This window comes from Siphonobacter sp. SORGH_AS_0500, assembly GCF_031453245.1.
GTDB lineage: Bacteria > Bacteroidota > Bacteroidia > Cytophagales > Spirosomataceae > Siphonobacter.
Genome location: NZ_JAVIYT010000001.1, coordinates 2,800,390 through 2,858,060, shown reverse-complemented (window position 1 = coordinate 2,858,060; position 57,671 = coordinate 2,800,390). Strand labels below are relative to the sequence as shown.

The 57,671-nt window shown below is 44.1% G+C and carries 52 protein-coding genes and 3 tRNA genes (2 of these 55 only partly in view); 28 read left to right on the top strand and 27 right to left on the bottom strand.

Going from position 1 to position 57,671, the window contains the following annotated elements:
* Positions 1-746 carry the 5' portion of an SDR family oxidoreductase gene (locus QE357_RS12130; protein WP_106638268.1) on the bottom strand. 172 nt of this gene lie to the left of the window's left edge, so 746 of the gene's 918 nt are visible here — the first part of the coding sequence; the start codon lies at positions 744-746; its stop codon lies beyond the left edge, outside the window.
* A gap of 260 nt (positions 747-1,006) precedes the next feature.
* Between QE357_RS12130 and QE357_RS12125 the strand changes: the two genes are divergently transcribed.
* Positions 1,007-1,543 carry a DUF4136 domain-containing protein gene (locus tag QE357_RS12125; protein ID WP_309707716.1) on the top strand — a complete coding sequence of 179 codons (537 nt, stop codon included), beginning with the start codon at positions 1,007-1,009 and terminating at the stop codon, positions 1,541-1,543.
* 49 nt (positions 1,544-1,592) lie between these two features.
* Here the strand turns inward: QE357_RS12125 and QE357_RS12120 are convergent, their stop codons facing one another.
* Positions 1,593-2,705 (bottom strand): glycoside hydrolase family 88 protein, encoded by a 1,113-nt coding sequence (locus QE357_RS12120; RefSeq protein WP_309707714.1) that lies wholly within the window; start codon positions 2,703-2,705, stop codon positions 1,593-1,595.
* A gap of 91 nt (positions 2,706-2,796) precedes the next feature.
* Here QE357_RS12120 and QE357_RS12115 point away from each other — a divergent pair, with 91 nt between their 5' ends.
* Positions 2,797-3,366 (top strand): AAA family ATPase, encoded by a 570-nt coding sequence (locus QE357_RS12115; RefSeq protein WP_309707713.1) that lies wholly within the window; start codon positions 2,797-2,799, stop codon positions 3,364-3,366.
* On the opposite strand, the gene QE357_RS12110 is transcribed toward QE357_RS12115, so the two are convergent.
* The gene (locus QE357_RS12110) at positions 3,367-4,248 is read right to left on the bottom strand and encodes a tyrosine-type recombinase/integrase (RefSeq protein WP_307143245.1); all 882 of its coding nucleotides are present in this window, start codon (positions 4,246-4,248) and stop codon (positions 3,367-3,369) included.
* A 734-nt stretch (positions 4,249-4,982) separates the two neighbouring features.
* On the opposite strand from QE357_RS12110, the gene QE357_RS12105 reads away from it, so the two are divergent.
* Positions 4,983-7,325 carry a response regulator gene (locus QE357_RS12105; RefSeq protein WP_309707710.1) on the top strand — a complete coding sequence of 781 codons (2,343 nt, stop codon included), beginning with the start codon at positions 4,983-4,985 and terminating at the stop codon, positions 7,323-7,325.
* Positions 7,322-8,023 (top strand): LytTR family DNA-binding domain-containing protein, encoded by a 702-nt coding sequence (locus QE357_RS12100; RefSeq protein WP_309707708.1) that lies wholly within the window; start codon positions 7,322-7,324, stop codon positions 8,021-8,023. Before QE357_RS12105 ends, QE357_RS12100 begins: the two co-directional genes overlap by 4 nt.
* Before the next feature lie 54 nt (positions 8,024-8,077).
* On the opposite strand, the gene QE357_RS12095 is transcribed toward QE357_RS12100, so the two are convergent.
* Entirely contained in the window at positions 8,078-8,539 is a 462-nt protein-coding gene (locus QE357_RS12095) for an Lrp/AsnC family transcriptional regulator (protein WP_106638304.1), read from the bottom strand.
* A gap of 228 nt (positions 8,540-8,767) precedes the next feature.
* Between QE357_RS12095 and QE357_RS12090 the strand changes: the two genes are divergently transcribed.
* Positions 8,768-9,724 carry an NAD-dependent epimerase/dehydratase family protein gene (locus QE357_RS12090; protein WP_307143242.1) on the top strand — a complete coding sequence of 319 codons (957 nt, stop codon included), beginning with the start codon at positions 8,768-8,770 and terminating at the stop codon, positions 9,722-9,724.
* 12 nt (positions 9,725-9,736) lie between these two features.
* Positions 9,737-10,927, top strand: coding sequence for a glycine C-acetyltransferase (gene kbl, locus QE357_RS12085; RefSeq protein WP_106638274.1), 1,191 nt, complete (start codon positions 9,737-9,739; stop codon positions 10,925-10,927).
* Between the two features lie 169 nt (positions 10,928-11,096).
* Here the strand turns inward: kbl and QE357_RS12080 are convergent, their stop codons facing one another.
* Complete coding sequence (locus QE357_RS12080; protein ID WP_309707705.1) at positions 11,097-11,672, bottom strand: hypothetical protein; 576 nt, start codon at positions 11,670-11,672, stop codon at positions 11,097-11,099.
* A 62-nt stretch (positions 11,673-11,734) separates the two neighbouring features.
* The gene (locus QE357_RS12075; RefSeq protein WP_106638276.1) at positions 11,735-12,376 is read right to left on the bottom strand and encodes an NUDIX hydrolase; all 642 of its coding nucleotides are present in this window, start codon (positions 12,374-12,376) and stop codon (positions 11,735-11,737) included.
* A 105-nt stretch (positions 12,377-12,481) separates the two neighbouring features.
* On the opposite strand from QE357_RS12075, the gene QE357_RS12070 reads away from it, so the two are divergent.
* On the top strand, positions 12,482-13,183 hold the full coding sequence (locus tag QE357_RS12070) for a head GIN domain-containing protein (RefSeq protein ID WP_157830461.1): 702 nt from the start codon (positions 12,482-12,484) through the stop codon (positions 13,181-13,183).
* Between the two features lie 140 nt (positions 13,184-13,323).
* Here the strand turns inward: QE357_RS12070 and QE357_RS12065 are convergent, their stop codons facing one another.
* Together QE357_RS12065 and pth are read right to left on the bottom strand one after the other, a co-directional pair.
* Positions 13,324-14,679, bottom strand: coding sequence for a M28 family metallopeptidase (locus tag QE357_RS12065; protein WP_309707701.1), 1,356 nt, complete (start codon positions 14,677-14,679; stop codon positions 13,324-13,326).
* 711 nt (positions 14,680-15,390) lie between these two features.
* Complete coding sequence (gene pth, locus QE357_RS12060) at positions 15,391-15,951, bottom strand: aminoacyl-tRNA hydrolase (protein ID WP_106638279.1); 561 nt, start codon at positions 15,949-15,951, stop codon at positions 15,391-15,393.
* Positions 15,952-16,093: 142 nt separating this feature from the next.
* Between pth and pyrR the strand changes: the two genes are divergently transcribed.
* Positions 16,094-16,630, top strand: a complete 537-nt coding sequence (gene pyrR / locus QE357_RS12055) for a bifunctional pyr operon transcriptional regulator/uracil phosphoribosyltransferase PyrR (protein WP_106638280.1) — start codon at positions 16,094-16,096, stop codon at positions 16,628-16,630.
* Positions 16,631-16,726: 96 nt separating this feature from the next.
* Complete coding sequence (locus QE357_RS12050) at positions 16,727-17,647, top strand: aspartate carbamoyltransferase catalytic subunit (protein WP_106638305.1); 921 nt, start codon at positions 16,727-16,729, stop codon at positions 17,645-17,647.
* A gap of 192 nt (positions 17,648-17,839) precedes the next feature.
* Here the strand turns inward: QE357_RS12050 and QE357_RS12045 are convergent, their stop codons facing one another.
* Together QE357_RS12045 and QE357_RS12040 are read right to left on the bottom strand one after the other, a co-directional pair.
* Entirely contained in the window at positions 17,840-18,805 is a 966-nt protein-coding gene (locus QE357_RS12045; RefSeq protein ID WP_106638281.1) for a sulfite exporter TauE/SafE family protein, read from the bottom strand.
* Between the two features lie 205 nt (positions 18,806-19,010).
* Positions 19,011-19,814 (bottom strand): mechanosensitive ion channel family protein, encoded by an 804-nt coding sequence (locus tag QE357_RS12040; RefSeq protein WP_106638282.1) that lies wholly within the window; start codon positions 19,812-19,814, stop codon positions 19,011-19,013.
* A 285-nt stretch (positions 19,815-20,099) separates the two neighbouring features.
* Here QE357_RS12040 and QE357_RS12035 point away from each other — a divergent pair, with 285 nt between their 5' ends.
* The 4 genes from QE357_RS12035 to QE357_RS12020 all read left to right on the top strand — a co-directional run bounded on the left by QE357_RS12035 (position 20,100) and on the right by QE357_RS12020 (position 23,187).
* The gene (locus tag QE357_RS12035; protein ID WP_309707697.1) at positions 20,100-20,339 is read left to right on the top strand and encodes a hypothetical protein; all 240 of its coding nucleotides are present in this window, start codon (positions 20,100-20,102) and stop codon (positions 20,337-20,339) included.
* A 37-nt stretch (positions 20,340-20,376) separates the two neighbouring features.
* Positions 20,377-21,591: a sterol desaturase family protein gene (locus tag QE357_RS12030; RefSeq protein ID WP_309707696.1), complete on the top strand. Its 1,215-nt coding sequence runs from the start codon at positions 20,377-20,379 to the stop codon at positions 21,589-21,591.
* 92 nt (positions 21,592-21,683) lie between these two features.
* Positions 21,684-22,001: a phosphoribosylpyrophosphate synthetase gene (locus QE357_RS12025; RefSeq protein WP_106638284.1), complete on the top strand. Its 318-nt coding sequence runs from the start codon at positions 21,684-21,686 to the stop codon at positions 21,999-22,001.
* Positions 22,002-22,044: 43 nt separating this feature from the next.
* Positions 22,045-23,187 carry a methionine aminotransferase gene (locus QE357_RS12020; protein WP_309707694.1) on the top strand — a complete coding sequence of 381 codons (1,143 nt, stop codon included), beginning with the start codon at positions 22,045-22,047 and terminating at the stop codon, positions 23,185-23,187.
* A gap of 150 nt (positions 23,188-23,337) precedes the next feature.
* Here the strand turns inward: QE357_RS12020 and QE357_RS12015 are convergent, their stop codons facing one another.
* Both QE357_RS12015 and QE357_RS12010 read right to left on the bottom strand, forming a co-directional pair.
* Complete coding sequence (locus tag QE357_RS12015; protein ID WP_106638286.1) at positions 23,338-23,952, bottom strand: redoxin domain-containing protein; 615 nt, start codon at positions 23,950-23,952, stop codon at positions 23,338-23,340.
* A gap of 38 nt (positions 23,953-23,990) precedes the next feature.
* A tRNA-Cys gene (locus tag QE357_RS12010) sits at positions 23,991-24,064 on the bottom strand.
* 250 nt (positions 24,065-24,314) lie between these two features.
* Between QE357_RS12010 and QE357_RS12005 the strand changes: the two genes are divergently transcribed.
* Positions 24,315-25,076 (top strand): YwqG family protein, encoded by a 762-nt coding sequence (locus QE357_RS12005; RefSeq protein ID WP_106638287.1) that lies wholly within the window; start codon positions 24,315-24,317, stop codon positions 25,074-25,076.
* A gap of 257 nt (positions 25,077-25,333) precedes the next feature.
* Here the strand turns inward: QE357_RS12005 and QE357_RS12000 are convergent, their stop codons facing one another.
* Positions 25,334-26,203 (bottom strand): nucleoside phosphorylase, encoded by an 870-nt coding sequence (locus QE357_RS12000; RefSeq protein ID WP_106638288.1) that lies wholly within the window; start codon positions 26,201-26,203, stop codon positions 25,334-25,336.
* 137 nt (positions 26,204-26,340) lie between these two features.
* On the opposite strand from QE357_RS12000, the gene QE357_RS11995 reads away from it, so the two are divergent.
* On the top strand, positions 26,341-27,807 hold the full coding sequence (locus tag QE357_RS11995) for a gluconokinase (protein ID WP_309707688.1): 1,467 nt from the start codon (positions 26,341-26,343) through the stop codon (positions 27,805-27,807).
* On the opposite strand, the gene QE357_RS11990 is transcribed toward QE357_RS11995, so the two are convergent.
* The 6 genes from QE357_RS11990 to QE357_RS11965 all read right to left on the bottom strand — a co-directional run bounded on the left by QE357_RS11990 (position 27,802) and on the right by QE357_RS11965 (position 33,472).
* A complete protein-coding gene (locus QE357_RS11990; RefSeq protein ID WP_309707686.1) occupies positions 27,802-28,275 on the bottom strand; it encodes a GNAT family N-acetyltransferase in 474 nt (157 codons plus the stop codon). The two genes, QE357_RS11995 and QE357_RS11990, sit on opposite strands and share 6 nt — an antisense overlap.
* A 125-nt stretch (positions 28,276-28,400) precedes the next feature.
* Complete coding sequence (locus QE357_RS11985; protein ID WP_106638291.1) at positions 28,401-30,653, bottom strand: xanthine dehydrogenase family protein molybdopterin-binding subunit; 2,253 nt, start codon at positions 30,651-30,653, stop codon at positions 28,401-28,403.
* On the bottom strand, positions 30,650-31,639 hold the full coding sequence (locus QE357_RS11980) for a xanthine dehydrogenase family protein subunit M (protein ID WP_106638292.1): 990 nt from the start codon (positions 31,637-31,639) through the stop codon (positions 30,650-30,652). The genes QE357_RS11985 and QE357_RS11980 overlap by 4 nt, the downstream gene beginning before the upstream one ends.
* A complete protein-coding gene (locus QE357_RS11975) occupies positions 31,639-32,157 on the bottom strand; it encodes a (2Fe-2S)-binding protein (RefSeq protein ID WP_106638293.1) in 519 nt (172 codons plus the stop codon). The genes QE357_RS11980 and QE357_RS11975 overlap by 1 nt, the downstream gene beginning before the upstream one ends.
* Positions 32,158-32,546: 389 nt before the next feature.
* Positions 32,547-32,957: a response regulator gene (locus QE357_RS11970; protein WP_106638294.1), complete on the bottom strand. Its 411-nt coding sequence runs from the start codon at positions 32,955-32,957 to the stop codon at positions 32,547-32,549.
* 77 nt (positions 32,958-33,034) lie between these two features.
* Positions 33,035-33,472: a response regulator gene (locus tag QE357_RS11965; RefSeq protein WP_157830462.1), complete on the bottom strand. Its 438-nt coding sequence runs from the start codon at positions 33,470-33,472 to the stop codon at positions 33,035-33,037.
* A 477-nt stretch (positions 33,473-33,949) separates the two neighbouring features.
* Here QE357_RS11965 and QE357_RS11960 point away from each other — a divergent pair, with 477 nt between their 5' ends.
* Together QE357_RS11960 and QE357_RS11955 are read left to right on the top strand one after the other, a co-directional pair.
* Positions 33,950-35,257: an MFS transporter gene (locus QE357_RS11960; RefSeq protein ID WP_309707680.1), complete on the top strand. Its 1,308-nt coding sequence runs from the start codon at positions 33,950-33,952 to the stop codon at positions 35,255-35,257.
* Positions 35,258-35,287: 30 nt separating this feature from the next.
* Positions 35,288-35,362 (top strand) — tRNA-Val (locus QE357_RS11955).
* A 96-nt stretch (positions 35,363-35,458) separates the two neighbouring features.
* Here the strand turns inward: QE357_RS11955 and QE357_RS11950 are convergent.
* A complete protein-coding gene (locus QE357_RS11950; RefSeq protein ID WP_106638296.1) occupies positions 35,459-35,884 on the bottom strand; it encodes a response regulator in 426 nt (141 codons plus the stop codon).
* A 495-nt stretch (positions 35,885-36,379) separates the two neighbouring features.
* On the opposite strand from QE357_RS11950, the gene QE357_RS11945 reads away from it, so the two are divergent.
* From QE357_RS11945 to QE357_RS11935, 3 genes are all read left to right on the top strand, one after another.
* The gene (locus QE357_RS11945) at positions 36,380-37,984 is read left to right on the top strand and encodes a PAS domain S-box protein (protein WP_309707678.1); all 1,605 of its coding nucleotides are present in this window, start codon (positions 36,380-36,382) and stop codon (positions 37,982-37,984) included.
* 15 nt (positions 37,985-37,999) lie between these two features.
* The gene (locus QE357_RS11940) at positions 38,000-39,874 is read left to right on the top strand and encodes an ATP-binding protein (RefSeq protein WP_309711372.1); all 1,875 of its coding nucleotides are present in this window, start codon (positions 38,000-38,002) and stop codon (positions 39,872-39,874) included.
* Positions 39,875-39,955: 81 nt separating this feature from the next.
* Positions 39,956-40,198 carry a hypothetical protein gene (locus tag QE357_RS11935; RefSeq protein WP_106638298.1) on the top strand — a complete coding sequence of 81 codons (243 nt, stop codon included), beginning with the start codon at positions 39,956-39,958 and terminating at the stop codon, positions 40,196-40,198.
* Between the two features lie 42 nt (positions 40,199-40,240).
* Here the strand turns inward: QE357_RS11935 and QE357_RS11930 are convergent, their stop codons facing one another.
* Complete coding sequence (locus QE357_RS11930) at positions 40,241-41,176, bottom strand: LysR substrate-binding domain-containing protein (RefSeq protein WP_309707675.1); 936 nt, start codon at positions 41,174-41,176, stop codon at positions 40,241-40,243.
* A 213-nt stretch (positions 41,177-41,389) separates the two neighbouring features.
* Between QE357_RS11930 and QE357_RS11925 the strand changes: the two genes are divergently transcribed.
* Positions 41,390-41,932: a peroxiredoxin gene (locus QE357_RS11925; RefSeq protein WP_409050266.1), complete on the top strand. Its 543-nt coding sequence runs from the start codon at positions 41,390-41,392 to the stop codon at positions 41,930-41,932.
* 135 nt (positions 41,933-42,067) lie between these two features.
* A complete protein-coding gene (locus tag QE357_RS11920) occupies positions 42,068-42,655 on the top strand; it encodes a carboxymuconolactone decarboxylase family protein (RefSeq protein ID WP_309707673.1) in 588 nt (195 codons plus the stop codon).
* A gap of 993 nt (positions 42,656-43,648) precedes the next feature.
* On the opposite strand, the gene QE357_RS11915 is transcribed toward QE357_RS11920, so the two are convergent.
* The 4 genes from QE357_RS11915 to QE357_RS11900 form a co-directional block, all read right to left on the bottom strand.
* Complete coding sequence (locus tag QE357_RS11915) at positions 43,649-44,479, bottom strand: hypothetical protein (RefSeq protein ID WP_309707672.1); 831 nt, start codon at positions 44,477-44,479, stop codon at positions 43,649-43,651.
* A gap of 70 nt (positions 44,480-44,549) precedes the next feature.
* Positions 44,550-46,196 (bottom strand): glucose-6-phosphate isomerase, encoded by a 1,647-nt coding sequence (gene pgi, locus QE357_RS11910; protein WP_309707670.1) that lies wholly within the window; start codon positions 46,194-46,196, stop codon positions 44,550-44,552.
* Between the two features lie 534 nt (positions 46,197-46,730).
* Positions 46,731-47,519 carry a glycoside hydrolase family 25 protein gene (locus QE357_RS11905; protein WP_307143222.1) on the bottom strand — a complete coding sequence of 263 codons (789 nt, stop codon included), beginning with the start codon at positions 47,517-47,519 and terminating at the stop codon, positions 46,731-46,733.
* A 117-nt stretch (positions 47,520-47,636) separates the two neighbouring features.
* The gene (locus tag QE357_RS11900; protein ID WP_307143221.1) at positions 47,637-48,272 is read right to left on the bottom strand and encodes a peroxiredoxin; all 636 of its coding nucleotides are present in this window, start codon (positions 48,270-48,272) and stop codon (positions 47,637-47,639) included.
* A gap of 257 nt (positions 48,273-48,529) precedes the next feature.
* Here QE357_RS11900 and QE357_RS11895 point away from each other — a divergent pair.
* The 3 genes from QE357_RS11895 to QE357_RS11885 all read left to right on the top strand — a co-directional run bounded on the left by QE357_RS11895 (position 48,530) and on the right by QE357_RS11885 (position 50,734).
* Positions 48,530-48,603: transfer RNA gene (locus QE357_RS11895), tRNA-Ala, on the top strand.
* A gap of 473 nt (positions 48,604-49,076) precedes the next feature.
* Entirely contained in the window at positions 49,077-49,574 is a 498-nt protein-coding gene (locus QE357_RS11890) for a transposase (RefSeq protein ID WP_309707668.1), read from the top strand.
* Between the two features lie 71 nt (positions 49,575-49,645).
* The gene (locus QE357_RS11885; RefSeq protein WP_309707666.1) at positions 49,646-50,734 is read left to right on the top strand and encodes a glycosyltransferase family 1 protein; all 1,089 of its coding nucleotides are present in this window, start codon (positions 49,646-49,648) and stop codon (positions 50,732-50,734) included.
* Positions 50,735-50,771: 37 nt separating this feature from the next.
* Here the strand turns inward: QE357_RS11885 and QE357_RS11880 are convergent, their stop codons facing one another.
* Complete coding sequence (locus QE357_RS11880) at positions 50,772-51,731, bottom strand: bestrophin family ion channel (RefSeq protein WP_309707664.1); 960 nt, start codon at positions 51,729-51,731, stop codon at positions 50,772-50,774.
* A gap of 186 nt (positions 51,732-51,917) precedes the next feature.
* Positions 51,918-54,041 carry a prolyl oligopeptidase family serine peptidase gene (locus QE357_RS11875; protein WP_309707662.1) on the bottom strand — a complete coding sequence of 708 codons (2,124 nt, stop codon included), beginning with the start codon at positions 54,039-54,041 and terminating at the stop codon, positions 51,918-51,920.
* Positions 54,042-54,162: 121 nt separating this feature from the next.
* On the opposite strand from QE357_RS11875, the gene QE357_RS11870 reads away from it, so the two are divergent.
* The 3 genes from QE357_RS11870 to QE357_RS11860 form a co-directional block, all read left to right on the top strand.
* Positions 54,163-56,361 (top strand): radical SAM protein, encoded by a 2,199-nt coding sequence (locus QE357_RS11870; protein WP_309707661.1) that lies wholly within the window; start codon positions 54,163-54,165, stop codon positions 56,359-56,361.
* A 93-nt stretch (positions 56,362-56,454) separates the two neighbouring features.
* Positions 56,455-56,658, top strand: a complete 204-nt coding sequence (locus QE357_RS11865; RefSeq protein ID WP_307143214.1) for a VF530 family protein — start codon at positions 56,455-56,457, stop codon at positions 56,656-56,658.
* A gap of 381 nt (positions 56,659-57,039) precedes the next feature.
* Positions 57,040-57,671, top strand: the 5' portion of a protein-coding gene (locus QE357_RS11860) for a DEAD/DEAH box helicase (protein WP_307143213.1). The gene runs 616 nt beyond the window's last position; only the first 632 of its 1,248 coding nucleotides appear in the window; the start codon lies at positions 57,040-57,042; the stop codon falls past the right edge of the window.

The window sequence follows — 57,671 nt, the reverse complement described above, 5'->3', positions numbered from 1 at the left end:
GGTAATAAATTTGAGGCAGCGGCCTGCGATTTATTCATCAGCCCGGACACTACTTTGTCTTTTCCGGCCATCAAGGCGTCAAAACCATCCTGAGCCACTTTCGCGGGATCTGCCGACTGAGCCTGTTTATGAGCACGGGTACCTTCAGCCCCCGCCTTATGGAAAAAGTCTGTATTCGTTGCACCAGGCAGAAGGGCGGTAACGGTTATATTGGTTTCCTTGCATTCGTTCCGTAGAGCTTCAGTGAAGGAAAGGACAAAGGCTTTTGTAGCTCCGTATACGGCCATAAAAGGATTGGGAATGACAGAAACGATGGAAGCCAGGTTCAGAATTTTTCCTTCATTGGCCTGTACCATATCATTCAGGAACAATTTCGTCAGATGTACGAGCGATACCACGTTGAGTTGGATAATGGAAAGCTCCCGATCCAGATCGGTTTCTGTCGCAAAGGCTCCGTATTCACCCATACCAGCGTTATTCACCAGTACATTGACATCAATACCGAATCCCTGTACCTCACTGTATACTTCCTGCGGGGCATTGGGCTGGGATAAATCCTTGCCAATAACCACTACGTTTTCCACGCTGAACTGAGATCGGAGATCGCTGGCAATCTCGTTAAGTCGATCTGTATTTCTGGCCACCAGCACCAGATTATAGCCATTTTTCGCGAACACTTTCGCGAGCTCGTAGCCAATACCACTGGAAGCTCCGGTGATGAGAGCAGTTTGTTGCGTTGTTTTCATATCCGTTGGTTTATCAGAATGTTAGGAAGGGAAAGAAACCATTCCAGAGGGAAGTATTCTTGGCAAAGTGCTGATTATCTGTGGTGAGGGGTCGATATTTTGGGTAAAAACAGCCTCGGTGGCTCCATTTAGCAAGTGTGGAGTATACCAGAAGGGAATGAGTGGATACTGTAATTCTGGCTAGTTAGATGGGCTACCTAGTCTGGTCTTAGATTTTTATGTTCTTTGGTGACCTTCTCAGATATGATCAACAGATAGCTATGAAACAAATCATTTTTTTGCTAGCAGCCTCCGTGTGGATGGGAGCTTGCTCTTCGTATAATAATGTCAAGACCAAAAGGGACGAAGACGCTGATTTTCAATCTTATAAAACCTACAATTTTATGGATGTCGAGCTGGAAGGAGCCCCGGCAGATTCGTCCAATTCAACGGCCCTGACCGAAATTAAAAGAGCAGTGGCTCAGGAAATGAATAATAGGGGATATAAGCTCTACGGCAATCCTGACCTGAAGATTAATATCGGATTAGTGGTGCAGGAGAAGTCCCAGACTCGCCAGACGGATATTCGTGAAGCTCCGCGTTATATTGGTCAGCGTCGGTATTCCTGGAAAAGTGAAACGGTAGAAGTCGGGCGTTATAAAGAAGGAACCCTAACGGTGGACGTGGTAGAGGCAAAAGGGAATAAACTCATCTGGCAGGCCACCGGATCGACGGTGTTGAATAAGCAAAGTCGCCAGCCTGAGAACATTGACCGGGCCGTTGCCAAGTTATTTGAAAAATTTCCTCAAACGAAGTAACCGAACACTACAAGCAAAACCCCAGCCGAGCGGCTGGGGTTTTTTATGCTTACCATTTCATTTTAATTACTTCTGAGCCTGCTAACAGATACGCCCCGGCTCCGTAAACTTCCCAGCTTTCGGCGTTAAAATTCCGACGCGGATCGGCTCCGATCGGCTGGACCCAGCCTACTTTCCCAGCGGGTGTAAGTAGGCTATTCAAGCCCGTCCAGGCTTTCTGGACGACGGGTTTAAATTTAGCTTTATCCAAAATTCCCTGATTAATACCCCAGGCCATTGCGTAGCAATTAAAGCCGGAACCGCTGCCTTCACCACCGGGAAAGGATTCAGGGTCGAGCAAACTCGAACGCCATAACCCGTCGGCCTGCTGCAAGGCCGCCAGTCGGTTACTCATCTCTTTAAACTGCGTCAGATAAAAATCCCGTTGCGGATGGTTTTTAGGTAACTCCTGCAACACACGCACCAGACCACCCATTACCCAGCCATTTCCTCGTGACCAGAAAATCTTTTTGCCATTCGCTTCCTTTTTTCCCTCGCCACTGGCATTAACCAGATACGAAGCATCACGAGCGTATAAATCTTCTTCGGTGTTATAAAGCAGATCGTAGGTCTGCTTGAAAAGCGTGTCGTTTTGAGTTAAGTAAGAAGGATCATTCAGGGTTTTGCTCAGTTTTGCTAACACTGGCGGAGCCATGAACAAGGCATCACACCACCACCAGGTAATGCCATGGCGTTTCACTTCAACGCCGGGTACCTTACGTATCTTCTGCACCGTGTCGATGGTTGCCTGAATCATACGGCGATCTTTTTTGATCCGGTACAAATCAATATACGTTTGGCAGATTGCAATATCATCAGCGTGATCATACCGATTACCGGGTAACCAATTATTACGTTCACCCATCAGCATCAGTGAATCCAGAATTCGCGACGATTTAGTAGTTTCGTAGGCGGCCATCACGCCCGCATAAAACGCCCCGTTGGTCCAGTCCGTAGCCTTATGTTTGGGATTGCTTAATTGCCAATCTGTAACTTTGAGCATGGTCTCTTTGATGTAGTTTTTGGAAAACACATCATCTTTCGGAGGTTTCTGTTCGGCGAAACTGGGGCTTGAAAGCAGAAAGCTTGCCAGTAATCCCGCGGTGAAGGATAAAAATTTCATAGATTTAGTAGTAAAGAATATCAAATAATAGGACGTTACTTCGCCTACTAAACCCTATGGCAAGGTTGCTTACTACATTCAATCCATTCGTATGCGAATTCATATTTTAGGAGCCTCGGGCTCGGGAACCACTACGCTGGGCCAGCATTTATATCAGAGAACAGGTATTCCACATTTCGATTCTGATTATTATTTTTGGCTACCCACAACGCCCCCTTTTCTGGAAAAAAGAAATCCTGATGAACGAATGGCCATGCTGAATGGAGATTTGGCTGGCTTAAAGAGCTATATCCTGACGGGTTCGGTAGTGAGTTGGGGGGAATCTATGAAATCAAAATTTGACTTGATTATTTTCTTAACCATTCCTCCTGCCATTCGATTGGAGCGATTAAGAAGAAGGGAACTGGAGCGGTATGGCGAAATCATATACACCAATCCCGAAAGAAATAAACAGCACCTGGATTTTATGGAATGGGCGGCTGGCTATGATCAGGAAAATTTCAGTGGGAGAAGTAAAATAGGGCAGGAACGTTGGCTGGCAGAGGTAACGTGTCCGGTATTACGAATTGAAGGGGACACCACGATTGAAGAACGCATGACCCAAAGTCTGGCGAAAATTGAGGAGTTATCCCGGAATGGATCGCATTCCGGGATGAGTTAATCAAGCCTTAGGATGAGCCTGGGCGTAGGCTTCTTTAAGTTTTTCGATGGAGTTATGCGTATAAACCTGCGTAGCAGCCAGTGAACTGTGGCCTAGTAGATCTTTAATGGCGTTCAGGTCGGCTCCACGGTTGAGTAAATGAGTGGCAAAACTGTGCCTTAGTACGTGAGGACTCCGTTTTTCCAGCGAAGAAACCATGGAGAGGTAACGTTTCACAATTCGCTGAATCATTACCGAATAGGCTTTATTACCGGTGTCTGACACGATAAGAACATCTTCGCAGGCCCCCTGAAAGGTGTCCGTTTTAAATTGCTGATATTGGCGAATTAATTTATATAAAGATGCAGACAGCGGAATGATGCGATGTTTATTACGTTTACCCAGAACAGTTAGCGTACGTTCGTAGGCATCAAGATCGGCATCTTTCAATCCAACCAGTTCAGATAAACGCATACCTGTACCGTACAGTAATTCCATGACCAGTTTGTCACGAACACCGCCAAAATCGTCCGGGAAGGTAATGTCATCGAGCAAAGTCGTCATCTCCTGTTCGCGAACAAAAGTGGGTAAAGTACGATCCGTTTTAAGGGCTTTAATTGATAAAGTAGGGTCGTTTAAAATAACCCGCTTCCGTAACAGAAAGCCATATAAAGCACGTAGCGTAGCAATTTTACGATTGATGGAGCGGTTGTCCAGTTTTTTCTCAGCCAGGCTGGCTATCCAGGAGCGAATCATCTGGAAATCAGCTTTTTCGGGAGCATCCAGTTCATAGCTCTCCAGTAGATAAGAAGAGAACTGTTCTAGATCTGAGCGATAGGCCGTAAGCGTGTGTTCACTCAGACGCTTTTCATATTTGATGTGCTGAAGAAAATAAGTAATCATGGCGTGCAGTTTGACAAGCACCGCAATATAGGGAAAGAAATGAGGGGATAACAAAAAAGCAACCAGAAGGCTGCCTTTTAGGGTAAGTAATGGAATGCCGAATCAAGAGTTATCTCTCAAACGTATAATCACTTACGTATCTGGGGGAAATAATATGATTAGAATTTTAGGTATGGGTTAATTCTAATCCTCTTTTTTAATAGATCTGCTTTGGGGTAATATCTGATACAAAAATGAATCGTTAAAGAATGGAATGTTAAACTGTTTCGATAAAATGCAGAATTTACCAGTTAAAAGGTTTGTAATTGATTTTTTCTGGGAAACGAAAAGCGTTTTAACTTATGCTTATTTGATAAGTAAAAGTTAAGTATTAATTTTATTTTAAAAAAAATTAATTATGTGACTTCAATTGTTTGTAAAAGGTTAATAATGTACGATAATAGGATGTTTATTGTGAATTTTTAACCAATAACCTATGTATATTTTTGCGTATTAATACTTATAAAAATAAAACTAAATATGAATAAAAATATTGTTAGTGCGAACAAGTGGAAATATAAACGAATTGTTCAATATTTGTCGTTAATAGTACTATTTGCCGCCTTGTAATCAGACGCTTTTTTTACTAATTCCACCACAGAGAAAATGAATAGATTGAAAAGACGCATGAAAGCGAAAGTGAGCACACAGAAACCTCTAATAATCAGTCATGTATCCGCCAGATGACACCAAATATGAAAAGGATTACGAACGCATTAGCATCGATTGAAGATACTATACTATCTCCGCAGCTATGGAAAATGGTAGAGCAATGGTCAATGGCTTTGCTGATTGAGAATGAAGAAAGGATTATTACTTATGTTAATGAGAGCTATTGCAACTTACTTAATATAAGTAAAAAGCCGGAAGAATTAATTGGGCAATCTTCCTTAGTACTGGTGGAGGAATTACGATATAATTACACCTATAGTGAAGAGGAACGAAAGGTTTTTCTTTCTATAGTTGAAGACAAAAAAATAGTTGAAAATTTTATCTATCCGGTGCAGGAAGATTTAATATTAGTGATTGACTTTATCCCATTATTAAACGAAGATAAGAAAGGTTGGTACATTTGGAAATTTCAAAAAAAAAGTAATAGTAGCCTTTTACACCGAGCAATTGAAGAGGAAAATAATAACTATTGGGCAATCATAGATAAGATGGATTTAGGGGTTTTGGAAGTAGATAATAATGACGTAATCGTTAGAGCTTATCCACGATTTTGCGAGATGGTAGGTTATACACAGGATGAATTATTAGGAAAAATTGCATCTAAAATTTTGATTCCAGAGGATTTACATGAGTTTATTACTGGACAAAATAGGGATCGAATTGAAGGGAGAACGGGTAACTATGAATTGCCTTTACTAAAAAAGAATGGCCAGTTGGTTTGGGCGATTGTCAATGGAGCTCCTTTATATAATTCAGAAGGTAAAGTATCAGGATCGATCGGGATTCATTACGACAATACGGAACGAAAAATTCTCATGGAGGATTTAGCGAAAGCTAAAAAATCTGCCGAGGACGCTCAGTATGCAGAGAAGCAATTTCTGGCTAATATGAGTCATGAAATAAGAACTCCGCTGAATGCAATTGTTGGGATGACTCATCTTCTGTATGATACGACTATTACAGAGGAGCAAAAAGAATACATTGATATTTTAAAATCTTCATCTACTGTTTTACAAAATATATTAACGGATATTTTAGATATTTCTGCCATTGAAAATAGAACACTAGAATTTCCAATAACCAATTTTGATTTACATCGATTAGTTTATTCATTATTTAAAATATTTGAAATTAGAAATACAAAAAAAGAATTAACTATTACCTTAAACTACGATCACACGATCGATTCAATGGTAGAAGGTAATGAAAGGGCTGTGTATCAAATATTGGCTAAAATAATTAATAATGCCTATAAGTTTACTGAAAAAGGATCTATTGAAATTATAGTAAAAAAATGGAAACAGGAAGGCGATATAGAAGTAATTCAGTTTGAAATTAAGGATACTGGTTTTGGTATTGAGGAAGATAAACTGGAGCTGATTTTTGATAAATTCAAGCAATTGCCTGACGATACAGGTTACAAATTTCAAGGGGTAGGACTAGGCCTGGCTCTGGTAAAGCAACTGGTAGATATGGCTGGTGGAACGATTTCTGTATCAACGGCCAAAGGAACAGGAACGCATTTTGTGTTACAGATACCCTTTAGAAAAGGCCAGCCTACGGGCCCTGAAGTGAGTCTGGGAACCAGCCCTTCAGAGCGTAAGATTTTGGTTGTTGATGACAACCTCATGAACCGCAAATACGTTTGTGGCCTGCTGGATAAGCAGGGCTATACCTACGAAATTGCTATTGATGGCCAGATGGCGGTACAAATGTTGTATCAACAAAAGTATGATCTGGTTTTGATGGACATACAGATGCCATTTCTGGACGGCTATGAAGCTACGATCATCATTAGGTCGACAGACAACGTCAATAAAGATGTCCCGATCATTGCCCTGACAGCGTCGGCCATGAAAGAACAAACCGATCATTCGCTCGAAGTCGGGATGAATGATTTCTTAACTAAACCCTTTACTCCAAAACAATTCATGGAGAAAATAGCCTACTATGTTTCTTCAGATTCTATTAGCCAGATGTCAGAAAGTCAATGGAATTACCATTCAGAATTAAACCAAAATTACCTGCACGAGTTGTACGGAGAAGAATGGTCTTATGCGTATGAAATGTTTCAGACATTCATGCAGGATGTATTACCCGAGTATAGTAAACTTCGCCCCTTGCTTGAACAGGAAGACTGGAAAGGTTTAGCCAGAGAAGCTCATAAATTGAACCCTCCACTGGCCATGGTAGGATTAACAGATTTACAGAAATACCTCAAAAACATTGAGATTCAACTTACTCAGGACGGTAAGGTAGATGATATTTGGGAAAAAATATCCTATTTCGAGAAAGAACTAACCCGCATGACTGTTATCTTAGCCCAAGAAGTTGACAGACTTGCCCATAAAACTGCTGCTCCATGAAATTAAAATGCGTTATTGTAGATGACGAATTGATGGCTCGGCTCTCCCTTGAACGCTTATGTGAAAAGCGAGAAGAGTTAGAAATCTTAGGAATATTTGATCAGCCTACGGAGTGCCTGAGTTTTTTAAGACAACAAGTCATTGATTTGCTTTTTTTAGATGTTGAAATGCCGGGTTTGAATGGATTAGAATTGCTGGACCAGCTTTCGTATATGCCATCAGTTATTCTGACTACTTCTAAAACAGAGTATGCGTTCGATGCTTTTCAATACCAGGTAACGGATTATCTTAAAAAACCTATTTCACTGCCTCGCTTTATGCAGGCTGTCGATAAAGCTATTGAGAAAAAAGTTTCTGTTAAAGTTGCTGCTGTAAAAGAAACGGATGTCAATGAAATTTATGTCAAAACAGAAGGACGATACATACGGATTGTTTATGACAATATTTTATATATCGAAAATGTAGGGGATTATGTAAAGATTCGGACCATTAATGGCTCGCATATTGTGTATGCCACGATGAAAAACCTGGAAGAAAAATTGAATCCTAAATACTTTTTCCGGGTGCACCGAAGCTTTATTATTAACCTTTCTAAAATTGTAGATATTGAAGAAAGTAATCTGGTTATTGCCGACAAAGTTATTCCTATTAGTCGAGCGAATAAGCCAGAGTTATTAGAGAAATTAAATATTCTTTAATAGAAGAATATGGAGCAGTAAAAAGGGTTGGCTATCGAAGCCAACCCTTTTGTGTTAGATGCTATAGCCAATAGTGTGTTTAATTTCCTTGAGGACGAAGGTGCTGTTTAGCGTTCCGATATTTTCCAGTTTGGACAACTTGTACTTCACGAAATCGTGGTAATCGTTCAGAGAACGGAGATTGATTTTTAATAAGAAATCAACCTGACCGGCCATGTGGTAACATTCCTGCACCTCTTCAAGCTCCTGAATGTTCTGTTCAAATTTTTCGATGAACGCTTCATTGTGATAACGCATAGAAACCTGGCAGAAGATCGTAATGGGCTGCCCTAGCATGGTTTTATCCAGAACTGCAACGTACTGTTTAATGTAGCCCAGCGTCTCCAGCCGTTTGATGCGTTCATACACCGGAGAGATCGTAAGGTTTAGCTCGGCTGCGAGTTCCTTGGTAGTCATTTTTGCGTCCTGCTGAAGCAGTCGGAGCAGGGTTCGGTCGAGATCGTCCAGGTTTTCCATAAGCGGATAAAAAGCTGCCAAAAATTTTTCTACAATGGGTTATTATAGAAATAGTGTTTCAGTGAATTTAATGGCAAATGTAGCTTGATGCGAGAATATTTTCTTATTTATTACATATGATTCCATAAATATTACTTTAAATATAGTTTTGCATCGGAAGAAGTTCTGTTGTGAATCAGAATGGAAGCCGTTTAAATGGTCGGTTCACACTTAATCCTTTTCTGACCTATGGATACTATTTTAGTTATTGGAGCCGGGGGGCAAATTGGTACTGTGCTAGTGCAGGCTCTCCAACAGAAGTTCGGCCTGAACCGGGTAGTCGCTTCTGATCTTAAAACACCCCAGGTGTTCTCTGGAATTTTTGAAACACTCGACGCCACGAAGGCTGAGGCTATCACAGCTTTGGTACGTCGCTATGAGGTAACTCAGATTTATCACCTGGCGGCTATCTTATCTGCGAGTGGGGAGGCAAATCCTATTCGTACCTGGGAACTGAATATGCAAACGGTACTGAACGTACTGGAAGTAGCTCGCGTAGAAAAAGTCAGTAAGGTCTTTATTCCCAGCTCTATTGCCGTATTTGGGCCATCGGCCAATCCGGTTAATACTCCTCAGCAGTCCTTTCTGGATCCTACGACTGTGTACGGAATCAGTAAGGTTGCCGCGGAAAACTGGATGCAGTATTACCATACGAAGTATAACCTGGATGTTCGATCCATTCGTTATCCGGGCGTGATTAGCTACCAGTCTATGCCCGGTGGGGGAACGACGGATTATGCCGTAGATATCTATCATAAAGCCGTTCAGGGTCAGGATTATGAGTGCTTCCTGTCGGAAGACACCCGTCTGCCCATGATTTATATGGACGATGCCATTCGGGCAACGCTGGAGTTGATGGAGGCAGATGCTGACCAGATCACCGTGCGTAATTCTTACAATTTAGCGGGGTTGAGTTTTACACCGGTGGAGGTTACGGCAGCCATTCAGCACTTTTTTCCAACGTTTCAGACGACTTACAAGCCGGATTTTCGTCAACAGATTGCAAATTCGTGGCCTCAAAGCATTGATGATTCCGCGGCTCGTCGGGACTGGGGTTGGAAACCAGCCTATGATTTGACACGAATGACCGAAGACATGATTCATCATCTGGATCATCAATACCATGCCGATTTAACTCAGGTCTAAATTTAGTAATGTATGTACGGATCTATTAAGGAAGAACTTCAACAGGAGCTGGCCGCCATTGAAGCCGCTGGTTTATATAAGAAAGAACGAATCATTGTGACGCCTCAGTCGGCAGTGATCGGAATTGTAAACGGAACGGAAGTACTGAACTTCTGTGCCAATAATTACCTGGGTTTGTCGTCACACCCGGACGTCATTCAGGCCGCTCACGAAACCATTGATTCTCATGGTTTTGGCATGTCTTCGGTTCGTTTTATTTGCGGTACACAAGACATCCATAAAGAACTGGAAAAGGCCACGGCTGAGTTTGTTGGAGCCGAAGACTGTATTCTCTATGCTGCTGCTTTTGATGCCAATGGAGGCGTTTTTGAGCCTTTACTCAATGAGCAGGATGCCATTATTTCGGATGAACTGAATCATGCTTCCATCATTGATGGGATTCGTTTATGCAAGGCCAAACGTTTCCGTTACAAAAATAACGACATGGCCGATCTGGAAGCCCAATTGAAGGCTGCTGCTGGATCGCGTCGTATCCTGATTGTCACGGATGGCGTGTTTTCCATGGATGGCACCATTGCCCAGTTGGATAAAATCTGCGATCTGGCCGATCAGTATAACGCAATGGTCATGGTAGACGAATGCCACGCCAGCGGTTTTATTGGTAAAACAGGCCGCGGAACGCCAGAATATAAAAATGTCTTTGGTCGCATTGACATTATTACCGGAACGTACGGAAAAGCCTTAGGCGGTGCTTCGGGTGGATTTACGGCGGCTCGAAAAGAGATTGTTGATCTGCTGCGTCAGCGTTCGCGTCCGTATTTGTTTTCCAATACGCTGGCTCCGGCCATTGTAGGAGCTTCGCTGAAGGTGCTGGATTTATTAAAGTCTTCTACGGCTTTACGCGATAAACTCGAAGAGAATGCCCGTTACTTCCGGCAGGAAATGACCGCCGCTGGTTTCGATTTATTGCCCGGAGAGCACCCCATCATTCCCGTAATGCTATACGACGCTCCCTTAGCTCAGGAATTTGCTGCGAAGTTACTGGAAGAAGGCATTTACGTCATTGGTTTCTTCTATCCAGTAGTACCTCAGGGAAAAGCCCGGATTCGGGTGCAAATCTCCGCAGGTCATGAACGTGAACACCTGGAAAAAGCAGTGGCTGCGTTTACGAAAGTGGGTAAGGAACTCGGCGTTATTAAATAAGTATTGATTATTAGTTGATGGGTACTTCCCATCAGCTAACAGATTTTTTGGTTTTCATAGTTACACTTCAACGAAAATTTAAAAGCCATGACTGATTCAGCCATGGCTTTTTCGTTTTAGGCCTGTTCAGTATAGATATATTCTTTCTGAATCATTTCTCAATAAGGCTTTATAAGCCTGGCTTGTAATGCAAGCCAAACGAGATACTCATTAAATCAGGATAACCTGGAACAAAAGAGAGTGCAAAGTCGCATTTCCTGGTTAGCGTATACTTGTACTCGAACTCACCGCCATACCAAAGGAAAAGGTGTTGCCAGGGGTCATCAATGTCTCCCCGAAATCGATTCAAGTTCTTGTAACCCTTGAGCCGAAGCCAGTTTTTACGAAAAACTAAAGTTGGACCAATCCCACCGTATAGGCTATGTTTTTCTGTTTTAAAAATTTTAGCTCTTATACCCACGTGTTCAAATCCACCTAGCTGAGCGGCACAATCAGCGTACAAAGCACTCGCTATTTTTACGGAAAGAATATCCTTCACGATGAATTTCTCGTAAGATAAAACACCTCCAATGTTTAGGACCAGATAACCCTTGCTATCGAATCGGCGGGGCATTAAAAATGCATTTTCTCTTTCTCCTTTGGGGTGAATAGACAAACCGAAAAACTTTAATCCGAAATTATCCTGAGCCTTGGAAGAAACACTAATTAACCCCAACCACAGGGCTATGAATAGGGCCAGTTTCATTTTAGCATTCTAAGACGTAGATGTAATGTAAATGTCTGATTAGTAGCTGGCAAAAGTAAGAATTAAACTTTCGCTGCTAGATATAAATGAATATTCAGTAAAGCACAGGCGTTACGCATCAGGCCCATAGCTTCTTTCAGGGGGACAACTTTCGTAAGAATGAATTCGTCGTGATCGGCTCCGGTGGTTTGGGCGTCATAACTGAAAATTTCCTCGCGGCTTAGCTCCAGTTCGACGTAGAAAAAGTACATGGCTTCGTCGCTCGTGCCGCTGCTGGGAAACAAGGGTTTTTCATTCAGTTGATGAACCTGATCAGCAGTAACAATTAACCCGGTTTCTTCCTGAATTTCCCGCACGGCCACATCAAGCGGTAAGTCCGAACCATCCACCATGCCGGCGGGGTGTTCGTACATGTAACTCCCGTCGCAAATGCGGCGTTGTTGCACCAGCAGCAGGTATTTTTCTTTTGTTTCTTTATCAATCAAACAGGTAAGGATCGAAATAACTTCCCCCTTGATAAAGCAGAGCGGAAGAATTTTATGGCCTTCAGGAACCGTCGCATCCAGATTGAATAACCCGAAAAGCAAGTCACCATCGGAACGATATTTTGTGAATAACTCTTCCGTGCCGTGAATAATAACGCCGTTGCGTTGGAGGTTCTTTAACCAGAGTTTAAACTTGGTGGATTGTGCGTAGTCGCCCATCTTGTTTTTATTAATCTTATAAGAATGGCTCAAATTACTCGTTTTCCCTGCAACGGACGATAAAACAACTGCATCTTTGTTATGAAAAATATGATCATGAATCTTATGAAATCTTATCAATTAGTGGCCTTCGGGCTTTTAGCCTCCCTGTCTGGTTACGCTCAGCAAACCAAAACGATTGATATTAAGTCCTTTAATAAAGTCAGAATTCTGGGATGCGTAACAGCCGAGTTATTAAAGAATGACAGTCCATCACTGGTAATCACCACCCCAAAATCGCTGGACGATTCTAAAGTAACCGTTGAAACGAAGAACGATGAGTTAATCATCCGTCAGAATTGGGAAAAGGAAGTTGTTAAGAAAGGGGATTGCCGGACCAGTGACATTCACGTAAGTCTGGCTTACACTAATCTTGAATCACTGTATACGGGTGTGGGTGCCGATGTGAAAGTATTGCAGGTGGTGCAAACCCGCGATCTGGATCTTCAGGCGGCTACCGGAAGCCAGATTACCCTCGAAGCCGACGTTCGCAATCTGAAGGCGAAAGCTGCTCAGGGGGCTGTTCTGGAATTGTCGGGCAAGGCTTCTGAACAACAAACCAGTGTAAATACCGGTGGAGAAATTCACGCTTATAACTTAACAAGTGAGGACGCTTTCGTAAAAGCCAACACGGGCGGAGTGGCGTGGATTACCGTTACGCAACGGCTGGATGCCTCGGCTAATACCGGCGGAGCCGTTCGTTACAAAGGAAAGCCTTCCCGGAAGAACGTCAGTTCTAATTTGGGCGGCGAGGTGAAAGCCGAGTAGTTCATAGTTTTTAGCGACCGCGGTTGTTAGTTATTAGATTGATATTCTTGGCTTTATGGTTAAGTCATAGATTATTCAATAACGATAAAAACTTACTAGCAAGAACATCCCGAAAGTTTTAAACTTTCGGGATGTTCTTGCTAGTAACGCCCAGTGGGCAGAGGAATCACGGGTAAGCTTTCATTTCCGCCTTCCGTGATGGATTGAACGGCGAAGAAATAAGAGTCACGCGAGTAGGGGAGCGTAATCGACGTATCCGTCACGAAAAACTTCTTTTGCCAGAAAGGCTGATAGGTTTCCCGCATTAACACATAATAGCCCTTCACTTTTCCGCTTTTCGGAGCTTTCCAATTCAGTTTAGCATAATTGGCCGATCCTTTTACTTCAATCTTGACCTCCTGAGGCATTTGTGGAGCTTTGGCTAAGTTTGCCAGGGTGGCCAGGTTAACTCCGGCATTTTTACGGAGGTATTCAAAATCCATGAACTTGATCAAATCGCCGTATTCTTTACCTTTTTCGGTATGAATATCCTGGTGTTGGTGATCAAAGTTTTCATTCATTTCAGTAATACGAACCGCCGCAAATCCACGATTGACAAAAGGCGTATGATCACCCCCGCGTTGAAAACGGTCGTTTCGGTAAATCAAAACCACTTCCAGATTTTCAACGTAACGTTCGCCCACCTCTTTCATGTAACGAGCTAACTGACGAGTTTTTCCGTCGTTTTCCGCCCCAATGGACCGAATTGTAGCGGCCTGCTCGGCAGTCTGGTAGGCGGGTAAGCCTTCACTGAAAACCCGAAGTCTCGTGTTATCAATAACACTCGTTTCACTTCCAGCTGAGGAACCCATGGTATCGTTATTGAGAATGGCTTCCAGATTCCATTTTTTATCAACGGCCTGTTGAGCATAATAATCCGCTCCGTATAAACCCTGTTCTTCTCCGCTCACAATCAAAAAGACAAGGGTAGCCGGAAATTTGGCCTGAGCCATAACCCGAGCCAGCTCCAAAGCCGTGGCTACTCCAGACGCATCGTCATTGGCACCGGGCGAATCAATATCCCGGTTCATAATGTCGAAAGCACGGGAATCGATGTGGGCAGAAATAACAAAAACGCGATCATCCGCAGGATCGGTGCCTTTTAAGGTAGCGACGACATTGGCAATTTCGTGTTCCTTATCAATCCGGCGACCGTCGGGTTTTAAGGTCCAGCTTTGTAGTTCTGCGGTTAAACGGCCACCGGAGTTTTTAGCGTAAGATTGAAATTTGGAAAGCGTCCATCGACGAGCCGCTCCAATTCCTTTTGTGGCATCCGTGACTGAACTCATGGTGTGACGAGAGCCAAAGGAAACCAGTTTTTCTACACTGGCTTTCATGGAATCTGCCGAAATAGCTTTGACATAACGCTCAATTTCCGGGTCGCGATTCACTATTTCCTGAGCATGACTAACAAGTGGGAGGAAGAAAGCTCCGAGGAGCAGGTAACGTTTGAACATACGATCTCAAAAGTATTGGTCAGTGATGAAGCAAAGTAATACTTCTGAGCTCATTCCGATGGGAGAATAGATGGGCTGGGGAATTTAGGATGGAAAACCCTGAAGAAAGGCTACGAATGTCAGTATAGCTATAAAACAAAATAAGGCCGAGCGAAACGCTCAACCTTATCCCACTTAACCTCTAAACCTATTTTACTATGAAAAAACGCTAACCTCTTGTGAATAATACGACACGGCCTCTTTCACTTATCTTTCCTTCGTGTCTGGTTTTGGAACTCTTCACTAGTAAACATAGTTCCAAAAAATGCATTCCAAAGAGAACAAATCCTGCGAAATGAAATTTCTGCAATTTCGCTAAAGCTTTCGAAAAGAAACTATTTTTTGAAAACTTAATTTTACTGCAAAATCAAATCTTCAACTTCTTTTCTGGTAACTACCACAAAGTTACAAATCATTTCTGATACTTCCTGGTATTTTACAATTTACTTGTCCTCGTTTGACATTACAAATGTAGATACACTAATTTAAAAGTCCAAACTTGGAAAATTACAATTTCAAAATATTATTCGGAATAATATCCTATTTTAAAAGCACTATTACGAAAAATTTGATACAAAAAGACCGCTAGGTAAAATATTATATGGATAAATATGGAATAAAGTTCCTGAAAATATTACTTTCCAAAAATTGAAAATTCTTTAATAAGTACAATCATTCGTTAAAATTATTCATCGTCTTGTCAATTCCTAAAGTGCAAAAAGACAAAAGAATGTCAATGCATTTATCCAGACGCTCGGGAATTAACTCTAATTCAGCTTTCGGAAATTCACCCAAAACGTAATCCGCCTGTCGTCCTTTCGGGAAATCGCCTCCGACACCAAACCGTAAACGAGCGTATTGATCCGTACCAAAAATTTCCTGAATATTTCGTAACCCGTTGTGCCCGCCGTGCGATCCTTTGGAACGAACGCGAAGTTTTCCGAAGGGAAGGGCAATGTCATCCGTAATAGTTAACGTATTTTCAATGGGAATTTTTAATTCCTTCATCCAGTAGTTAATCGCCTTCCCGCTCAGGTTCATGTACGTAGTAGGCTTGATCAGGTATATCGTACGACCTTTATACTTGAGTTCCGCTCCGTAAGCCAGTCGGCCTATGTCAAATTTTAATCCTTCCTGAGCCGCCAGCCGATCCAGAACCATAAACCCGATGTTATGACGGGTCAGGGCATATTCCGGGCCAATGTTTCCCAGACCCGCGATGAGATACTTCATGTATTTTTAGATTAAACGGATAAATTTCTTTGGCACATTGTACAGAAGATCAACGCATCCGCAATTATTTCGCAATTGAAAAGCGAATTTCGCCCCTTAGGATTCCTAAATCCTAATTTCGTTTGCCTAATTTTGCCATCCTATGCAGCGACGATTGCTTCTTGCCAGTCCCTTGTTGGAAATCACAATTAGTCGATTGTGCCAACAACTTATTGAGAATCACCAATTATTTGCAGATACCGTTATTCTGGGTCTGCAACCCCGGGGTATTCATCTGGCCCAACGAATTCATCAGGAACTACAACAGACCACCGGAACGACTATCCCTTTCGGTTGGCTCGACGCTACTTTTCACCGGGACGACTTCCGCCGCCGGGAGTCAATCGTTCGTCCGAACCAGACTAAAATTCCTTTTACCATTGAAGGGAAAAAGGTAATTCTGGTGGACGACGTGATTGCGACAGGTCGGATGGTACGGGCCGCTCTGGATGCCATGACCTTCTTTGGTCGCCCGGAACGCATTGAACTGGCGGTATTGATTGACCGTCGATACAATCGTGATATTCCTCTCGCTCCAGATTACGTAGGTATGAAAGTCAACACGCTCGATACGCAGCGGGTAATCGTGGAATGGAAAGAACAAGGCCACGAGAAAGACGGCATTTGGCTCAGTGATTAATGGAATAGATGTTTCCCCCTCCGATCTTTTTGAGGGGGCTTTTTTTGAATACACCATTTGTTTTCGCTCATCAACGGAAACTTAATTTATACGAACGTGCTAAGTACAAGACATTTACTAGGCATTAAAGACCTCACTGAAGAGGATATTCAGCTCATCTTCCAAACCGCTGACGAGTTTAAGGAAGTGCTCAATCGCCCCATTAAGAAGGTTCCTTCCCTGCGTGACCTTACCATTGCAAACGTCTTTTTTGAAAACTCTACGCGTACCCGTCTGTCGTTTGAGCTGGCCGAAAAACGTCTTTCTGCTGACGTAATTAATTTTTCATCTTCAGGAAGTTCGGTAAAAAAAGGGGAGACCCTGCTGGATACGGTGAATAACATCCTGTCTATGAAAGTAGATCTGATCGTGATGCGTCACAGTTCACCCGGAGCACCGCATTACCTGTCTACACGCATTCCTGCTAATGTGGTAAATGCGGGCGACGGTACGCACGAACACCCCACGCAGGCCTTGCTGGATGCATTTTCCATTCGTGAAAAACTGGGTGATGTGGCGGGTAAGAAAGTGGCGATCATTGGCGATATTTTGCACTCTCGCGTAGCACTTTCGAATATTTTCTGTCTGAAAAAACTGGGTGCCGAAGTAATGGTTTGCGGTCCGAGCACGTTGATCCCTCGGTACATTCGTGATCTGGGCGTCATCGTTTCGCATGACGTTCGCGAAGCCTTACGCTGGTGCGACGTAGCGAACGTACTACGGATTCAACTGGAACGTTTGCAGGTGAAATACTTTCCAAGTCTGCGGGAATATTCGTTGTATTATGGCATAACCAAAGCCATGCTGGATGAACTGGATAAACCCATTGTATTAATGCACCCCGGCCCCATTAACCGTGGGGTGGAGTTAAGCTCCGATGCCGCTGATTCTCCTGAGCATTCCATTATTTTGAATCAGGTAGAAAATGGCGTAGCTACGCGGATGGCAGTGTTATATCTATTGGCTGCTCAGCGTTAATAGATTCATCGCGTTCGTTAATCGAATGCGTAGGGAAGGGGTAGTGATACCTGTAATAATAGGTTGACTAATAATTAATTTTGTGCGGATTAGACGCGATCAATCGCGTCTCTACAGTAAAAAAGGGATCGAATTTCGATCCCTTTTCTTTTTTATCTACATATAACTCAAAACAAATAAACTCCAAACGCTCTACCCAATCAGTCGTTTTAAGCTAGCTAGGATCACTACAATACCTACCATAATCATCATGGCCTTGAGGGGTAACTTACTGGCCAGACGAGCCGCGATGGGAGCCGCAATCACTCCTCCGAGAATTAAGCCCAGGATTACCTGCCACTGCGAAAGTCCGATGACTAAAAAGAAAGTCAAGGAAGAAGAGAAGGAGATAAAAAATTCAGCCAGATTGACCGAGCCAATCGTATACCGGGGATGCCGACCCGATGCAATCAGAGTAGATGAAACGATAGGTCCCCAGCCGCCACCGCCAATGGAGTCCATAAATCCACCAAACCAGGCCAGGGGGCCAATCATTTTGATCGGGTTCTTTTTCTGACGCTTGATGAGGGCTTTGCGGATAATGACGATCCCCAGGATGAGGGTATAAACGGAGACGGCGGGTTTTACGTAGTCCATGTATTCTTCCAGCACCGAAGAAAGCAAATAAGCCCCTAATACCGCTCCAATGACGCCGGGAATCAGAATAACTTTAAATAGCTTGGCATTCACGTTGCCGTATTTCAGGTGCATATAACCCGAAACGCCGCTGGTAAATATTTCGGAAGTATGGACACTCATGGAAATCACGGAAGGGGAAACGCCTACGCCAGCCAGAAAAGTAGCGGCTGAAACGCCATACGCCATGCCCAGAGCTCCATCCACCATCTGAGCCAGAAAGCCACCGAGAACATACCAGAGAATATCAACGGTAATAGAATTGAAAGCGGTAATGATGTTCTCTACTGTCAGAAATTTGAAGATCAAATGACCGACAATCATTAATGCCAGGGCATTAACTATATGAATAAAAACCTCCGCAGGTTTACGTTCTCTTTTCCAGAGCGTAATGATGGCTTCTTCAAACGGGTTTTTTCGACGCACTTTAGCTTTCGAAGGTCTAGGTTGGGTCGATTGAATGAGGTCTGGCGTGGATTCCATGCAGTATTGTTTACCTACAAAAATAGTAGAGTATTTACTACTCCACCAAATTAGTAGAATAATATATTCACGATTTAACAAATCCTTAAGCTTGCAGACGATGCTGGTAGATGTGTAATGGTCTGTATTTTAGATGGTTATAGTAATTTTCATAAAAAAGGGAGCTTCCTGAAAGCTCCCTTTTTTATGAAAATTAAAATGATCGCTACTGTTTGATGTAAATCACTTTTTGTGCGGCCTGAATGCCATCCTGATCAAATTGCCGTTTGATTTGTTCCTGCATAAAGTAATAAGTATCCCAGTAATGAGCAGGAGTGGTCCAGACACGAACATCATACGTAGCCGAATCGGGCTGAAGTTTGGTTAGTAACACATCATGTGGTCGGTCTTTCAGAGCATGAGGGCAAGCGTCTACTGCTTTCTGAATGGCCGATTTGGTGGCTTCCAAGGTATTCTGACTTCCCACCCCAAAGACCATATCCACCCGGATTATACCTTTGCCGGAAATATTCGTTAAAGGGCTGGTCGATAGGGGCCCGTTGGGGATAATGATGGTTTTATTATCGGGAGTAACTAAAATGGTGTTAAAAATCTGAATGGCTTCCACGACCCCTGTAAATCCCTGTGCTTCTATCAAGTCACCCACCCGAAAAGGTTTAAAAATCAGAATCAACACGCCTCCTGCAAAGTTCGCCAGACTTCCCTGCAAGGCCAGCCCTACGGCTAAACTCGCCGCACCCAGAATGGCTACAAAAGAGGTCGTTTCAATCCCCAGAATGCCCGCACAGCTCAGCAGAAGCATGACATTCAGTAGGACATTAATCATGGAAGAAAGAAAAGGTTGTACGTCCCGATCGATCTTACTTTGATTCATGCGACTGGACAAAAACCGGATCAATTTTCCGATGATAAAACGACCGATCAGAAATGTAGCTAAGGCAAGTAATACTTTCCCGCCGTATTGGGATATAGCCAGAAGGGCAACGTTTTTAGCGTTTTCTAAATCCATTTTGGATTACTATTAAGGGTAAAGGCTGCTTTTAAATCGGGGTAATATTAAATCTTATTGTCTAATATAATAACTAATATCAATATTTATTAGTAAACGGTACGTTTGGCTCTGATACAGAATTGGTAAAAAGAGGGGAGATTTTTGAACTAAAAAAGCTAAAGCTGCTTTTAAAAAGTAAAACTCTGATTGTCAAATATTTAAAATATTTAACATATAAAAGTATATTAATCTACTTATTTTATAGGATAAATAGTTTTAATTTGCTGTATCAACCGAAAAGCCATGAACAATCCTATTATTGACTTAAAAATTCAGGGTAATTCCAGCCGCCTGCTGGTATATGAAGTACTGAATGCCGTTAGCCGCCGAAAAGGGAATCGCGTTCGCCAGGTCGATTTCGATTATCAGGAGCATACCCAACGCGGCATCATCAAAGTGGAGCTACATGAACCTGAACAAGTATTAATTCGAAGAATACTGGCCGTTTCCGGCGTTTCTAAAGTGTTCCCGATTACCGCATAAGATTACCCAATTTTTTGCGTACATAACCATAAATTCTATGAAAGGTCTGGACTTCAACATTCTCGCCTTTGCCATCCCACTATTCGTTTTTTTCATTGGCTTAGAGTATTATCTATCCTTACGTCAACAAAAAAAAGTCCATCACTTTGCCGATTCCGCTACCAACGTTGGGGTAGGCATAGCCGAACGGCTTAGCGACTTGTACGTTAGCAGTCTTTTCTATTACGTCTTCGACTTTATTCATCAGCATTTTGCCCTTTTTGACATTAAGGAGAACGCCTGGACGTTCATTCTGCTTTTTCTGGCGACAGATCTGGTCTGGTACTGGTACCATCGCTTTGCCCACGAGATTAACCTTTTCTGGGGTGTTCACGTGGTGCATCATCAAAGCGAGGAATTCAATTATACCGTTGCCGCACGGATCACGGTTTTCCAGGCCATCGTCCGGGGAGCTTTCTGGTGCGTCTTACCGCTAATTGGATTTTCTGCGGAGATGATTACGGTGTTATTACTCATTCACGGAGCCTATCCCTTCTTTACGCATACCCAATTGGTAGGAAAATTGGGCTGGCTGGAATACATTTTCGTTACTCCTTCGCACCACCGCGTTCATCACGCCAGTAATGAAATATATCTTGATAAAAACTACGGCGATGTGCTGATTATCTGGGATAAGATTTTTGGTACGTTCGTCGAAGAAACCGAAACGCCAGTCTATGGCTTAACGAAGCCTTTAAAGAGTTATAGTTTTCTCTGGCAGCATTTCCATTTTTTAATGGAGATTGCACTTTCAGTGAAAAAGACGCCCGGTTTTCTGAATAAACTCGGTGTCGTTTTTGGAAAGCCAGCTAACTTCGATCCTAATGTCAGGGGAGAACTGGAGGAAATATTTCTGTCTCAACAACCGGAAGTGGTGGTCAGTCGCCACATGCGAATTTACGTTATTGCTCAACTGGTGACCGTCTCCGTACTGCTCTTTTTCCTGATTTTACTGGATCATTACTGGCCCTCAAGTATTCGTATCGGCGGCGGCGTTTTTATTCTGCTAACGCTGATTAACATCGGTGCGATTTTAGAAAAAAAAACCTGGGTTTTGTATCTGGAGTACGCTCGCATTTGTGGCCTGATTCTGATGTTCTATGCTTTTACCGAAAATGCCTGGCTATTGGTGGGACTAAACGTGATTAGCGTAGTACTAGTCTTTACTTCGGGTTTTCTGCGTCGTCAATACGTGCATTGGGTGTACGAATAAATCAATGATGAAATCATCAGTTAGCAGTGAAGAACTACGAGCAAAACCAGTACCTTGCCCGTAGTTCTTCACTTTTTAACCTATAGGCAACGATGGCACAACCAACAGAAGAAACCCTGATCCAGGTGCTGGAACGATTGAAGAAAGAAGGATTTACGCTGGATTTTAATCTCGAACCAGATTCCATTCATTGTTCGCAGGAAAACCTGCGACTGAAACCTGAAGCGTTTGAAATAGTAGAAACGGTGCGACTGGAAGGTATGTCCGATCCTGATGATAATGTAATCGTGTACGCAATTGAATCTCGCGACGGCGAGAGAGGAGTGTTGATCTCAGCTTATGGGGTCTATGCGGAAGAAAGCACGAGTGCCGAACTGGCGGCTAAGCTGGCCGTGAATCGCGAGTCCTGATTCACCGTTTAATGGATATTCACATTTATTAGTTTTTCTCCCTTTGAAAACGAAATTACCGAACGTCGGTACGACTATCTTCACGACGATGTCGCAACTGGCCCAGCAACACGGGGCTTTAAATTTATCACAGGGTTTTCCGAGTTTTGATGCCGCCCCGGAGTTAATCAATCGGGTCGAGGCTTACCTTCGAAAGGCAGTTAATCAGTATGCTCCAATGACGGGTGTGGCTCCGTTGCGTGAAATGCTGGCTCAGAAAACCGAACAGATTTCGGGGCTGATTTACCATCCTGAACGAGAAATTACGGTTACTTCTGGAGCAACCGAAGCTCTTTTTGCTGCTATTTCAGCGGTGGTTAGTCCGGGCGATGAGGTTATTATCTTTGAGCCAGCGTATGATAGCTACGTTCCGGCGATTGAACTGAACGGCGGTGTTCCGGTTTTTATCAGTTTGCAAGCCCCTGATTTTAAAGTTAGTTGGTCGGAAGTGTCCGAAAAAATAACGGATCGAACCCGGCTGATGATCATTAATACGCCGCATAACCCGACGGGTCAGGTTTGGCATAAGGACGATCTGAATCAATTAGCAAGCTTGATTAAAGAGCGGGAAATTTACCTTGTAGCCGATGAGGTCTATGAACACATTACCTTCGATGGAATCCCTCATGTTTCAGTAGCCCAACATCCCGACTTATTTGAGCGAACGTTCGTCTGTAGCTCCTTTGGCAAGACGTTTCACATCACGGGCTGGAAAGTGGGTTACTGTCTTGCTCCGGCAGAATTGAGCACTGAATTTCGAAAAATTCATCAATACCTGACCTTCAGTACCGTTACTCCCATTCAGTTCGCTTTAGCGGACTACTTGCAGGAACCGGAGCATTACCTTTCCGTTGCAGAATTTTATCAGCAAAAACGGGATTTTTTTCTTAAGAATCTCGAAGGTTCGGCCTTTAGCTGGAAGCCTTCGCAGGGTACGTTTTTCCAGAGCCTTTCGTATCAGGGGTTAAGTGAAGAAGGGGATGCCGAATTAGCCATTCGATTAACCAGAGAATACGGCATCGCTTCCATTCCGACCTCCGTTTTTTATCAGCAAAAAAACGATCAAAAACTGTTGCGATTCTGCTTCGCAAAGGATAACAACATGCTTCAACAAGCGGCAGAACGACTATTAAAAATTCAGTGGTAATGCCTTCAGTATCATAAACCAACTAAAAATGCCGCCGGAAGATCCAGTGGCATTTTTTTCCTTGATTGCATACACACTTACTTAATAATAGTCAAATTCTGAAAAACAGAACATGGTTTTGGTTAAGTAAAACCTTATCTCTCGTACTAACTAACGATTAACGTATAGGGCAGTTAGTAAGGCCCGGGCATTGGGAGCTAGTTCGAGGTTTTCGTCAACAAAGTCATAGACGATTTTTCGCTGACGGTTAATGACGTAAACGGCGGGAATATAGGCGTCGTCGGAAATACCGGAGACCCGTTCCCAAAGGGGGTGAAAATCAGAGTAAACCCCGAAACTGCGGGCAATCTGATTGTGGCGATCATAAGCCAGATTAAAATCCAGGTCTTCGTAATCAGCCAATTGTTGCAGCATAGGAGCAGGCTCGTTGGAAAGTACCAGTAACTCGCCACCTAATCCCTTGATGCTTTGGTTGAGCGTTTGCAGCACCCGTAAATGCTTGGGAGCATAGGCGTTCCAGCAGGGGCAATAGAAACTCAATACCAACGGTTTTTTCTGAACCAGTTCTGCCAGACTTAGCTCATGCCGACTTTGAAACTGATCTGCCAACGAGGCATTCCAGACCCCAGAGCTCGCTTTTAGCGAAAAGGAGGGAACCGTCTGACCTTCCTTGAAAGGGCTTACGCGTTCGGGTCGTTTATTAATCAGAGGCTTAATTTTTACTGTATTAATTTGCCCCGCTTCATCTTCAATTTCGTATAACATGGCAATAAGCGTTTATAGTCTGTCAGGAGGATGCGATCTGGTGGCTGTGGCGGGACTCGAACCCGCGTCGGAAGCTTTGCAGGCTTCTGCCTCACCACTCGACCACACAGCCCGTGTTGTGGTTGGATGATGCAAATATATATGAAAATATATTATCTATAGAACTAGTAGAGTAATAATTTTTTAGAAATTTATAAAGTCACTTATGAGAGTAAGATAGGTATTTAGTAATCAAATAGTTAGAGTATAAGTCTTAAAAAAAGAATACGTACGGAGAATGCAGTCATTCATTACCCTGTAACTTCAGCAAAGAAAAATAGCCTACAGATCATAAGTTTTACGATCCTACTCACCTATAAGTCATGATGAACTTTCCCGAATTTCTTAGTCCCTATCAGGCAGACCTGGAGAAATATAAGATGGAGACGGTACTGATCAATGCTACTCCAATTGCCAATGGCGAGTCCTTAAGTATTACGCAAAGCAAATTTTTAGGCCTGCCTTTTCTTCCGGTCGGTGTGGATTATCCCGAAGACAGTAAGGGAACCCCCATGATTCTACTGGCTCAGATTAATTTTTCGGAACTCCCTTCTTTACCTGAGTACCCTTCCGAGGGTATTCTGCAATTATTCGTATCACCCGACGATTGGTATGACATGGAGGAATACGCCGTTTTATACCATGAAGATTTGACGCAGGAACATCAGAAAGACTTTTCTTTTCTAACGGATGATTTTTACCTGGACAGTCCCATTTTAAGCGAGCACGCCTTGCAGTTTGAAAAAAGCGTAGAATATGGTGGTGTAGCAGACGAGCGGTTTGATTATATGTTTGGTGAACAGGACTATTGGGATTTTGAAGAATCATTAGCTGAAGAAGATGCAAAACAACTGGGCACCTTTTTTACATCGGGGGGCAGTAAAGTAGGAGGGTATGCCTATTTCACACAGCAGGATGTTAGATCTTACAGCCCGTCTAAGAAAAATGATTTGCTGTTATTACAAATTGATAGCGATGAAAAGATCATGTTTGGCGATTCAGGCGTAGCTAACGTGTTTATTAATCCAGATGATCTAAAGAAGAAGGACTTTTCAAAGGCCTACTTCTATTGGGATTGCTACTAATGATTGATACACTAAAAGGAACAGAATCAGATGGTTTTGTTCCTTTTTTTGAATGAGGTAAATGTTGCCTTCTACCGCTGCCAGCCAAACACGTCCAGCTTACTGAAGAAGTAGTTCGATCATGCCACTGCCAGCGAAAAAGCTGGCAGTGGCATGATCGGGCTATTTTTTGAGAAATAAATTTATTTGATAAACAACTAACAACTAACAACTAACAACTAACAACCGCAGCGGCGGCCGCTAACAACTAACAACCGCTAAATCAACCAGTCCAGAGTATCGCGGATTAGTTTTTGAACGACTTGCTCCGGGGCAGGAGCAAACTCGTTACTGACCCGATTCGCTACAATAGCACTCAGTGAAAGCATTTCGTGTCCGAGCATTTTTCCAAATAAATAATAAGCTGCTGTTTCCATTTCGAAGTTGGTGATTCGATTCCCATTCCAGTTGAACTGATTCAGCGTGTCGATGCTATTAAGAATTTTCGGGGCCAATCGAAGGCTGCGTCCCTGCGGGGCGTAAAAGCCGGGGCAAGTTAACGTGATCCCGGCAAAAACGTTGGGAATGAGTCGGGTAGTGAACCCATCGAGTAAAGTTTGAGAGCCATCAACGGCGTAAGGCTGTAACCTTAATTGCAGGGAATCTTTTAATTCCTGACAAAATTCGGGATACCAGCGTGATTCGTCGGTATCATAAAAATCAAGTAAGCCGTCCAGACCCACGCCTGAGCTGGATGCCACTACCGATCCCACCGGAATATCGTATTGCAAACTTCCTGAAGTACCAATGCGGATGATTTTCAGAGGATTAAGAGAAGGCAGCGGTTCGCGACGTTTAAGATCAATGTTCCGAACGGCATCTAGTTCCGTCATGACGATCTCTACATTATCCGAACCAATGCCTGAAGAAACCACGGTTAACCGCTTTTTGCCAATAGAACCAGTGTGCGTTACAAACTCGCGGTGCTGTTTTTTTATTTCAATCCGATCAAAAAATTGGGAAATCATTCCGACCCGGTCGGGGTCTCCAACGACGATTACGGTATCTGCTACATCTTCTGGCAAGAGTTTTAAGTGATAAATACTACCGTCGGGATTAAGAATTAATTCAGAAGCAGGATAGGGCATGGCTTTTACAAATCAATGAAAGTACTAAGTTTGAGAAACGATTAGGGAGGCCGCGATGGGTTCCTCCGCCTAAACTTAACAGAATTATACCAAAACCAGTGAATAGGTTCATGGGTATATCATAATCAGAAAAAACGTTGGAATACTGGATTGGAATAGATATCGGAACCACGAACACCAAAGCCGTTGCTTTTGATGATTCAGGAGTGGTAAAAAGTCAGCATAATCAGGGGTATGAAATGATTCACCCGGAACCTGATTTTAGCGAAATGGACGCTGGGGTAATCTGGGAAGCTGTAGAGAATTGTTTACAAAAGGTTATCAAGGAACTGGATGCTCCCGTTCGGACGATCACGTTTTGTGCGGCCATGCATAGCCTGATGGCGGTAGATGAGGAGGGAAATCCGCTCACTAATCTGATCATCTGGGCGGATAATCGAGCTACGGAAGAAGCAGATTCTTTAGTCCATAGTGAAACAGGTAAACAAATTTACGAAGCCTGCGGAACGCCCCTCCATCCGATGATTCCGCTTTGTAAGTTAATGTGGTGGCAAAAACACGAGCCAAACCTGATTCAAACGGCCTTCAAATTTGTTGGAATCAAAGAATACATCTGGTATAAGCTCACGGGGGAATGGGTCATTGATTATTCCCTGGCCTCGGCTACGGCGATGTTTGATATCCATAAGCTTGTGTGGAACGAACTGGCTCTGAAGACCGCTGGCATCACGGCTGATAAGCTTTCCAAACCCGTTTCTACCTATTATTCCGTTTCGGAAATCAATCATGGGGTACTGGATTTATACGAATCATCCATCGAAAAAGTAAAAGATACGCAGTGGGTAATCGGAGCTTCGGATGGTTGCCTGGCTAATCTCGGAACAGGGGCCGTAACGCCCGGTCGGGTAGCCATTACCATCGGCACCAGCGGAGCCGTGCGGGTAAGTTCGAAAAAGCCCATTCTGGACAATCAGAAACGGACGTTCTGCTATTTACTGGATGAAGAGACGTATATCATTGGGGGAGGAACCAACTCCGGTGGAGTGGTTTTTCAATGGTTACGGGATGAATTTTTCCCGGGGCAGTCGGAAGATGAACTTACCGAGAAAGCATCGGAAATTCCCGTGGGCTCACTAGATTTAGTGTTCCTGCCGTACTTACTCGGTGAGCGGGCTCCGATCTGGAATGTTCACGCCAAAGGTAGTTTTTACGGGCTGACGCTTCAGCACACTTCAGCCCATTTCATTCGGGCCGTTCTGGAAGGTATTTGCCTGCATACGTATTCCATCGTTCGGATTCTGGAAGAACGGGAAGACGTGCATGAAATCTACGCTTCGGGTGGTTTTGCCAAGAGCGAACGCTGGGTGCAGATGCTGGCCGATGTGTGCGGAAAAACGGTTTGTTTGCCCGAAAGCGTAGAAGCTGGTGCCTGGGGGGCTGCCTTGATGGGCATGAAAGCCGCCGGATTTATTCAGGACCATCAGGAAAAGCTGAAAGGTCTGAAGGTGGATCGTTCGTTCAAGCCTAATCCAGAGAACGCGGCTCAATACCAGCAAATTTTTGAGCGATTCATGAAGCTGTACGAAGCGACTAAATCATTATAGATCAAGCTTCATGTAAACCACCTCAGCCAGGGGATTGAAAACGTAAGGTTCTGTGGGCTCGAATCCCAGTGATTGGTAAAGACGAATAGCGGAGGTTAATCGTTCCAGACTATCAAGTTTCATGGTCTGATAGCCCGCTTTTGTGGCGTAATGGATGACTTCCTCGGCCAGTTTTCGGCCCAATCCGGTGCCGCGTTGACTAGGATGGACGAACAAGCGTTTCATTTCGCAAATGCCGGATTCTTTTAGGGGTTTAAGGGCCACGCAACCCACCACCTGATCGTTTTCGTCCTCGGCCAGAATGACGCATCCAGCAGGAGAACCGTATAACTCAGGTAATATCTGTAACTCGTGCTCGAAATTCTGAAACGATAAATCTATACCCAAACCCAGAGCATACTGATTAAAAATAGATCGAATTTTTTCAACGTCTTCAGGGGGAAAAGGACTGTATCGAAGGGTTACCATTTATTGTCTTGGGTTTAGAGTTTTGAGTTTTTGATTCGTTTTTGTTTTATAAATCATTATTAGATTATATACAAAAGGCCAGCCTGAAACGTTTCAGGCTGGCCTTTTTATTACCGAAGAATTGACTACTCTACAACCAGATCTTCCATAATGATCTTGTCCAGGGTGACGGGTAATTCGTGGATGCGTTTGCCCGTGGCGTGGAAAATAGCGTTGACGATGGCCGGAGCTACGCCAACAACACCAATTTCGCCCAGGCCTTTAATGCCCATCGGATTTACGACATCATCATTTTCTTCGACGAAGATCACTTCCATCTCAGCCGGAATGTCTGCATTGACGGGAATATGATATTCGGCGTAGTTATGGTTCATAAATCGGCCAAAGTTTGAATCTACCTGGCTTTCTTCTTCCAGAGCCTTACTAATGCCCCAAACCATTCCTCCCAAGATCTGGCTACGGGCTGTCTTCGGATTGAGAATTTTACCGCCAGCGATAGCACTGACCATTCGACTCACCCGAACCGTTCCGAAATCTTCATCTACCCGAACTTCTACAAAAACGGCCGAGTGTGTGTTCCGGGCATAATCCATTTGCTTGAGCATGTTGGGTAAGGCTGTCGAAGTATCCTCCAGGTAGTTTTCACCCGCCTGCTTCAGAATATCGGAGTAGGAGATACAAATCTCAGGATCCGCTTTGAGGCGAATTTTTCCATCAGCAAATTCCAGATCTTCCTGCGGGCGGTCAGCCAAAGGAGCGTAACTGGTACGGGAAAGTAGCTTAAGTAACTTTTCCCGAATATTCTCGCAGGTAATCCGAACGGCATTTCCTACGGACGCTGCCGTCGCCGAACCGCCTTCCAGGTAGGCAAGGGGCAGGGACGAATCACCTAACTTGAAAGTCACTTGCTCCATGGGCATTCCAAGCGTTTCAGCTGCAATCTGCGTCATGATGGTATAAGTGCCGGTTCCAATATCGGAAGTTCCGCTGCTTACCGTCAGCTTTCCATCTGCCGATAAAAATGCCTTCGCTCGGGAGGGAACGAACATGGCATCCCACATACCCGTGGCCATGCCCCAGCCAATCAATGTTTTACCATCCCGCATGGATCGGGGTTCCGGGGTCCGCTTCGACCAACCGAACTTCTCGGCTCCCTGCTGGAAACAGGCTTTCAATTCCTTGCTTGAATAAGGCTTGCCCTGATTGGCGTCTTCTTCGGTGTAATTTTTTAAACGTAATTCCACCGGATCCATGCGGAGTTTATAAGCCAGTTCATCCATTGCACATTCGATGGCATACACTCCCGTTGCTGCTCCGGGAGCCCGCATATCCAGGGGCGTGTACAAATCACCCGCAATGAGCTTATAGTCGTAGGAAACGTTATCGCACTTATACATCGCTCCCGACCAGTCTACAATGGTCTCTGTATAATTTTCAAAACGGGACGTTTCAGAATAGGCCGCGTGATTCAGGGCCTGTAAGGTGCCATCCTGAGACGCTCCCAGTGACAATTTCTGTAGCGTTGCCGGGCGGTGGCCGAAGGAAAACATTTGCTGGCGGGTAAGGGTAACCCGTACCGAACGCTTTAATTCTAACGCAGCCAGCGTTGCCATAAATAGTTGATATTGGGGACGTAAGCCCGAGCCAAAAGCTCCACCCACAAAAGGAGAGACGATCCGAACCCGTTTCTTCGACAAACCAAAAATTCCGGTTACGTAATTCTGGCTGTTAAATACTCCCTGGGTTTTGTCGTAAATCGTTAGATGATCGTCAGCTTCGTAAATAACCGTCGAAGCATGCATTTCCATGGGATTGTGGTGTTCCGCTCCGTGGTAATAACTGGTCTCGAACCGGACGTCAGACTTCGCAAATTCCTTCGCAAAATTGCCTCGGTTTTTAGGTTTCTTATACCCCTGTTTTCCCTTACCGGGATCGAAAGCTTTATCGAGATGATCCCGAATTTCTACCTCAACCGGGCCTTCGGTTTCGTAGTCTACCTTAACCAGTGTAGCGGCATAACGAGCCAACTCAAACGTTTCAGCCACTACCAAAGCAATGGGTTGCTGACTGAATTTAATTTCCGGCCCGTTCAGAGGACGAAAGGGAGAGCCCGGCGGCGAGTCCTGGTCTTTATAACTTTTATCAAACCAGGCCAGACCTGAGACATTGTTATGCGTAAAAACCTGAATCACTCCCTCTAAAGCCAGGGCTTCAGAAGTATCGATAGCCGTTATTTTGCCTTTAGCAATGGTGCTGGAAACAACCACGCCATACGCCAGATCTTCGGTTTGAAATTCGGCGGCATACTTGGCTTGTCCCGTTACTTTGGCCCGACCGTCTACCCGACGCGTCGCCTGGCCGATATATTTATTACTCATGAAAGATGTACGTTTTCGGTGGCTTCAGATAAGGCTCGGATGATGGCTCGTTTGGCCAACTCAATCTTGAACGTGTTATGACCATACCCCTGGGCGTTTGCCAGGATTGTTTCCGCAACCTGTTCAAAATTCTCTTCTGTCGCTTTTTTGCCTTTCAGTAACGATTCAGCTCCCTGATCTCGCCAGGGTTTATGAGCCACGCCACCGAGAGCTATACGGGCATCAGTAATGGTATCTCCGTCCAGTTCCAGAGCAGCAGCTACCGACACTAAGGCAAAGGCATAGGACTGACGATCCCGGATTTTGATATACGTAAAGTGATCTTTGAATCCTTTTTCTGGTAACTCAATTCCCGTAATTAATTCATCGGACTCCAGGGTATTGTCTTTTTCTGGATGCATTTCCGGCAAGCGATGGAAATCGTTAAAGGCAATGGTTCGATCCCCATTGCGGCCACTGACGTGAACGGTTGCGTCCAGAGCTGCCAGAGCTACGCACATATCGGAAGGATGGGTAGCGATACATTCAGAACTAGTACCAAGAATGGCATGAATCCGATTGTATCCATTGATAGCTGAACAGCCCGAACCGGGTTCGCGTTTGTTACAGGGCGTAGCCGTATCGTAGAAGTAATAACAGCGGGTGCGTTGCATGAGGTTACCTCCATTGGTAGCCATGTTCCGCAACTGAGGGGAAGCTCCGGCAAGAATGGCTTTTGCCAATAGGGGGTAACGCTCTTCAATCAGTGGATGATATGCCGTTTCTGCGTTAGTCATCATGGCTCCAAGTAGCAGGCCACCGGATTCCGTTTCTTCGATTTCATGAAAAGGCAGATGGTTCACATCAATGAGCAACTGCGAATGCATGACGTTTTCCTTCATCAAATCAATCAGATTCGTACCCCCACCAATGTAGTGAGCACGTTCCGTTTTTTCATTCAGGGCGGTATCTACGCCATAAGCTCGTGTGTAGGCAAATGGATTCATTAGGCATTCCTCCCTTCTTTATTAATCACTTCCTCAATGGCGTCCACAATGTTAGTATAAGCACCGCAGCGGCAGAGATTACCGCTCATCAATTCCCGAATTTCGCTGGCGTTGTGAGCTTTGCCTTCATTCATTAATCCTACGGCTGAACAAATTTGTCCGGGCGTGCAATAGCCGCACTGAAAGGCATCATGTTCAATAAAAGCTTCCTGAAGCGGATGAAGTTCGTTTCCCTTTGAAAGGCCTTCAATCGTCTGAATTTCATTGCCTTCCTGCATGACAGCCAGGGTAAGACAGGAGTTAATGCGTTTCCCATTCACCAGCACCGTACAGGCTCCGCACTGACCGTGGTCGCAACCTTTTTTCGTTCCGGTCATATCCAGATGTTCCCGCAGGGCATCGAGTAGAGTAGTCCAGGGAGCAATGGAAATGCGTTTTTCTGATCCATTAATTTTTAAAGTAATGGAGCTCGTTGACGAAACCCCGGTCCGGGGCTCGGTATCAATGACTAGGGACATAGCTTTAAGGTTTCGTTGGATAATGATTAATTACCTTCGGGTAAAACTATGTTCCAGTGAATTATTTTCGGAAACGCGGCAATGGATACCCCAGCACCAGAAGAATTTAGCTCAGGAAAGAGAAGAAACTAAAATTCTGAGGAATTTTCGCGGCTGATGATTCGCACGGAATTCACCAGCGAAACCAATACGACGGCAGTAAGGATAAGAATAATGAACATCATGGCCTCTATCATTTTTAATAGGGGCAAAAAAAATCATTCCTGACCATCAGGAATGATTTGTAGGAATCAGATGTAAGTTCTTGTAATTAGTTAATAATAGATGGTTCGTCAGTAAAATGCTGAACAGCAATTTATTAACTAACAATTATTTATAGAGTAACCGAGCTAGGGTAACTTGGCCGTTAATGACCAGAATTCAAAAACCAGGCTCCAGATTTTTTTGAAATCGTCGTAATTCTGGGGTTTGCCCAGGAAAGAATTGGCACCAGCGATGTAAGCCTGATTAACTAATTTCGGATCATCATTGGCGGACATCATCACAATGGGTAAATGCTTCCATTGCGGGGAGCCCTTTAGCCGGGACATTACTTCGAGACCTGTCAGGTAAGGAAGTTCATAATCGAGAAGCATCAAAGCAGGCTTTACTGGCGAATTTTCAAGAATTTCCATGGCCTTGAGTCCATCTTCAGCAAAAAGAATATTACAGCTTTGGTTACTTTTTTGATAACTCCATTCCAAAAGAAAACGGTGATCGGCGTTATCTTCTACAACCAGAAAGAGCGGTTTGGGCTTCATGATTGTTAGTTATTGGTAGTTGGGAATGATGTCCCGTAGTTAGTTTCGTATAAGAGAGCAAACATAGACATAAAAATCTAGCTTGCAATAAAAGAAGTGCTGGAGATCGGTAGTTTGGCGGTACTAGTCCAGAAATGGTACAACGAGTCCCATACCTTGGAAAGCTTATTAAAATTATCTGGTTTTATCAGATAAGAATTAGCTCCCATGTGGTAGGCCGCGTCAATAGTCTTGGAGTTGCTGGAAGTAGTCAGAATCACAATCGGCATAACCCGGTAGCGTTCAGAAACTTTCAGTTTTTGAAGTAACTCCAACCCATTCATGCCGGGCATATTGATATCGAGGAGTAATAAAGAGGGTTGAACAGCGGATTTATCCAGAATGTCCAGAGCCTGTTGACCACTTTCTGCAAAAACAAGATCACAGTTATAAGTCCCTTCGTTATAAGCCATCCCCAGTAAATCCCGATCGTCCTGATCATCATCTACTACTAAAAAAAGAGGCTTGTTATTCATAGTGAGCATAAGATTTGTGAAAAAGCATCAGGAGTCTGATTCACTGGTTTGCACTTGATTTAGCAAAAAAGCTTGAGACATCATGCACAACAACCTTACCTGAACTATGGCGGAAGCGTATAATATCGCTATAATCAGCAATACATTAAAGAAGCATAGCCAAAGGTATCGAATTGACAATGACTAAACTAATTATATATTAATTATAAATAAAATTCTAAACTATAGGAAGGGATTGATTGAAAAAAGTGAAGACAGGATCGTTTGTAATTCTTAACTACTTTTAGGCTTGAAAAGGTTCATATTCGATCTCGGATTCCTGGAAATATGCTGAGTATTAAAGAAATTTACCTACTTACACCCCAATTACTCAACCTGGTGAGTTAAAAATGAAAGTAAACAAAGTCACTGCTCATGCATAGTTGAGTATTCACACACTAAACCTATTTCTGTGTTTTTTCCAAATTGTAAAGCTATATGCTGATTAGAAATGATCCTAAAGTAATTCGGGCCTGGTGCTTTTACGACTGGGCCAACTCCGTACATGCACTCGTCATTGTAACCGCCATTTTTCCCATTTACTTTGGAGCTACTGCCGTTACCAAACATCCTGATCTGGTTAATTTCTGGGGTTTCGAATTTCAAAATTCGGTGGTCTTTTCCTACGCAGTCTCGGCTGCATTTCTCATCATTGCCCTGACAAGTCCTTTATTTTCAGCGATTGCCGACTATTCTGGTCGCAAAAAGCTTTTCATGAAGTTCTTCTGTTACCTGGGAGCCATCAACTGTGCCCTGCTTTTTTTCTTCACTAAAGAGAATTACATCAGCTCTACATTTTACTTTATTTTTTCGCTGGTGGGCTGGGCCGGAAGCATCGTCTTTTACAACTCTTTCTTACCCGAAATAGTAACCGAAGACCGCTACGATGCGGTTAGTGCCCGAGGTTTTTCGATGGGTTATGTGGGGAGTGTAATTCTGTTAATTTTCAACTTAACTATGGTCTTGAAACCAGAATGGTACGGCATCATAGACGATAGCCTGCCTCCCCGCATTGCTTTTCTTTCCGTCGGAATCTGGTGGGCTGGCTTTGCTCAGTACACGTTTGCCAATCTGCCCGAAATAGCTTCTGAGAAAAAGGCTGAAGGGAACTGGCTTTTTAATGGCTTTCGTCAGCTAAAGCATGTCATGGGCCAGCTTCAGAATATGCCCATTCTGAAACGTTTTCTGATGGCTTATTTTTGTTACAACATGGGCGTTCAGACGGTGATGTATCTAGCTACCTTGTTCGGCGACAAAGAGTTACATCTCGACTCTGGGTCACTTATTGCGGTATTACTGGTCATTCAGCTGGTTGCTATTCTGGGGGCCTGGCTGTTTGCCAAATGCTCGGCAAAACTGGGTAACTTCAAGGCCTTAATCATCGCTGTGGTCATCTGGATTGGCATTTGCCTGGGGGCTTTTTTCGTGCAGACGGGCAGTCAGTTTTACGTATTAGCTTTTATTGTAGGATTGGTGATGGGAGGTATTCAGGCCTTATCCCGATCCACTTACGCGAAGCTATTACCGGTTAATACCAACGATACGGCTTCGTTTTTCAGTTTCTACGACGTTTGTGATAAAATTTCTACGGTCATCGGCACCCTCGCCTTTGGCGTCGTTATTCAGCTAACCGGCTCTATGCGATACAGTGTGCTGGTTATCGCTGCCGTTTTTGTCGTGGGTTTAATCGTATTGATGCGAATTATTACCTTACAGAAGCAGAAAAAAGCCTTTATTTCACTTTAATGTATTACTTTTGCGACTCAAAACGCTGTTGGAACATTAGCTCAGTTGGTTTAGAGTATTACCTTGACAGGGTAGGGGTCGTGGGTTCGAATCCCTCATGTTCCACAAAAAGAAAAGTCCTCTCGGTGCAAACGGAGAGGACTTTTTCTTTGGTAACGCTCTATCAAATCCGTCCAAAAACGGATGATCAGTGTATGGTTTTTAGCTAGCTTTCGAAGGCGGTAACTGCACGGTGCGAGTCCAGAAATGGTAAACGGCATCCCAGATTTTATGTAAATCCCGAAAGCTATTAGGCTTAACAATGTAAGAATTGGCTCCCATGGAATAAGCCTGCGAAATCGTTTCAGAACGAGAGGTAGTGCTGAGCATAAGAACCGGCATCTTTCTCCAATCGGAAGAAGACTTTATTTTTTCCAGTAAATCCAGTCCACCCATTCGCGGCATATTAATATCAAGCAAAGCAATGCTTGGTAAGGTGTGTAACTGTTGTAATAATTCAATGGCCTGGTGACCATCTTCTGCAAAAACTAATTCACAATCGTAGTCCCCTTCTTCATACGCCAGCTTTAATAAATCTCGATCGTCCTCATCATCTTCAACAATTAAAAACAAGGGCTTAATGAACATGCGGTGGCTATTAAAATGTGGAAAGTAATTCTAGTGAAATACTTATACTGAATCTAGATAGAGGAGGAAACAAACCGATCGATGAATGAAGCTCCAAAGGTAACAATTTACTACTAAATAGTATAATAAAAATTGATTAATTGTTAAGTCGTTATTGATTTGTGAGGGACTAGTATAGCCTTGATAAACCGTTTTTTACACAATTGATAAAAAACTTTATAACACGTCTTCTTTCCCGAAGCCCTAATGGAATCAGGCATAATTACACAATAACCCTTCTAAGGTATTCGCACATAAGGACTTATCTAAACCAATAAAAACGGAGTCAAACGAATAGATGAAAAGGGAGTCGCTTTGGTATATAAAATCAGAATTGACGCAGAGATCAAACAGAATCGAAACTTGTTAGTTTACCATAAAAATAAGATATATACAGATTTGTCTTCAACTGTATTACGTGAGTAATGCCAGCCGAAAAAAGAACCGAGTAATAGTATGAGTAAGGATCGAACCGAATGGCTGGCCCGGCTAGCTCCCCAGGCAAACTGGGACTGGAATTTGAAGACTGATCAGTGGTGGAATAATGATGATTTTGAAGCGAATTTTGGTTCTTTACCTCTGGAAGAAGGGCAATCGCTGAAAAAATATATTCAAAACAGAATTCATCCTGAAGATGTTTTTAATGTTCGATCAGAGCTAAAAAAAGCATTTAAAAGTAACCAGGATGTCTGGTCGGAAGAGTTTCGTTTACTACTGCCGAACCAAACCTGGGCTTATGTGCGGGCCAAAGCCTATTTGGTGAGAGAAGAAGGAGGTGTGGGTCGCATGGTTGGTACGCTGGAGGATTTGACAGAGACTAAGGGTTTAAAGGAAGAGTACCAACAGTATAAAGAATACATCAGTCTGGCTCTACTTTCTGCGGGCGTTGGGATATGGAGCATGTCTCTCAAAAATCGCATGATTACCTGGGACGCTCAATGCCAAAAATTATTTCATTCGGCTGATTCTTCGTTGTTATTAGATGATTTCCTTTCCCACGTGCACCCGGAGGACCTCCCTGTACTGAAAGCGGGAATAGAGAACCCGCAAAAAGCCGGCACAGCCGATGCCGCCAGCATTGATTTTCGCTACGTATTGCCCAATCAGACGTTACACATTCGGCTGATTGGAAAGGCTTATTATAGTCCCGAGGGAATTATCGATTATTTCACGGGTGCTGTGCGGGACATTACCGAAGACAAACGAAAAGAATCCGCTCTGAAAAATGTGGAAAAGCAGTTTCAGGCGGCCTTCGACTATGCCCTGCTCGGTATCGTTATTGCAGATACAGATGGTAATTTTCTTCTGGTCAACAAAGCTTTTACTGAGCTGACCGGTTACGCCGCCGATGAATTGTATCAGGGGAATTATAAACTCATTACTTATCCCGAAGACCTTAACCATCGGCCCTGGGTTAATAGCCTGATTAAGGGGAAAGAAACCACATTTACGCAACAAAAACGATACATTCGGAAAGATGGCAAAGTGATCTGGGTTGTTTTACATACCACACTGATCCTGGGGGATGAGCCCAAAGAAAGCCGATTTTTCTCGATTATCCAGGACGTTACAGAAGAAGTATCGGCCCGAGATCAACAGAAACGTTTACTGGCTTTAGTTGAAAATAGCTCGGAATTCATGGCGATTTTTACGCTACATGGTGATCTGACCTACATTAATCAGGCGGGGCAAAAACTGGCCGGGATTGAAGCTGAAGATTTAATACTAAGCCGCAGAATTTCTGAGTTTTTTTCGACCGAGGAATATCAGTCTTTTGAAAAAACCGTTTTGCCCGCTATGGTCATAGAAGGGTACTGGGCGGGTGAAATTCAGATTCGGCACTTCAAAACGGGTGAAATTATTCCGGTTTACGCCAACGGTATTCTTATTCGGGATGAGTCTAACAATGAACCCATCGCAAGAGGGTTTATGCTGCGGGACCTGCGAAAAGAAATCCTGACCCAGCAGGCTTTAAGTGAAAGCGAAAGTCGTTTTCGAAACCTCGTCGGACAGGCTCCGGTGGCCATTGGCCTTTTAAAAGGCTGGGATATGGTCATATAAACCGCTAATGAATCCATTCTGAACCTGTGGGGGAAAGATGAGAAGATCATTGGTATGCCCCTAATGGACGCATTACCTGAGTTAAGAGGACAGGGATTTCTGGAGCTTTTACGGGACGTATATCGAACGGGTAAGCCTTTTTACGGATACGAAATCTTGACGCAGGTCATTCGTAATGGGCAAAAAGTAGCCTGTTACTTTAACTTCGTTTATGCAGCTGTACGTGATTCCGATGAACAAATCATAGGCGTAAGTATTGTAGCTACCGAAGTTACCGATCAGATTAAATCAAAGAAAGAGTTACAGTTTAGCGAAGAGCGTTTCCGTAGTTTTATTGTCAATTCGCCTACGCCTATTGCCATTTACGAAGGAACTGAAATGAGAATTCGCATGGCTAATCAGGCCGTGCTGGATACCTGGGGCCGGGATGCTTCCGTGATTGGGAAAACCTTTCGGGAAGTATTGCCAGAACTCGATTCTCAGGAATTTTACAAATTACTCGATCAGGTATATCAGACGGGAGTGCCGTATGTCGCTACGGAAGATCGGGTGGATCTGATGATTGGCGGCAAACTCCAAACCCATTATTTCAGCTTTGTGTATAAAGCACTTCGGAATTCGAACGGGGTAATTTATGGAGTTATGAATACGGCTACCGACGTTACGGCTCTGGTAAATGCCAAACAGCAGTTACAGGATGCTGAACAAAACCTCCGGTCCGCCATTGCTCTGGCCGAGTTAGGAACCTGGAGCCGCCATTTGGTGACGGATACCCTCACGTATTCGGATCGGGTTTCAGACTGGTTTGGTTTTGAAAATTCCAGCCATGGCTTTTCTGCTTTCATGTCAGCCGTACATCCAGAAGATCGTGAACGGGTTTCTGGCGTGATCAAGCAGGTCTTAACCCCTGGTATGAAAGATCATTACTCCATTGAATTTCGGGTAATTCATCTGAAAACAGGTGAAGAAAGAAGCGTTCAGGCTCAGGGGAAAGTTTCTTACGATCAGCAGGGAAAACCGTATTTGCTAAGTGGAACTGTTCGGGACGTCACCGCCGAAAAACGCACGGCAAAAGAGCTGGAACGGTTGGTGAGCATCCGAACGATGGAATTGCAGAAAGCCAACGAGTTATTGCAGGCCTCTAATCAGGAACTGGAGCAATACGCTTACGTGGCTTCCCATGATTTACAGGAGCCGTTGCGTAAAATCCGAATGTTTTCGGGGATTATTCAGGAAATGCCCCAACTGCCAGAAGCAGCCCGGACTTCGCTGGCAAAGGTTGTTAATTCTTCCGAACGAATGACCTTATTAATCAAAGATCTGCTGGAATTCTCCCGCTTGCTAAAGTCCGATCGGGTTTATACGATGACCGATCTCAATGAGGTAATTCGAAATGTGATTAGTGATTTTGAATTATCCATTCAGGAAAAAGCGGCCCGCATTCAAGTAGATCGTCTGCCTCAGATCGAAGCCGTTTCGTTACAGATGAACCAACTGTTTTATAATCTGATCAGTAATGCCCTTAAGTTTACCAGACCCGGTGAAACGCCCCAGGTAATCATTGCCTGCCGGGTAATGTCTGCGGAAGAGGTAAAACAGCAAGGCTTGATTTTTAAAGAGGAGCGGTATTATGATGTGACGGTTAGTGACAATGGGATTGGCTTTCAGGCTCAATACAAAGAACAGATTTTTGAAGTATTCAAACGACTTCACACCCGCGAGACGTACCCGGGAACGGGTGTAGGGCTGGCCTTGTGTAAAAAAATCGCCATTAATCACGGCGGGGTGTTATGGGCAGAATCTGAGGAGGGCAAGGGATCGGTGTTTCATATCATACTTCCTGAAAAACAGATTATTAAGTCAGACCATGTGCCTTATGAGCTTCATTAAAAAGGCTCTTTTCAGGATAAAAAAAGGCTGGTGGCATTGATTTTTCTACTATAGTCTATATCATACAAAAACCGTATAGCTATGGAAAATTCAGAAAATATTCAAAATGATCAGAAACCACATCAGCAAAATCCATCCCTGTCGGATGACTCAGCAACGTATGATCGTTCTCAACCCGTAGAAGTAGAAAATGAGGGGGAACGTCCGAAGAAAGAACCGCTGGGCGGATTGGAAGTAATTCCACATGATCCCAACGTTTCTTATACGTCCAGCGATGAAGAAGCTGATATTATTCGGGAAGAAAAAGCGAAGAATCATCAATAAAAACGAGAGCCCTACTGATCATCAGTAGGGCTCTTTTGTTAACTAGGGCGTAACCACGGACCGTTCCTGCATTTGTAGCATCTTGGGTGGTACTACTTTCTGAATTTCATCGGAGAGAGCCGCTACGATCTTTTCTTTCAGGTAATTGCGATTGGTAACCAGCCCAATTTCCCGTACCGGAGCCGGCGTTTTGAAATAACGAATCAGTTCTACCTGATCTTCATCAAAATCCTGCGTGGCTAATTCGGGTAAGATCGTGAGTCCGCCCGAGGTATTAACCATTTTTTTCAGCGTCTCCAAACTACCCGCTTTATACTCAAACTGATGCAATTGAGCCGCTTGCCGGGTTAACTGACACAGATTCTCAATTTGCGAACGTAAGCAATGGCCCTCTTCGAGTAACCATAACTCGTTCGGGTCCAGCTCTTCGGGCAGGGCGTATTTCTTCTTGAATAAGGCATTCGCAGGAGAAACGTACACGAGTAACTCTTCGTAGAAAAGAGGATACTCCTTCAGTAAATCATCCTGTGAAGGCGTCGCCATCAGGCCAATGTCTAATTGCCCATTCTTCAGTTTTTCGATGATACTTTCAGTGGTCTGTTCCGTAATTTTCAGACGTATATCTTTATAAGTATCCAGAAAATTTTTCAGAAATAAAGGAACCAGATAGGGAGCCACCGTTGGAATAACACCCAAACGGATCTCGCCCGAAAGCTCATTCTTCCGTTCATCCACAATGGCCTTCAGTTTCTCGCAGGACTGTAAAACCTGTCGGGCCTGCTGAACGATTAGTAAGCCAATCTCCGTAGGCTGAGTAGGCTGCTTTTTCCGATCTAATAATTGTACCTCGAGTTCGTCTTCCAGCTTCTGAATTTGCATACTCAAGGAAGGCTGCGTAACGGAGCAGGCTTCGGCGGCTTTTCCGAAATGACCGTAGTCCGTAATGGCCACTAAATATTCAAGCTGAGTGATGGTCATTAGAAAAACTTATTCTTTCTTAAGAATAATTGATTTGTTCGATGAAGCAAAGTTGGCTTGTTTTGCAACGCAAACCAAATAAAACATTTCTAAGAGCGATGGTAATCAGTTCCTAGAAATGAAAACAAAAATAGTATTATTTTTATAGTTATTTGGTTTTAAAGGTTATTGAATTTCAATTAAAAATAAAATCTTCTTCCCATGGCAAATGGTATGCTGGGCTTAGGTGCCCAATTCCCTGAATTCAAAAAAACGTCTGTAGTTTCCCTTGAAAAAGGTAATGAATTCTACGACATCACGAACGAAGATCATAAAAACGCTGGCAAATGGATGGTAATGTTCTGGTGGCCAAAAGATTTCACATTCGTATGTCCAACGGAAATTGCTGCATTTAACCAAAAATTTGCTGATTTCTCTGACCGTGATGCCATCCTGATCGGTGCTTCTACGGATAGTGAATTCGTTCACGCAGCTTGGCGTCGTAACCACGATGACCTTCGTGACCTGAAATTCCCAATGCTGGCGGATACTTCAAAATCTTTAGCTGAAGAGCTGGGTATCTTAACGGCTGATGAGAAAGTAGCTTACCGTGTTACGTATATCGTCGATCCTCAAGGTATCGTTCGTTGGGTAGCTGCCAACGACCTGAGCGTAGGCCGTAATGTTGACGAAGTTCTTCGTGTATTAGATGCTCTTCAGACGGACGAACTTTGCCCTTGCAACTGGGTAAAAGGTGAAGAAACCCTGAATGCATAAGTGAGATATTCATTCTCCCATTGATACCATAACCCTGATGAGGAATCGTCAGGGTTATTTTCTAAACAGGTCGCCAAAGGCGTTACTACCTGAGTTGTATTTCATTTATTTATCCTTCCCAAAACATATCCTCTCATGTTTGGCATTGCTTCAGAAACCAAAAAAAATCTGCTCTCCGAAATCAAACTTCCCGAAACATTCGAAAGTTTCTGGATTGACCGTTTAAATGCAACTGATCACCGTTACCTGAAAGATCTTCGCATTAACGTTCAGAACGTTCTGAAATCGCAGAATATCAATAAAAAAGAAGCTTACCTGATGGCTTTAGGTGTAGCGATTAACGAGAAAAGTGTTCCAGCAGTCCTTGAGGCGATTGAATCATCCGCGAAAGCCGAAGGTGCCGAAGAGAAAGAAATTCAGGAAGTAGCCGCCTGCGTTTCTCTGATGAACGCGAATAACGTGTTCTACCGCTTCCGTCACTTCATGGATTCGGAGACGTATAACAATATGCCCGCTGGGATCAAGATGAGCATCATGATGAATCCAGTGTTAGGCAAAGAATATTTTGAGCTATTAAGCCTGGCGATTTCCGCCATTAATGGTTGCGAAATGTGCGTTACTTCACACGAAGCCAGCGTTCGTCAGCATGGTGCGTCTCAGGCTCGTGTATTTGACGCGATTCGTCTGGCCGCCATTTTCAAAAGCTTCCTGACTTTATTATAAGCTATTAAGGTTATTTATTCAGAAAAGCCGGACTTGCGTAAAGTCCGGCTTTTTTTTGGTTGGTAAGCGAAGTTCTTGTAAGAGACGGTCTAAAAATAAGAATTTAATAAAAATTGCTTCCCCGGATTTCATTAGGGTCTATTCAGCCGGGGTCTATCCAGCCTGGGTCCATCCAGACCTGGGCTACTCCTATTAAATCCCGTTAGGGTTATTGATTAACATTGTTAAAATAAGTTTACGACAAATAACCCCGGAGGGGTTCAATGCGAATAGCCCCGGATGAAATCCGGGGACAATATGCAGAATGCATCATTACTTGATCATCAGCATCTGTCATTCAGAGCGAAGCGAAGAATCTTATAACCTTTATCAAGTTTGTTGGGCCATTTGGTAACTTAACTAAGCCCGTCCCCTTCCACAGAAGGTCTTTCCCTGCGTTCGAGAGGTCAGAGGGAGGGTTGCTATTCACCCGCAGTCGCTCGGCTCTAGCCGAGCGACTGCGGGTGAATCTGTGAGGTAGTAAACGGAGTTAAACCCTAAATTTTGGGTTTGAAAGGGTAGAGACGCGAGGAAGTCGCGTCTGGCTTCCCCGCTATGGCAGGTGTCTCACCAGTCATGGGTACGCAAACTGTGTTTGGTCAGACACCAACCACGGAGTAGGAAAGAATACAGAGGTAACAAAAAACCGCCTCTTACCCAGACGCGATAAAGTCGCGTCTCTACTTGGGAATCTGTGAGGTAGGCGGCTTTATCAAGGATTTTGGTTTAAACCATAGAGATGAGCTACGGCCAACGGGTGCAAGATTCCCTCTCGTTCCTAAAATAAGGCAGGTTCCCACCTGCCGTTATCCCAAGCAAAGCATCTCATTACAATTCGCATGAGGCTATTCGATTCTGAATTTTAGACCGCTTTTAACTATTTGATAATGTATTGTTCGGTTATAAACCTTTGAATGCTAATATTTTAACTGACAACGAAAACCTAACAACTACTTAATACCTTCCCTTCAAAGCATATACATTAGCCATCGTTCGTTTAAAGGAATACGTGTAGCGAAGGGCCAGTCCGAAACTCCAGCCCGTTCCGTTACCGGTTAGCTTTGACGTTTGGGTCTGAACATTATTTTCTGAATACGTCAGGTCGGTGTAAATCGAAGGTCGAAATCCCCAGAGTTTTCTTCCGTAAAAGCCCATCTCCAGTCGATTAGACAACCGAACATTGTATTCTACCCCTAATTCCAGCAGAGGAGTAATCTGCATGGCGGTATGGGTTTGACTCAGTAACGATATGGTATCGGTGTGGAATCGTGAAAAGCGATACCCTTCCATAATGAATCCATCGACGTACTTCCCGGAATTGGGCACGAGCCAGGCTCCACCCGTCAGCCAGAAGCCAGCTTTTTCTTTCGGTTGAGTCGTTGAGAATAGTTTGGCTTTCAGGCGAATAATTGCCGCATGGGATTCGTTTTTAAAGGTAAAATCGTAAGGTTGCGGAGCAATCACCAGCGTGAGTTGATTATGGATGGGAGCCCGGGCATAACCCGCTTCCACATTCCAGCGGTCCCGATAGGAATACCCCACCAAGGCCGACCAACTGGCTTTGGTTACCGAAGGCTGTGACGTAATTAAGCCACCCAGCGAACTAGTGAGTACACCTTGATCCGAACGAAGAAATCCTTCCAGCCCCAGATACCAGCGGTGACGCATAGGGTTTTGGACGGGATGAATCCGACGGTGGGGTAATTCATAATAAGTCGGGATTTCCTGAGCCCTGGCGGCGAGGGAGCTCAATAGGAATAAAAGAAAGAAAAACCTGCGTAGCATAGACAAAGAGGGGCTTTGACTAAGTTTACGCAGGTTTTCACAGAAACGTTACGAAATCCGTAACAAAATTTTATCTCCAGGCTTTATACGCATTGATTAGACCATTGGTAGAAGCATCGTGAGCTTCAACGGGCTGGTTGTCCTGCAATTCTGGATAGATTTTGCTGGCCAATTGCTTGCCTAATTCTACGCCCCATTGATCGAAGCTGTAGATATTCCAGATGATCCCCTGAACGAAGATTTTGTGTTCGTAAGCCGCAATCAAACTACCCAGCGTGCGGGGCGTTACCTGTTTGACGAGGAAGGAGTTGGTCGGACGGTTTCCTTCAAAAACTTTGAAAGCAACCAGCGATTCGTAAACCTCTGGACTTACGTTCTTTGACTTGAATTCAGCAATCACTTCCTCTTCCGTTTTACCATTCATTAAGGCTTCGGTTTGAGCAAAAAAGTTGGAAAGCAGAATTTTATGGTGCTCGCCCAGCGGGTTATGGCTGATGGCGGGAGCGATGAAGTCGGCAGGAATTAATTTCGTTCCCTGGTGAATAAGCTGGTAAAAGGCGTGTTGACCATTCGTACCGGGTTCGCCCCAGATGATGGGACCTGTCTGGTAATCCACGCTTTCGCCGTTGCGACCTACGTATTTACCATTTGATTCCATATCGCCTTGCTGGAAATAGGCAGCAAAACGATGCAGATACTGGTCGTAGGGGAGAATTACCTGCGTTTCGGCTCCGAAGAAGTTATTGTACCAGATACCCAGCAAAGCCATGATTACGGGAATGTTGTCTTCAAAAGCCGTTTCGCGGAAGTGGTTATCCATGGCATGAGCACCTTCCAGTAACTCAATGAAGTTTTCGTAACCAACGCTTAGAATGATGGACAAGCCAATGGCCGACCACAGCGAGTAACGACCACCCACCCAGTCCCAGAAACCGAACATATTCGCCGTATCGATTCCGAACTTGGATACTTCTTTTTCATTCGTGGAAATGGCTACGAAGTGCTTTGCTACGGCTGAATCTTCTTTCGCGGCATCGAGTAGCCACTGACGAGCGGAGTGAGCGTTCGTCATGGTTTCCTGCGTCGTGAATGTCTTTGACGCGATCAGGAACAGCGTTGTCTCGGGGTTAACCGACTTTAGCGTTTCCGCAATGTGTGTACCGTCCACATTCGATACAAAATGCAGATTCAGGTGGTTTTTATAGGACTTGAGAGCTTCCGTAACCATGACAGGGCCCAGGTCTGAACCCCCGATGCCGATGTTCACTACGTCTGTAATGGCCTGGTCGGTATAGCCTTTCCATTCGCCAGAAATTACTTTTGCAGAGAAAGCTTTCATTTTCTCCAGAACCTCGTTTACGTCAGGCATTACGTCTTTGCCATCTACTTCGATGGGCGTATTCGAGCGATTTCGCAGAGCCACGTGTAACACAGCCCGGTCTTCGGTTGCATTAATTTTCTGCCCGGTAAACATTTGCTCGATCGCATCTTTCAATTCTGCCTGATTCGCTAAATCGAGTAACAGAGCTTTAGTTTCTTCCGTGATTCTGTTTTTCGAATAATCGAAAAGAATTTCTTCAAACTGAGTCGAAAAACGCTTGAAACGTTCGGGATCCTGTTTGAATAAATCCTTGATTTGTAATGATTTAGCGGATTCGAAATGAGAAGAGAGCTTAGAAAAAGCAGGATTCTGGGTAAACGGAATAGATTTCAACATGAGATAAGGCTCTGATATAGGATAAGAATCAACTTCAGGAATCCAACTTGTTTACATTGGATTCACAAACGCATAACATCGATCCAAGGAAAATAGAGCCCAAAAATGTGCATTGACCGGAATAAATGCAATAACTCGACAGAGAGTTTATAATTTTTTAGAAAACCCCTTACCGTAGAGACACGATTTATCGCGTCTGGTGGATAAGAAATGAGAGTACCTGAAAGGAGAGACCGTTGTTGTCAGGAAAAGCTTTTGGGTTATCAGTTCCCCGGATTAACATCCGGGGCAGCTCGGGACTACTAATTATTGAATCCTTCTGGGGTTACGATAATTGCTCTTTGAACGGTATTATGCTGCCGTTGCCAGCTTTTTCGCTGGCAACAGATGTTACTGGTGAGTGTCTCTCTCAAATTATCATCCAGAAAGGGTTCATTAATGTTGAACCCCTCCGGGGTTATGTAAAACGTCTTGCTTACGTTAATAGATTTTATCTTTCAAACTTTAAACCCTAAACACAAAACTCCAAACAGTTTAAGGAATACAGATTTGCTCGAGTTCATTTAGATCACCCAGGAAAACGTTATAGTCAACTTTGCCTTTGATGCCATTCAGTTTGCCCAGCTCGGAATATTGCCAGAACCAGAGTTTACCGGAAATGTCGCCGGAGAGTTGTTCGGAAGAATAATGAGCTAACCAGAGCGGATATTCGTCAAAATGGCCCCGAATAAATCGCTGGTAAAAACGGCGGTTGGTATAAATAATGGGAGTGACGCCGTATTCCTTTTTTACCAATTGTAGCCAGGTATCAATATCCCGGATGGTTTGTTCGTCGGATTTCAGAGGGTGCGAAGACTCCACATCCAACACCGGAGGCAAGTCGCCCGATTTGAGCTTAACCGTATTCACAAAATTATCCGCCTGCTGCACCGGATCCCGCCAGGGAATGAAAAAGTGATAGGCTCCGACCCGCAGGTTAGTGGCATGAGCTGCGGTATAATTGGCCTTGAAGCGTTTATCCTGAATGGTAATCCCTTCGGTAGCTTTGATAAAAACAAACTCCAGCCGGGCGTTTTCTGCCAGTGGCGTTTCGTGTATAACCGTCCAGTCGATTTTACCCTGATGCTTGGACACATCAATGCCATGGACCGGGTATTCCACGGGAACACGAATGCGTGCCGATTTGGAAAACTCCCATTCCAGTTGCGTTGGATTTCGATACTTAAAATAAAGAAAAACAGCAATGAGGGCCACCATCAAAAGACTGCCGGCCACCAGAAAAATGGAATTAGAGGAAAAGCGTGAATTCTTTAGTTTGGGCATCAGAAATAAAAATTGCCGGGCAAAATTACCCGGCAATTTTTAGAGTTGACAGTTTTCTAGGGATAGTTTTCGATTTGTGTAACGAAAAACTGAAAACGAAGGACCCTTAACCATCTACTATTTATTAGGTTGTGGCGTTACCCGAAGGTAAGGCTTCACGTGCGTCACTCCTTTGGGGAACTTCTCTGCCAGAGCGTCGTTAGAAACGGCAGGCGTAACGATGACATCTTCACCATCTTTCCAGTCCGCAGGCGTAGCTACTTGGTATTGAGCCGTTAATTGCAAAGAATCAATGACCCGCAGGAGTTCCTGGAAGTTACGGCCTGTAGAAGCCGGGTAGGTAAGCGTTAACTTAATTTTTTTATCAGGCCCAATGACAAATACCGAACGCACGGTAGCTTTCTCACTGGCGTTGGGGTGAATCATATCGTATAACTCGGCCACTTTGCGATCAGGATCGGCGACGATGGGGAAGTTTACTTCCGTACCCGTTACATCCTTGATATCAGGAGTCCAGCGGTTGTGTGAATCCAGATCATCCACTGAAATAGCGATTACTTTCACGCCACGTTTTTCAAAATCACCTTTTAAAAGAGCTGTACGGCCTAATTCTGTGGTACAAACGGGAGTGAAATCGGCGGGGTGAGAGAAAAATAAACCCCAGCTATTGCCAAGCCATTCGTGGAAATGAATGTGGCCTTGCGTAGTATCTGCTTCAAAATCGGGAGCAACATCACCAAGTCTTAAGGACATAATTGAAATCAGTTTAAGGTTATATTGAAACGAGGAACGCCCGCAAAGGTTGGTCGTTCGAGTGAGATAAACAAAAATAAAAGTCTATTAGTTTACAAGACTAATATAAAAATCAGAAATAATGAAGTGGATCTGAAGAAGCATAAAGAATAAAAGTGAAGCCTTTTCCCATTTATAAACCATTTCCTGAAAGATATTTCGCTCAAGCTCTTGACAAAGGCATTTGGAAACTGCATCTTTGCACCCACATTTCAGACGGGGATGTAGCTCAGTTGGCTAGAGCGCTTGCATGGCATGCAAGAGGTCGTCGGTTCGAGCCCGATCTTCTCCACGGATTTCCAGAGCCTTACAGAAACATCTGTAAGGCTTTTTTATTGTACTTTACGTACAGTGTCTCGATAGAAATTTATAAGTAGTCGATAGTTTTTAGGAGTTCGTTCATATACAACATTTTATAGCTAAAAAGATATTCTTTCGTACCGCAGGCCATCTACCAGCGATGATTAACGACGTAGAGGCAACCCTTGTGGTTGCCTTTTTTCATGTAGTCGCCCCTCTTTTTTCGTGTGGTTGCTTTTTATAATGGGATTGCCGTATTTGTGAATATTCTGATAGAGGTAATTATAAACAAAAGGGTCAATTAATCAGAGAAGGTAACCACAGGAGAAGATAGTGGATAGAGAAATGGAAGATCAAAAAGAGAAACAGAAAGAGTCGATCCCATAAGAAAAGGTAATTGCAAAAATGGATAATGACAAGAAGCGGCGATCACAAAAGGATAACGATAGAAAAATAATCTTATAAATGGTTAACGAAGATAAAGGACAACCACAAGGGTTGCCCCTACGTATGATACGATACAATCCTGCTATTCATCATCGAAGATCTATCCGCCTAAAAGGTTACGATTACTCGCAGGCTGGATTGTATTTCATTACCATTTGCGTTCAGAACCGGGAATGTTTATTTGGGGAAATTCTGAAGGGAGAATTATTCTTAAACGAAGCTGGTCAGATGGTGGTTAGCCAATGGTCAGCACTGCCTGAACGGTTTAAGAATATTGTTTTACATGAATTCGTTGTAATGCCGAATCATTTTCACGCCATTTTGGAAATTGAAACCGTAGGGGCGACCCTTGTGGTTGCCTCCAGTGCTAAAAACTGGAGATCTTTTAACGGTAAATTGTGGCAACGGAATTACTGGGAACACATCATTCGTAACGAACAATCTTACCAGACTATATCTAATTATATTGTCAATAATCCATTAAATTGGGAAACTGATCAACTGCATCATTCATGATCCGCTGGGTGTATGGTTGTTAAGCCAGATTTTATTTAATAATTTTTTACCTCATCCCATTATCCCCCTTCATGGCTAGCAAGATTTTACTAACGGCTGACCAAATGGCCACTTCCAGCACAGGCTTGTATCATTTTACTTTGGAATTAGCCAGAGAAATCATTACCCAGAATTCGGGGCATTACCGTTTGAATTTTTTGGTGCCGAGCCATTTGAAGGATGATCATATTTTTGGAAAAGCGACTTATCGAACCAGAAGTGTTTTCAATAAAACATTCTGGAAATTTTACTCTGAATTTGATTTAATCCACTTTACTCAGCAACATCCCACGCTGATTAAGCCTACTAAAATCAAAGGAAAGAAGATTCTTACCATTCACGATTTAAATTACATTTACGAGTATCCAGCGAATTCGGAGGAATATAAAAATTTCGAGTATAATCTTTCCAAATGGGTGGAGGCTGCGGATCATCTGACGGCCATTTCACAGTATGCAGCCCATGATATTGCCCGACATTTTAATTATCCCATTCAGGATATTAAGGTTATTTACAATGGGGTAAATATTCCTAATATTCCCACGGAACAAATCGATACGCATACGCCTAAGTACCGTCCAGCAAGACCTTTTTTATTTACGATTGGTACTGTGGTTTCAAAAAAGAATTTCCATGTATTACCGGGCATGATGCATTACCTGGATTTTGATCTGGTGATTGCGGGTCGGCTGGATGAATCTGGTAAGGATTATTACCAGCGTATTCTGGATGAATGCCAAGAACATGGCATTAGCCCGGACCGCATTCATTTGATTGGGGAAGTTTCTGAGTTGGATAAACACTGGTATTACAAACACTGTACGGCCTTCGTTTTTCCTTCCATTGCCGAAGGGTTTGGCTTGCCGGTTTTAGAGGCTTATTATTATCACAAACCCACATTCCTGTCTAATCATACGGCTTTGCCTGAAATTGGCGGAGAGGCCGCTTATTACTTCACTAGTTTCGAGCCTGAAGAAATGGCTGAGGTAGTCAAAAAGGGGTTATCCGATTTTCCCCATTCCGATAAAGTAAAACTAGCCCAGGAAAGGGTGGAGTTATTCTCCTGGAAAAAATCAGCAGCCGATTATCTAAGTTTGTATAAAGAAATCCTCAAGAAATAATAGAAGAGCCTTCTCTGATTCAGAGAAGGCTCTTCTGTTACAGGACAACGCCATCTTCGGGCTGCTTCTGAACGGGGAAGTTGGTATCGCCTAAATGTTCCTTTACCAGCGTTTCAATGCCTAAACTTATGGACGTAAGTGGAGTGCCTTCGGCTCGATTTTCAAAAGGATCCTCAATGCGTTCACCTAACTGATCCAGACATAAAAAGACGAAGGAAATAATAATGGAGATAGGTATACTGGACCAGCCAATTTCATCCACGAAAACAAAAGGTAATAAAGAGGCGTGAATAAAAACGAATATCCTTGAGAAGAAACTATACTGACGAGGGAAAGGTGTATTTTTGATTCGTTCGGAGCGTCCCTGAATGTTATTAAATTCCGTGAGGGTTTCGCTGAGCTTCGTAAATCGATAATCGGTTAACCAGCCTCTTTCATACGCCTCTCTTAAATCATCGCCTTGTAGATTAATCAGGTAATTGGGAGGGTTATTGGTTTTAGTGAAGGCTCGGTATTCGTTCTGACTTAAAAATGATTCTGTATCTGAATATTCGTTACTTTCTTCGTAAATCTCCTCTACGTCGGTTTTAATATATTTATTTTTTTTACGCAAAAATACCCGTAAGCCATGCACGTAAGCCATGTGTCGATTGGCCATTCGGCGTTGAAATTGTCGAACCTCTTCCCGTTCACTTTCTTCCGTAGGGATAATCATGGTTAAAATCTCGCGGGTCCAGGCTCGGCTGTAGTTGACTAGTAAACCCCAGATTTGGCGGGCTTCCCACCAGCGATCGTAAGCGTTATTATTCTTGAAACCTAAGAAGATCGATAAGGCCGTGCTTAAAGCCGTGATGGTACTGAAGGGTAAATGAAGATGAAAAAGGTCGTAATAATCGTGAAGCAGGTAAACACTGAAGGAAAGAGCGAAGTAGTAAATCATGCTCCTCCAGGTATAGTGGACGATGATGCTCCACTTCAAATTGCGTTGCACAAACATAAATTCAGTGTTATGTAGATAGTTTTGGAAGGGTAGTCGAGGCAGTCTCCTCTTTGAAGGCCAATCTAATAACCCCGCTTTAAAAGGAATGTTGCATGAATTTGATTTTAATAAAGAGTTCCTAAACAAAATCCCTTACTGGTCTGCCGCCAGTAAGGGATTCTGATAATCCATTTATAAGTTATATTACTTGTTACTTTTCAGTTTCCGCTGGAAGTACTCAGCCGTCGCACGCCCTGCCTGTAGTGAATGGGCATGTTTCATCCAGTGGTGGGTATCATTGACTATAATCATCGTCTCCATTTCCACTCCTTTAGCTTCTAGTCGCTGAATCAGATCGGTACTTTGATTCACCCGAACATTTCGGTCATCGTCGCCGTGAATGATTAATACGGGAGAGGTCCAGGTATTCACGTAAGCTATGGGGGAGGATTCCCAGGCAGTTTGAGCGGCCCGTTCAGCATCGGGAGCTTTTTCATAACGGCTAAGCAGAGATCGATCGGCAGTACGATCATGCACACCGTGTATATCAACTCCGGCTGCAAAGAGCTTAGAATCCCGTCCCAGAGCCATGGCGGTGAGGTAACCACCGTAAGAGCCGCCATAAATGCCAATCCGGCTCGGATCGACAAATGATTGTTTTGCCAGCCATTCACCCGCCGCCTTAATATCGATGTATTCAGAAGCTCCGTTGGTGCTCGCTCGTTCGGGCTGATGAAATTCATAGCCATACCCAATGCCTAGTCGGTAGTTAACGGATAAAACTACAAATCCCAAGCTGGCTAAGTATTGATTAGTGGCGTAAGCATTGGCATAATAATCGGAATAATGCCAGCCTAGTAACATCTGTCGCTGCGGACCGCCGTGGACGTAGACAATCGCTGGTTTTTTCTCGGACGAGTTACCCGCAGGCTCGAATAACTGGCCGTATACCTTAAAACCGTCGGGTGTAGTAAAAACCACCTGTTTAGGGGTAACTAAAGCCGACTGCGGAAAGGAAGGAAGTAGTTGGGATGAACCTATTAACTTGAGCGAATTGCCAGTCAGAGGCATAACGGCCGGAAGGGGAGGTCGCTGAGCAGTGGCACTGATGAGAGCGATGGAAGCATGGTCTCCGGTAATGACAGGCGTCCATTCCAGTCCCGTCCCTGGGGCTAATAGGCTCATATTAGCCTGATCTACCGATACTTTAGCCACGTGCCGACGATCGATATCCAGAGGGTCTGGGCCTGTATTGGCACTAAAGGTTAATACCTGTCCGTTGGGGCTGAGCCTGATGTGTTCCACCATAAAGTGGCCCGGCGTTAATAACAGAGGAGTACCGCCCGTCGCTGGAATGGAATACAGATGGGGCCAGCCGTCTTCGTAGGACAGATAAACAATACGATTTTTAGCCGCCCAATGGAGGTTAAACCCACCGTTTGTCGTGGGAATAGAACCCGCCAGCGTTTTCGGGGCTTTCCAGAGTTGAGTAGCTTTACCCGAAGCTACCTCCGCAACCATAATGGCCCAGGGGCGATGTTTCCGAACCAGAATGGAATCGGGAACGCCACCTGTGCCGGGCGTACGAACGAAAACAATTTTACTGCCATCGGGCGACCAGCGGGGGGTACGGTCGTTTGCAAAGGAAGGAGCTATCCATTGAATCGGTGACTCTGGATTAGTATAGACACCAATCAACGAATGATCGCCGCGATCCGCCACAAACACCAGTTTTGATCCATCGGGTGACCATTCCAGTCCATAGGTTCCTCCTCTGCTATTAAAAAGATTTTTAGCAGGCGTCGAGCCAGTAAGGGACACCGACCAGGCCTGTCCGTTCTTAATGAAAGCAACGGCGTCGCTTTTAGGAGAAATAATGGGCATGTCTCCCTCACTTAATAGCTTCGGCACGCCGCCCGCAAAGGGTACGGCCCAGATTTCAACGCGGGGAGGTAGGGGAAGGTGATCGACGTTAACGCCGACGTTCGAGTCCCAGTTAGAACCATGATCGCCCCCTCTGACGTAAACTACCCATTTCCCATCCGCTGAAATGGCTAAACTGCTGATTTCCTGGCCATCATCTTTGGTGTAGTCCGTAAGTTTTCGGGCCGTAAAGGCAGGGCCTTCGGCCACGTACACATTTCGCCGACCCTGTTCGTTCAGGGCCCAGGCAATTTTCGAACCCTGAGCCGACGCCGTTAGTTCGTTGGGAAAAGGGTAGGATTTGATGGCTTCCAGACTAAATTTCTGTGCGGAAGAAATGCCTGATTTCAGGAGAAAAAACAGAATCAGGAAGAGCCCTTTTGGGAGGCGTAAGAACGTAAGCATCGGATGAGAGGAAAGTAGGTTTACAAAGGGATGCTTAAAGATAGCATTTATTTGGAATCAATTTCCCGCTGTTTCGTTAACCCGGAAAAGCGTACCTTTGCATGGCCAACGTAGCAGCACCTTGACACAACGAGTTCTCTTCATCACCCCGCCTTTCACGCAGTTAAATACCCCGTACCCAGCTACGGCGTACCTGAAAGGCTTTTTGAATACTAAAAACATAGAATCACATCAGGCCGATTTGGGCATTGAAGTGATTCTCCGGCTTTTTTCGACCCAGGGTTTACGCACCTTGTTCGATGCTCTGGTGGCTTCTGATGACATTGAGCTTTCGGATAACAGTTACCGGATTTACTCCCTTCGGGACGAATATATTCAGACGATTAACCCGGTTATCCGATTTCTTCAAAATAAGAATCCAACGCTGGCTCATGCCATTTGTGACCGGAATTATTTACCCGAAGCCTCCCGATTTAGCCAGCTAGATGATCTGGACTGGGCTTTTGGGACGATGGGAACGCACGATAAGGCCCGCCATTTTGCGACTTTATACCTCGAAGATCTGGCCGATTTGATTACCGAAGCCGTTGACCCGCATTTTGGATTCAGTCGTTATGCCGAACGGTTAGGTCGCTCGGCCACGCATTTTGATGAGTTACACGAAGCCTTGCAGGCTCCCGATACGCAGATTTCAACGATTCTGACGGATTTACTGGAAGAGAAAATCCAGCAATGGCAACCCACGGTGGTTTGTTTGACGGTTCCGTTTCCGGGAAATTTGTACGGTGCTTTGAAGTGTGGAAAGTATCTTAAAACCCATTACCCGGACATTAAAGTGGTGATGGGTGGCGGCTATGCTAATACGGAGTTACGTTCTCTAAAAGAAACCCGCGTTTTCGAATATCTGGATTTCGTAGCCCTTGACGACGGCGAAGCTCCCTTGTTGCATTTGCTGGAATACCTGGCGGGAAATCGTTCGATTGATCAGTTAAAGCGGGTATTTACGCTCGTGGATGGAAAGGTTCATTACCTGAACGGCACCCGCGAACGTGATGTGGCTCAGCGAGATACCGGAACGCCCGATTACCGGGAGTTACCGCTTAATGATTATTTGTCGGTGATTGAAGTGGTTAACCCCATGCACCGACTCTGGAGTGACGGTCGCTGGAACAAGCTGACGCTGGCTCATGGTTGTTACTGGGGAAAATGCTCGTTTTGCGATGTAACGCTCGATTATATCAAACGTTACGAACCGCTAACGGCTTCTTTGTTATGTGATCGCATTGAGGAAATCATTGGCCAAACGGGTCAAAACGGATTCCATTTTGTGGACGAAGCCGCTCCGCCAGCCTTAATGCGTGACCTGGCCCTGGAGATTATCCGACGGAAGCTGACCGTAGTTTGGTGGACGAATATTCGTTTCGAAAAAAGCTTCACCGCTGACTTGTGCCAGTTACTGAAAGCCTCTGGATGCATTGCCGTTTCGGGTGGTTTGGAAGTCGCTTCTGACCGGCTGCTGGAACGAATGAAAAAAGGAGTGACGGTGGCTCAGGTGGCTCGTGTCGCGGATCACTTTACGCAGGCCGGAATTATGGTGCATGCGTATCTGATGTACGGCTTTCCCACGCAAACGACTCAGGAGACTATTGATTCGCTGGAAATGGTGCGGCAGTTATTCGAGTCGGGCGTAGTGCAGTCGGGCTTCTGGCATCGCTTTGCCATGACGGCTCACAGCCCGGTAGGCTTACAGCCCATGGCCTTTGATGTACAACGGATTGGGCCAGATTTTGGCGGTTTTGCCGACAACGACCTGGATCACGCCGACCCTAACGGAGCTGACCACGACCTATTTGCGGAGGGATTACGCAAATCGCTGTTCAACTACATGCACGGGGTTTGTTTCGAGTTTCCCTTGCAGGACTGGTTTGATTTTGAGGTGCCGGAAACCACCATATCCCCGGATTTTATACAAAGCAGTCTGGAAGAACCCGCCGATGAATTTCGTCCGAACGCCTGGGCGATTTGGTTAGGTAAGGAGCCTTCCGTAACTTTTTACGAAGAAATGCAGCGGAAACGGGTCGTTCAGCGAGCCGAAGTTGTTTTTTATGATCGTAAGCAGGAGTGGGGGCTAGAAACCCGGGCCGTAGAAGGGCAGTGGTTACAAGAGGTGTTACCACTGCTGCAAGTCAAAGCTCAGGAACCCATGGCTCTGGAAAAGATAAGACAGGATTACGAGAGCAAAGGAATGGGCAGTTTTGACCGTTTCCTAACCTCAGCAACCGGAGAAAAACTCCGCGAAAATGGATTGTTAATTGTATAGTTTTCAGTGGTCTGTTTACAGTTTTCAGTGAAAATGAGATAAACAGAGGCCTCCCAATTGAAAACTGAATACCATAAACTGAAAACTGAAAAAATGCAAGATCCCTTACATGGCAAGACTTTGCAGATGATTTTATTTCATTTAGTTGATTATTACGGCTGGGATCAGCTGGGTCTGCGAATTCGGATTAAGTGTTTTACGCATAATCCTAGTATTAAATCGAGTCTGGTCTTTTTAAGAAAAACGCCCTGGGCTCGTAAAAAGGTGGAAGAATTGTATTTAGAAACCTTGGATTAACGCTTTTTGTAATGATTCTTGAAGTTGCTAGCATCTGGAAACAGAGAATGAGCGTGATTGTAGCTGGTTGATGCCAGCGGAAAAGCTGGTATCAGTATGGAAAGATTTTTAAAGTAACTAGCGTCTGGAAACAGAGAATGAGCACGATTATAGCTGGTTAATGCCAGCGAAAAAGCTGGCATCGGTAAGGAAAGATTTTTAAAGTTATTAACCGTCTGGAAACAGAGAATGAGCGTGATTGTAGCTGGTTGATGCCAGCGAAAAAGCGGGTATCAGTATGGAAAGATTCTTAAAGCTACTATCCATTTGGAAACGAACAGCTACAGGGTAATCCTAGTGAGGGGTCATTGAAAACTGCAAACAGACAATTGAAGACAAAACATGAAATTTGACGATTATCACATAGCTCCCGAAATCAAGAAAAGTCTGACGAAACTCGGCTTTAAACGACCTACGGACATTCAATTTAAATCCATTCCTCCCATTCTGAAAGGAGAGGACGTGCTGGCTATTGCTCAGACGGGAACGGGGAAAACAGCGGCTTTTGCTATTCCCGTGATTAGCAAAATTCACGAGCGTAAATTCACCAAGAAAAGCACGGGTATTAAATGTATTGTAATGGTGCCGACTCGGGAATTGGCCTTACAGATTACCGAAGTTTTTCAGCAAATTGGTCACCATTCCAAAGTAAAATCGTTCTGTACTTTCGGCGGTGTAGAACAGGGGCCTCAGATTGAAAAACTACAGGAAGGTATTGATATTCTGGTAACTACGCCGGGACGAATGTTCGATTTGGCTAGTCAGGGCTATATTAAGATGAATGCTGTGGAAATCCTGATTCTGGATGAAGCGGATCATATGCTGGATTTGGGTTTTATCAAGGATATTCAGGATTTGATTAAATATCTGCCCAAAAAACGGCAAACTTTATTTTTCTCAGCCACGATTAATGAGACGATTAAAGATTTAGCGTATTCCCTGGTAACGAACGCCATTCGGATTCAGATTTCTCC

Bases quoted from the DNA above. Each gene is read 5' to 3' on its own strand.
- QE357_RS12125 (WP_309707716.1), top strand. From the start codon at position 1,007: ATGAAACAAATCATTTTTTTGCTAGCAGCCTCCGTGTGGATGGGAGCT.
- QE357_RS12120 (WP_309707714.1), bottom strand. From the start codon at position 2,705: ATGAAATTTTTATCCTTCACCGCGGGATTACTGGCAAGCTTTCTGCTT.
- QE357_RS12115 (WP_309707713.1), top strand. From the start codon at position 2,797: ATGCGAATTCATATTTTAGGAGCCTCGGGCTCGGGAACCACTACGCTG.
- QE357_RS12110 (WP_307143245.1), bottom strand. From the start codon at position 4,248: ATGATTACTTATTTTCTTCAGCACATCAAATATGAAAAGCGTCTGAGT.
- QE357_RS12105 (WP_309707710.1), top strand. From the start codon at position 4,983: ATGAAAAGGATTACGAACGCATTAGCATCGATTGAAGATACTATACTA.
- QE357_RS12100 (WP_309707708.1), top strand. From the start codon at position 7,322: ATGAAATTAAAATGCGTTATTGTAGATGACGAATTGATGGCTCGGCTC.
- QE357_RS12095 (WP_106638304.1), bottom strand. From the start codon at position 8,539: ATGGAAAACCTGGACGATCTCGACCGAACCCTGCTCCGACTGCTTCAG.
- QE357_RS12090 (WP_307143242.1), top strand. From the start codon at position 8,768: ATGGATACTATTTTAGTTATTGGAGCCGGGGGGCAAATTGGTACTGTG.
- kbl (WP_106638274.1), top strand. From the start codon at position 9,737: ATGTACGGATCTATTAAGGAAGAACTTCAACAGGAGCTGGCCGCCATT.
- QE357_RS12080 (WP_309707705.1), bottom strand. From the start codon at position 11,672: ATGAAACTGGCCCTATTCATAGCCCTGTGGTTGGGGTTAATTAGTGTT.
- QE357_RS12075 (WP_106638276.1), bottom strand. From the start codon at position 12,376: ATGGGCGACTACGCACAATCCACCAAGTTTAAACTCTGGTTAAAGAAC.
- QE357_RS12070 (WP_157830461.1), top strand. From the start codon at position 12,482: ATGAAATCTTATCAATTAGTGGCCTTCGGGCTTTTAGCCTCCCTGTCT.
- QE357_RS12065 (WP_309707701.1), bottom strand. From the start codon at position 14,679: ATGTTCAAACGTTACCTGCTCCTCGGAGCTTTCTTCCTCCCACTTGTT.
- pth (WP_106638279.1), bottom strand. From the start codon at position 15,951: ATGAAGTATCTCATCGCGGGTCTGGGAAACATTGGCCCGGAATATGCC.
- pyrR (WP_106638280.1), top strand. From the start codon at position 16,094: ATGCAGCGACGATTGCTTCTTGCCAGTCCCTTGTTGGAAATCACAATT.
- QE357_RS12045 (WP_106638281.1), bottom strand. From the start codon at position 18,805: ATGGAATCCACGCCAGACCTCATTCAATCGACCCAACCTAGACCTTCG.
- QE357_RS12040 (WP_106638282.1), bottom strand. From the start codon at position 19,814: ATGGATTTAGAAAACGCTAAAAACGTTGCCCTTCTGGCTATATCCCAA.
- QE357_RS12035 (WP_309707697.1), top strand. From the start codon at position 20,100: ATGAACAATCCTATTATTGACTTAAAAATTCAGGGTAATTCCAGCCGC.
- QE357_RS12030 (WP_309707696.1), top strand. From the start codon at position 20,377: ATGAAAGGTCTGGACTTCAACATTCTCGCCTTTGCCATCCCACTATTC.
- QE357_RS12025 (WP_106638284.1), top strand. From the start codon at position 21,684: ATGGCACAACCAACAGAAGAAACCCTGATCCAGGTGCTGGAACGATTG.
- QE357_RS12015 (WP_106638286.1), bottom strand. From the start codon at position 23,952: ATGTTATACGAAATTGAAGATGAAGCGGGGCAAATTAATACAGTAAAA.
- QE357_RS12005 (WP_106638287.1), top strand. From the start codon at position 24,315: ATGATGAACTTTCCCGAATTTCTTAGTCCCTATCAGGCAGACCTGGAG.
- QE357_RS12000 (WP_106638288.1), bottom strand. From the start codon at position 26,203: ATGCCCTATCCTGCTTCTGAATTAATTCTTAATCCCGACGGTAGTATT.
- QE357_RS11990 (WP_309707686.1), bottom strand. From the start codon at position 28,275: ATGGTAACCCTTCGATACAGTCCTTTTCCCCCTGAAGACGTTGAAAAA.
- QE357_RS11985 (WP_106638291.1), bottom strand. From the start codon at position 30,653: ATGAGTAATAAATATATCGGCCAGGCGACGCGTCGGGTAGACGGTCGG.
- QE357_RS11980 (WP_106638292.1), bottom strand. From the start codon at position 31,639: ATGAATCCATTTGCCTACACACGAGCTTATGGCGTAGATACCGCCCTG.
- QE357_RS11975 (WP_106638293.1), bottom strand. From the start codon at position 32,157: ATGTCCCTAGTCATTGATACCGAGCCCCGGACCGGGGTTTCGTCAACG.
- QE357_RS11970 (WP_106638294.1), bottom strand. From the start codon at position 32,957: ATGAAGCCCAAACCGCTCTTTCTGGTTGTAGAAGATAACGCCGATCAC.
- QE357_RS11965 (WP_157830462.1), bottom strand. From the start codon at position 33,472: ATGAATAACAAGCCTCTTTTTTTAGTAGTAGATGATGATCAGGACGAT.
- QE357_RS11960 (WP_309707680.1), top strand. From the start codon at position 33,950: ATGCTGATTAGAAATGATCCTAAAGTAATTCGGGCCTGGTGCTTTTAC.
- QE357_RS11950 (WP_106638296.1), bottom strand. From the start codon at position 35,884: ATGTTCATTAAGCCCTTGTTTTTAATTGTTGAAGATGATGAGGACGAT.
- QE357_RS11945 (WP_309707678.1), top strand. From the start codon at position 36,380: ATGAGTAAGGATCGAACCGAATGGCTGGCCCGGCTAGCTCCCCAGGCA.
- QE357_RS11935 (WP_106638298.1), top strand. From the start codon at position 39,956: ATGGAAAATTCAGAAAATATTCAAAATGATCAGAAACCACATCAGCAA.
- QE357_RS11930 (WP_309707675.1), bottom strand. From the start codon at position 41,176: ATGACCATCACTCAGCTTGAATATTTAGTGGCCATTACGGACTACGGT.
- QE357_RS11925 (WP_409050266.1), top strand. From the start codon at position 41,390: ATGCTGGGCTTAGGTGCCCAATTCCCTGAATTCAAAAAAACGTCTGTA.
- QE357_RS11920 (WP_309707673.1), top strand. From the start codon at position 42,068: ATGTTTGGCATTGCTTCAGAAACCAAAAAAAATCTGCTCTCCGAAATC.
- QE357_RS11915 (WP_309707672.1), bottom strand. From the start codon at position 44,479: ATGCTACGCAGGTTTTTCTTTCTTTTATTCCTATTGAGCTCCCTCGCC.
- pgi (WP_309707670.1), bottom strand. From the start codon at position 46,196: ATGTTGAAATCTATTCCGTTTACCCAGAATCCTGCTTTTTCTAAGCTC.
- QE357_RS11905 (WP_307143222.1), bottom strand. From the start codon at position 47,519: ATGCCCAAACTAAAGAATTCACGCTTTTCCTCTAATTCCATTTTTCTG.
- QE357_RS11900 (WP_307143221.1), bottom strand. From the start codon at position 48,272: ATGTCCTTAAGACTTGGTGATGTTGCTCCCGATTTTGAAGCAGATACT.
- QE357_RS11890 (WP_309707668.1), top strand. From the start codon at position 49,077: ATGGTTAACGAAGATAAAGGACAACCACAAGGGTTGCCCCTACGTATG.
- QE357_RS11885 (WP_309707666.1), top strand. From the start codon at position 49,646: ATGGCTAGCAAGATTTTACTAACGGCTGACCAAATGGCCACTTCCAGC.
- QE357_RS11880 (WP_309707664.1), bottom strand. From the start codon at position 51,731: ATGTTTGTGCAACGCAATTTGAAGTGGAGCATCATCGTCCACTATACC.
- QE357_RS11875 (WP_309707662.1), bottom strand. From the start codon at position 54,041: ATGCTTACGTTCTTACGCCTCCCAAAAGGGCTCTTCCTGATTCTGTTT.
- QE357_RS11865 (WP_307143214.1), top strand. From the start codon at position 56,455: ATGCAAGATCCCTTACATGGCAAGACTTTGCAGATGATTTTATTTCAT.